General features: G+C 40.6%; 44 protein-coding genes, 1 rRNA gene and 4 pseudogenes (1 of these 49 running past the window's edge). 15 read left to right on the forward strand and 34 right to left on the reverse strand.

Annotation, left to right across the window (positions count from 1 at the left end; genetic code table 11):
- Positions 1–120 precede the first annotated feature (120 nt).
- Positions 121–236, forward strand: a 5S ribosomal RNA gene (gene rrf, locus LG003_RS08170).
- 353 nt (positions 237–589) lie between these two features.
- On the opposite strand, the pseudogene LG003_RS08175 reads toward rrf, so the two are convergent.
- Positions 590–1385: pseudogene (locus LG003_RS08175) on the reverse strand (IS110 family transposase); the annotation flags it as partial.
- Positions 1386–2009: 624 nt separating this feature from the next.
- Between LG003_RS08175 and gntR the strand changes: the two are divergent.
- The 3 genes from gntR to gntU all read left to right on the forward strand — a co-directional run bounded on the left by gntR (position 2010) and on the right by gntU (position 5050).
- Positions 2010–3005 (forward strand): gluconate operon transcriptional repressor GntR, encoded by a 996-nt coding sequence (gntR, locus tag LG003_RS08180; RefSeq protein WP_112879097.1) that lies wholly within the window; start codon positions 2010–2012, stop codon positions 3003–3005.
- Positions 3006–3173: 168 nt separating this feature from the next.
- Positions 3174–3713, forward strand: a complete 540-nt coding sequence (gntK, locus tag LG003_RS08185) for a gluconokinase (protein ID WP_112879096.1) — start codon at positions 3174–3176, stop codon at positions 3711–3713.
- The gene (gntU, locus tag LG003_RS08190; RefSeq protein ID WP_112879095.1) at positions 3713–5050 is read left to right on the forward strand and encodes a gluconate transporter; all 1338 of its coding nucleotides are present in this window, start codon (positions 3713–3715) and stop codon (positions 5048–5050) included. The genes gntK and gntU overlap by 1 nt, the downstream gene beginning before the upstream one ends.
- An 89-nt stretch (positions 5051–5139) precedes the next feature.
- On the opposite strand, the gene LG003_RS08195 is transcribed toward gntU, so the two are convergent.
- The 13 genes from LG003_RS08195 to LG003_RS08255 form a co-directional block, all read right to left on the reverse strand.
- Positions 5140–6060: a GNAT family N-acetyltransferase gene (locus LG003_RS08195; protein ID WP_112879094.1), complete on the reverse strand. Its 921-nt coding sequence runs from the start codon at positions 6058–6060 to the stop codon at positions 5140–5142.
- A 210-nt stretch (positions 6061–6270) separates the two neighbouring features.
- A complete protein-coding gene (locus LG003_RS08200; RefSeq protein WP_112879093.1) occupies positions 6271–7491 on the reverse strand; it encodes an SGNH/GDSL hydrolase family protein in 1221 nt (406 codons plus the stop codon).
- On the reverse strand, positions 7478–8614 hold the full coding sequence (locus LG003_RS08205) for an SGNH/GDSL hydrolase family protein (RefSeq protein WP_112879092.1): 1137 nt from the start codon (positions 8612–8614) through the stop codon (positions 7478–7480). Before LG003_RS08205 ends, LG003_RS08200 begins: the two co-directional genes overlap by 14 nt.
- Positions 8601–10022 carry an MBOAT family O-acyltransferase gene (locus tag LG003_RS08210; RefSeq protein ID WP_262980502.1) on the reverse strand — a complete coding sequence of 474 codons (1422 nt, stop codon included), beginning with the start codon at positions 10020–10022 and terminating at the stop codon, positions 8601–8603. The genes LG003_RS08205 and LG003_RS08210 overlap by 14 nt, the downstream gene beginning before the upstream one ends.
- 439 nt (positions 10023–10461) lie before the next feature.
- Entirely contained in the window at positions 10462–11250 is a 789-nt protein-coding gene (locus tag LG003_RS08215; protein WP_112879090.1) for a protein bax, read from the reverse strand.
- 1268 nt (positions 11251–12518) lie between these two features.
- On the reverse strand, positions 12519–13625 hold the full coding sequence (locus LG003_RS08220) for a fimbrial protein (protein WP_262980503.1): 1107 nt from the start codon (positions 13623–13625) through the stop codon (positions 12519–12521).
- A gap of 11 nt (positions 13626–13636) precedes the next feature.
- The gene (locus tag LG003_RS08225; RefSeq protein ID WP_112879088.1) at positions 13637–16111 is read right to left on the reverse strand and encodes a fimbria/pilus outer membrane usher protein; all 2475 of its coding nucleotides are present in this window, start codon (positions 16109–16111) and stop codon (positions 13637–13639) included.
- A gap of 25 nt (positions 16112–16136) precedes the next feature.
- Positions 16137–16835 (reverse strand): fimbrial biogenesis chaperone, encoded by a 699-nt coding sequence (locus tag LG003_RS08230; protein WP_262980504.1) that lies wholly within the window; start codon positions 16833–16835, stop codon positions 16137–16139.
- Between the two features lie 67 nt (positions 16836–16902).
- Complete coding sequence (locus LG003_RS08235; protein ID WP_112879086.1) at positions 16903–17484, reverse strand: fimbrial protein; 582 nt, start codon at positions 17482–17484, stop codon at positions 16903–16905.
- An 827-nt stretch (positions 17485–18311) separates the two neighbouring features.
- Positions 18312–19433 (reverse strand): DUF4056 domain-containing protein, encoded by a 1122-nt coding sequence (locus tag LG003_RS08240; protein WP_262980505.1) that lies wholly within the window; start codon positions 19431–19433, stop codon positions 18312–18314.
- A complete protein-coding gene (locus tag LG003_RS08245; RefSeq protein WP_262980506.1) occupies positions 19430–20575 on the reverse strand; it encodes a BamA/TamA family outer membrane protein in 1146 nt (381 codons plus the stop codon). The genes LG003_RS08240 and LG003_RS08245 overlap by 4 nt, the downstream gene beginning before the upstream one ends.
- Entirely contained in the window at positions 20575–21561 is a 987-nt protein-coding gene (locus LG003_RS08250; RefSeq protein WP_387689543.1) for a hypothetical protein, read from the reverse strand. Before LG003_RS08250 ends, LG003_RS08245 begins: the two co-directional genes overlap by 1 nt.
- A gap of 176 nt (positions 21562–21737) precedes the next feature.
- Entirely contained in the window at positions 21738–22931 is a 1194-nt protein-coding gene (locus LG003_RS08255) for a benzoate/H(+) symporter BenE family transporter (protein WP_262980508.1), read from the reverse strand.
- Between the two features lie 298 nt (positions 22932–23229).
- Here LG003_RS08255 and LG003_RS08260 point away from each other — a divergent pair, with 298 nt between their 5' ends.
- On the forward strand, positions 23230–23898 hold the full coding sequence (locus LG003_RS08260) for an epoxyqueuosine reductase QueH (RefSeq protein WP_049584551.1): 669 nt from the start codon (positions 23230–23232) through the stop codon (positions 23896–23898).
- A gap of 114 nt (positions 23899–24012) precedes the next feature.
- Here LG003_RS08260 and LG003_RS08265 read toward each other — a convergent pair whose 3' ends face one another.
- Entirely contained in the window at positions 24013–24228 is a 216-nt protein-coding gene (locus LG003_RS08265; RefSeq protein ID WP_112879082.1) for a hypothetical protein, read from the reverse strand.
- 910 nt (positions 24229–25138) lie between these two features.
- Here LG003_RS08265 and LG003_RS08270 point away from each other — a divergent pair.
- Positions 25139–26737, forward strand: a complete 1599-nt coding sequence (locus tag LG003_RS08270; RefSeq protein ID WP_112879081.1) for a toxin — start codon at positions 25139–25141, stop codon at positions 26735–26737.
- Between the two features lie 81 nt (positions 26738–26818).
- Here the strand turns inward: LG003_RS08270 and tcaC are convergent, their stop codons facing one another.
- On the reverse strand, positions 26819–31276 hold the full coding sequence (gene tcaC, locus LG003_RS08275) for an insecticidal toxin complex protein TcaC (RefSeq protein WP_262980509.1): 4458 nt from the start codon (positions 31274–31276) through the stop codon (positions 26819–26821).
- A 62-nt stretch (positions 31277–31338) separates the two neighbouring features.
- Entirely contained in the window at positions 31339–31470 is a 132-nt protein-coding gene (locus tag LG003_RS08280; protein ID WP_255566991.1) for a hypothetical protein, read from the reverse strand.
- Positions 31471–32052: 582 nt separating this feature from the next.
- Here LG003_RS08280 and LG003_RS08285 point away from each other — a divergent pair.
- Positions 32053–32826, forward strand: a complete 774-nt coding sequence (locus LG003_RS08285; RefSeq protein WP_262980510.1) for a TatD family hydrolase — start codon at positions 32053–32055, stop codon at positions 32824–32826.
- Positions 32827–32931: 105 nt separating this feature from the next.
- Here the strand turns inward: LG003_RS08285 and LG003_RS08290 are convergent, their stop codons facing one another.
- On the reverse strand, positions 32932–33627 hold the full coding sequence (locus tag LG003_RS08290) for a phosphohydrolase (RefSeq protein ID WP_112879098.1): 696 nt from the start codon (positions 33625–33627) through the stop codon (positions 32932–32934).
- A gap of 639 nt (positions 33628–34266) precedes the next feature.
- Here LG003_RS08290 and LG003_RS08295 point away from each other — a divergent pair.
- The 5 genes from LG003_RS08295 to deoD all read left to right on the forward strand — a co-directional run bounded on the left by LG003_RS08295 (position 34267) and on the right by deoD (position 40425).
- Positions 34267–35532, forward strand: a complete 1266-nt coding sequence (locus tag LG003_RS08295; protein WP_192881044.1) for a NupC/NupG family nucleoside CNT transporter — start codon at positions 34267–34269, stop codon at positions 35530–35532.
- A gap of 504 nt (positions 35533–36036) precedes the next feature.
- Entirely contained in the window at positions 36037–36816 is a 780-nt protein-coding gene (deoC, locus tag LG003_RS08300) for a deoxyribose-phosphate aldolase (protein WP_112879077.1), read from the forward strand.
- Positions 36817–36889: 73 nt separating this feature from the next.
- The gene (gene deoA / locus LG003_RS08305) at positions 36890–38212 is read left to right on the forward strand and encodes a thymidine phosphorylase (protein WP_262980511.1); all 1323 of its coding nucleotides are present in this window, start codon (positions 36890–36892) and stop codon (positions 38210–38212) included.
- 196 nt (positions 38213–38408) lie between these two features.
- Positions 38409–39632: a phosphopentomutase gene (deoB, locus tag LG003_RS08310; RefSeq protein ID WP_262980512.1), complete on the forward strand. Its 1224-nt coding sequence runs from the start codon at positions 38409–38411 to the stop codon at positions 39630–39632.
- A gap of 76 nt (positions 39633–39708) precedes the next feature.
- Positions 39709–40425, forward strand: a complete 717-nt coding sequence (deoD, locus tag LG003_RS08315; protein WP_262980513.1) for a purine-nucleoside phosphorylase — start codon at positions 39709–39711, stop codon at positions 40423–40425.
- 91 nt (positions 40426–40516) lie between these two features.
- Here deoD and LG003_RS08320 read toward each other — a convergent pair whose 3' ends face one another.
- From LG003_RS08320 to movA, 9 genes are all read right to left on the reverse strand, one after another.
- The gene (locus LG003_RS08320) at positions 40517–41671 is read right to left on the reverse strand and encodes a trans-sulfuration enzyme family protein (RefSeq protein ID WP_262980514.1); all 1155 of its coding nucleotides are present in this window, start codon (positions 41669–41671) and stop codon (positions 40517–40519) included.
- Between the two features lie 17 nt (positions 41672–41688).
- A complete protein-coding gene (locus LG003_RS08325) occupies positions 41689–43056 on the reverse strand; it encodes a cystathionine beta-synthase (protein ID WP_262980515.1) in 1368 nt (455 codons plus the stop codon).
- A 512-nt stretch (positions 43057–43568) separates the two neighbouring features.
- The gene (locus LG003_RS08330; protein ID WP_262980516.1) at positions 43569–44111 is read right to left on the reverse strand and encodes a GNAT family N-acetyltransferase; all 543 of its coding nucleotides are present in this window, start codon (positions 44109–44111) and stop codon (positions 43569–43571) included.
- A complete protein-coding gene (locus tag LG003_RS08335) occupies positions 44072–45301 on the reverse strand; it encodes a hypothetical protein (protein ID WP_262980517.1) in 1230 nt (409 codons plus the stop codon). Before LG003_RS08335 ends, LG003_RS08330 begins: the two co-directional genes overlap by 40 nt.
- Positions 45270–45776, reverse strand: coding sequence for a hypothetical protein (locus tag LG003_RS08340; protein ID WP_112879069.1), 507 nt, complete (start codon positions 45774–45776; stop codon positions 45270–45272). The genes LG003_RS08335 and LG003_RS08340 overlap by 32 nt, the downstream gene beginning before the upstream one ends.
- Positions 45751–46530, reverse strand: coding sequence for a multinuclear nonheme iron-dependent oxidase (locus LG003_RS08345; RefSeq protein ID WP_262980518.1), 780 nt, complete (start codon positions 46528–46530; stop codon positions 45751–45753). The genes LG003_RS08340 and LG003_RS08345 overlap by 26 nt, the downstream gene beginning before the upstream one ends.
- 3 nt (positions 46531–46533) lie before the next feature.
- Complete coding sequence (locus LG003_RS08350; protein WP_262980519.1) at positions 46534–47136, reverse strand: multinuclear nonheme iron-dependent oxidase; 603 nt, start codon at positions 47134–47136, stop codon at positions 46534–46536.
- A 47-nt stretch (positions 47137–47183) separates the two neighbouring features.
- Positions 47184–47735: a hypothetical protein gene (locus LG003_RS08355; RefSeq protein ID WP_262980520.1), complete on the reverse strand. Its 552-nt coding sequence runs from the start codon at positions 47733–47735 to the stop codon at positions 47184–47186.
- Positions 47736–47793: 58 nt separating this feature from the next.
- Complete coding sequence (movA, locus tag LG003_RS23615) at positions 47794–47865, reverse strand: methanobactin-like peptide MovA (RefSeq protein WP_449301333.1); 72 nt, start codon at positions 47863–47865, stop codon at positions 47794–47796.
- 219 nt (positions 47866–48084) lie between these two features.
- On the opposite strand from movA, the pseudogene LG003_RS08360 reads away from it, so the two are divergent.
- The 3 genes and pseudogenes from LG003_RS08360 to LG003_RS08370 all read left to right on the forward strand — a co-directional run.
- Positions 48085–48600: pseudogene (locus LG003_RS08360) on the forward strand (transposase); the annotation flags it as partial.
- A gap of 167 nt (positions 48601–48767) precedes the next feature.
- Complete coding sequence (locus tag LG003_RS08365; protein ID WP_146747882.1) at positions 48768–49280, forward strand: hypothetical protein; 513 nt, start codon at positions 48768–48770, stop codon at positions 49278–49280.
- 133 nt (positions 49281–49413) lie between these two features.
- Positions 49414–50733, forward strand: coding sequence for a hypothetical protein (locus LG003_RS08370; protein ID WP_146747883.1), 1320 nt, complete (start codon positions 49414–49416; stop codon positions 50731–50733).
- Between the two features lie 7 nt (positions 50734–50740).
- Here LG003_RS08370 and LG003_RS08375 read toward each other — a convergent pair whose 3' ends face one another.
- From LG003_RS08375 to LG003_RS23405, 7 genes and pseudogenes are all read right to left on the reverse strand, one after another.
- Positions 50741–51040, reverse strand: a complete 300-nt coding sequence (locus LG003_RS08375; protein WP_315903382.1) for a type II toxin -antitoxin system TacA 1-like antitoxin — start codon at positions 51038–51040, stop codon at positions 50741–50743.
- Between the two features lie 520 nt (positions 51041–51560).
- On the reverse strand, positions 51561–51809 hold the full coding sequence (locus tag LG003_RS08380; protein ID WP_112876403.1) for a hypothetical protein: 249 nt from the start codon (positions 51807–51809) through the stop codon (positions 51561–51563).
- A gap of 179 nt (positions 51810–51988) precedes the next feature.
- Positions 51989–52234 (reverse strand): hypothetical protein, encoded by a 246-nt coding sequence (locus LG003_RS08385; RefSeq protein ID WP_262980521.1) that lies wholly within the window; start codon positions 52232–52234, stop codon positions 51989–51991.
- Positions 52235–52534: 300 nt separating this feature from the next.
- Positions 52535–53023: a hypothetical protein gene (locus LG003_RS08390; RefSeq protein WP_112876405.1), complete on the reverse strand. Its 489-nt coding sequence runs from the start codon at positions 53021–53023 to the stop codon at positions 52535–52537.
- A 1006-nt stretch (positions 53024–54029) separates the two neighbouring features.
- Positions 54030–55293, reverse strand: a pseudogene (locus LG003_RS08395) (VENN motif pre-toxin domain-containing protein); the annotation flags it as partial.
- A 129-nt stretch (positions 55294–55422) separates the two neighbouring features.
- Positions 55423–55794, reverse strand: coding sequence for a DUF6911 family protein (locus tag LG003_RS08400; RefSeq protein WP_139657284.1), 372 nt, complete (start codon positions 55792–55794; stop codon positions 55423–55425).
- 1 nt (position 55795) lies between these two features.
- Positions 55796–57671 (reverse strand): annotated as a pseudogene (locus LG003_RS23405) (cytidine deaminase-like fold-containing protein); its annotated part runs 485 nt beyond the window's last position; the annotation flags it as partial.

Consider the following 57671-nt stretch of genomic DNA (forward strand, 5'->3'; position numbering starts at 1 on the left):
GGAAGACAGTGAATAGCTGTCAGAAGCCGGCAGAGAGATGAAGTTTTCAGCTTGTTCAGAGATTGGTTCGGGCGGTTGTGGCAGCAAGGAGCGACAACGGCCGGAATGAAACCGAATATGCCTGGCGGCGATAGCGCGGCGGTCCCACCTGACCCCATGCCGAACTCAGCAGTGAAACGCCGTAGCGCCGATGGTAGTGTGGGGTCTCCCCATGTGAGAGTAGGGAACTGCCAGGCTTTAAATACAGTAGAAACCCTCAGCGAGAGCTGGGGGTTTTTGCGTATCAGGGTCTGTATCATTTTATTTTTCCATATGAAAGGTTAAATCTATGGTCACCCTCGTTGTTGCAACACGCATTTTGATGAATTTGGGGCTTGCTTATGCTTAAATCTATCCGGCGTCACTATAGGCAAGGATGCCCGCGCCTCGATGAGTTACGCGCCTGATGTTCCTAAAAAACCACTCGGCTTTAATAAGCCATCTTAACCTTTAGGTTTCTCATCAGGTCGATAGGCCGTTCATGTCATCAATTATCAGTCTTCGCAAAACCAGTGGGATAACGTTTAAATTTATTCATAATGACGCAGGATCAGGCGTCAAATACCGTGTGCTGTGTCGTGATTACCCAAGCTATCCGGGCAAATTTATTCGCTAGTGCACAAGTCACTACATTGGCGTGTTTTCGTTCAAGCTGCTGTCTGACCCAGTCAGCCAGTTTTCCTGAATAATTATCCAATCGTTGCATAAATATTCGTGCACATTGCACCAGTAGTCTCCGCAAGTTCTTATTTCTTCGTTTACTGATACCCAGCAGGGTATTTTTTCCTCGCTATATTGCCTGGGAACTAATCCCGTTGAGGCGGCAAAATCACGACTTTTGGCATATTGTCGACCATCTTCCCAACGATGAAGAAAGTAAGCTAGCTGTGATTAAACCAACACCGGGGAGGGTCATAAAACGCTGGGCTGTGTCATCCGTGGTGATCGTGTGTTTTAGTTCAGATTCTAACTCGACTATTTGTTCAACAATATAGTGATAATGGGCGTGTAGTTGCATCAACAATCGGACCCGATAACTTGGGAGTTCGTGCTCTGCCAACACAAACGATAAGCGCTTATAATAGCGTCTCCCCTCGGTAGGCTAATCCCAAACTCGAGTAAAGAGCCATGTATCTGATTAGTCGTTTTGATCTTATCCCGGACAAGTGACTTCCTGACCCGATGTAATACACGCATTGCTTGTTGAGCTTCAGTTCTGGGCTGAACAAAATGCATTGAAGGACGTGATGCGGCTTCGCATATCGCTTCGGCATCAACAAAATCATTCTTGTTACTTTTAACGAAAGGTCGGACAAACCGAGGCAAATGAGTTTAGCCTCATGCCCCAAATTTTATAGTTGATTTTCAAAATCTGGTCGAGAGAAGAGTTTCGGAGCAAACCGGTGAAGCGATAAATCTTTCTATGTTCCATTAAGCAATATAGGCATGTCGGTTAACGGGTTATTTTCGATATCGGTTTTGAGCACCTTAATAACGCAGCTTTTTCTTAATTGGTATAAGTTAACGAGAGTTTTTTCCTAATTGCATACCTACTTGTACTTAAGCTGATGATGTAGTTCATATCAAGTTTGAGCCAGCATCGAATGATTAAACCTTAATTTCGCCTGGACATTTCTCCTAAGCTGGCTTAATGTCTCTGCCTCTGATTTTGATAAGTTTGGTAATTTCCAAGTTCTTATTCATTGTCATGGTGTGGTTCTTGCTGGTTGTGGTGGCCCATTGCTCTAAATCATTCGGTAATATATCAGCGGCGAAACCCTCCTAGTCACAAAAAATATGTCTTATATCTCCACTCTAAAGGATAAGATTTTACGATACACTAAATAAATTGGGATTACAGTTTCACAGCCAGACTAAATTTTAAAAAAATGTATCCTTATAGTGTATAAATATATCATAACACTACGTTTATTATTCTAAACTTTACTCATTCTATATTGCATTGAAATATGAAGAAAAAACGTCCTATTTTACAAGATGTTGCAGATCGTGTTGGTATAACTAAAATGACGGTAAGTCGTTTTTTGCGTAATCCTGATCAAGTTTCTGAGCAATTGCGAAAGAAAATAGCGGATGCTTTAGATGAGTTAGGTTATATCCCAAATAAAGTACCGGATATTCTCTCTAATTCCACTAGTCATGCTATTGGTATTTTATTGCCTTCTTTGACTAACCAAGTTTTTGCGGAGGTTATTCGTGGTATCGAATATGTGACGGATAGTTATGGTTATCAAACTATGTTGGCTCACTATGGCTATCGCTCAGAAAAAGAAGAAGAGCGTTTGATTTCTTTACTTTCCTATAATATTGATGGTTTGATTCTTTCAGAACGTACTCATACTCCACGAACTTTAAAGATGTTGGGAACGGCTGGTATCCCTGTCGTTGAACTGATGGATTGTGTTTCTCCTTGTTTTGATATGGCAGTTGGTATTGACAACTTTGAAGCAGCTCGGCAGATGGTAATGGCAATGATTGAGCGTGGTTGCCAGCGGGTGATTTATCTTGGTGCGAGACAAGATGAAAGGACAATTATTCGTCTGGAGGGCTATGAAGCTGCAATGAAAAGCGCCGGGTTAAAGCCAGGTAAGATAATGACACCAGACAGCTCTTCTTACACATTAGGGGGGCAGTTACTGAATGAAGCACGAACAAAATATCCTGATGTTGATGGTCTATTCTGCACTAACGATGACCTCGCAATCGGAGCAATTTTCGAGTGCCAACGTCAAGGGATAGCTGTACCACATGATATTGCGATAGCTGGCTTTCATGGCCATGATGTTGGTCAGGTGATGACACCAAAACTTGCCAGTGTATTGACGTCTCGTGACTTATTGGGGCGGAGGGCTGCCGAATTATTAATGGCTCGGCTGAAGGGCGAACATTTACCGCAAAAAATGATTGATATCGGCTTTCAGTTATCTCTGGGAGAGAGTATCTAATCGGTCTGCTGGATTTGCGTTTTTTTGAACTCATTTGTGATGAATATCACATTTATATTTCCTGAATATTCCGTGTTGTTGCGAATTTCGTCTCTACTTCTGATAATGTTACCGATAACAGTTACCGGTAACATTTCGTGGATAAAATATCTACGTTGAGGAGTTTATATGAACGATGCCCAACATTCGAATCATGTTTTTGTGCTTATGGGGGTATCCGGTAGTGGTAAATCTGCTGTTGCCAGTGCTGTGGCCTATAAATTGGACTCTGCTTTTTTAGATGGTGATTTTTTACACCCAAGATCTAACATTAATAAGATGGCTGAAGGCTACGCACTGAATGATGAAGATCGTGAACCTTGGTTGAAATCACTGAATCATGCAATTTTTGCTATGCAACGCACAAACCCGGTTTCCCTGATTGTTTGCTCTGCTTTAAAAAAACATTACCGGGATATACTGCGTGATCGTAATAAGAATCTGTCATTTCTTTATATGAAAGGCGACTTTGATTTAATTGAAAGTCGATTGAAGGCACGTAAAGATCATTTTTTTAAATCTCAAATGTTGGTATCTCAGTTTGAGGTATTAGAAGAGCCGGGGAGTGATGAACAGGATGTTTATCTGGTTGACATTAGATCGTCTCTTGATGAAGTGATAAATCACTCGATAAGAATAATTAATAGTGTCATTTCAGGGGAAAAATAATGAGTACTTTAACCTTAGTGCTGACAGCGGTGGGTTCTGTTTTTTTACTGTTGTTTTTGGTGATGAAGGCCAGAATCCACGCTTTTGTTGCGTTAATACTGGTTTCTATGGGGGCGGGTGTTTTTTCTGGTATGCCACTGGATAAAATTGCTGAAACAATGCAAGAAGGAATGGGAGGAACGTTAGGTTTTCTGGCTATTGTTGTCGCACTGGGGGCGATGTTTGGTAAAGTTCTGCATGAAACAGGCGCACTGGATCAGATTGCGATTAAACTACTAAATAGTTTTGGTGAAAAGAATGCTCATTATTCATTGGGGATCGCTGGCCTGGTTTGTGCTTTGCCATTGTTCTTTGATGTAGCTATTGTTTTATTGATTGGTGTGGCGTTCGCGGTCGCGCGTCGTACTGGCGGTAATGTAGTGAAGCTGGTTATTCCTCTGTTTGCTGGTGTCGCCGCAGCAGCAGCATTTTTGTTACCTGGTCCAGCACCGATGTTGTTGGCTTCACAGATGAATGCTGATTTTGGCTGGATGATCTTGATCGGTATCAGTGCAGCGATTCCTGGGATGTTACTGGCGGGGCCAATCTTCGGTAATTTTATCAGTAAGTATGTCACTCTGGATTTGCCCGTGGATATAAGTGAGCCAAGCCTTGGTCAAGGTAAGATGCCATCTTTTGGTTTGAGTTTGTCACTGGTTCTGTTCCCTTTGGCTTTGGTTGGGTTAAAGGCTATTGGTGAGAATTTTGTTGAACAGGGTTCTGAGTTGTATCAGTGGCTTGAATTTATCGGTCATCCATTTTCTGCGATTTTGGTTGCTTGTTTGATTGCTATTTATGGTTTGGCAATTCGCCGTGGGATGAGTAAAGAAAAAGTGATGGATATTTGCTCTTCGGCTATTCAACCGGCTGGAATTATTTTATTGGTGACTGGGGCTGGTGGTGTATTCAAACAAGTATTAGTGGATTCTGGTGTTGGCCCTGCTTTGGGAAACGCATTGATTGGGGCGGGTCTGCCTATTGCATTAGCGTGTTTCATCCTTGCTGGTACAGTACGCGTTATTCAAGGTTCTGCAACTGTTGCCTGTTTGACAACTGTTGGTCTGATTTTGCCCGTTGTTGATCTTCTGGAATATTCTAGTGCCCAGCTTGCAGCTCTTTCAATTTGTATTGCGGGTGGTTCTTTGGTATTGAGCCATGTTAATGACTCAGGCTTTTGGTTATTTGGTAAATTTACTGGTGCAACAGAATCTCAAACACTGAAAACTTGGTCAATTATGGAAACTATTCTTGGAATAACAGGAGCCATTGTTGGAATGGTTTTCTTTGCCATGTTGTAATTCATATGAATTAGGAGATTGTATTAGATTAATACCGCCTTCCTTAGAAGGCGGCAAGATAAGTTAACTATTTGAAAATATTGCTGACATTAAAATAGTGTTCTTGCTAACGGGTGACGGTGGCACCAGCGATCTTTATAGGAGAAAGTAGGTTTGCCAATAGAATAGCGCATCGTTTTTTGATTCTGTTGGCAGAGCGTTGAAGCATTTTGAATATTTAACCACATGACAATGCTTCCAAGGCTGAGATTAGCGTATTCAGGATCGTATCCACCGTTTACTGCATCGAATGAAACCCATTGAGGGCTGTCTGATTTTATAACTAAATCGTAGGCTGCTGGGGTTCCATTGATAGTTAATACACATCCGTACAGATGTTGTTTGAGTTCGGTGTATAGTTCGGTTAATTTTCCTTTTTCTTCTTCACTGTGTTTTTTTTCCCACCGTTTTTCGTACAGTGTGGTGTAAATATCAACAAATTCCTGGCAGGTGAAATCATCAATTTGATGTATTTCTCCGCCTGCACGCTTAAATTTATTAATTTCATTACTCCGATTTCTTCTTGTTTTATAAGAAAAATCTTCTTTAGCAAGGCATATTGTTCGCTTGTTTAATCGGCCATAGTAGATGTTGACGAAGTTTTCTTTGTGTAGAGGCGATATGGTTTTTGATCTCCCTGGGATGATAGTTTTTAGATGTTTGGCAATAGGGAAGAGAATTTCATCGTAACTGAAAAAATAGTAGTCCTTTTGGTGACTTGCTGCCAGATGATGATCTTTACATGTAAAGTATGCCCCTTCGATAACGTTTTCTATTTGTGGATTTTCTTTGACATAAAAGATAAAACTATTGCCAAATTTTTCATTTAAAAAACGTACAATATCTGGATGAGTAGATATTCCACCACCATAGAGAGAATACGCTTGTTGGTAACGTTCGAAACTACATTCTTTCCAGCCGGAGATGAGCCTTTTTATAGAGCTGAGAGGATACTTTTTGGGAAAAATCATATTTTAAATACTCTTTTTAACGCTATGTTTTACACATGGTATAAACTTATTTTCAACGTATTAAATACAACAAAAAAGATAGTTTGTCTTTATTAAATGGGTTTCTTATGAGCTCATACATATTGTAAATCTAAGATTATAAGTTTAATTTTTCTGTACTAAAAACAAGATAAGTATTTAGTACTATTCCCAATCAAGCCTTATTGTTGCTTATTGACCGAGAACATCTATTAACTGTTGATATAACGCTTCAGCACTGCGCTCATAACCTGCGGCTGAAAGGTGAACATAATCAGGACGAGCAAGATCTTGTTGCGCCCAGCGCCTAATTGAGCATTTTCCACCCATATATGCACGCCAGTTCCAGAATAGTGTGTGCTGATCTTGAGCGACTTTTTGTTGAGTATGGATGATATTATCCAACATTGTTGGTTGTTGTGCTATACAACTTGTAAATTGGTTGTTTTTCAAAGAATCACCCGGCCCAATGATAAGGATAACTGTTTGTGGTAACTGATTACGAATCTGTTTTATCTTAGTTTCCAGTTGCTGGCGATAGCTTGATAAACCCAGCGAATGATTAAATGCCTCATTTGTGCCATAAGCGAGGATCACCATATCAGGATGCATTTGAACTAATGTATCAATCCATTTTGGCTGCCATTTATCCATCATATTAATAGTTGCACCATTAATACCCAAGGCAGATAACATAATACCTGGTTGTTTACGTTTGATAAACCAGCCGCCTAATTTTAACTGATTATTTTGTATCGCCATAATATTAACTGGGAATGTAACTGATTCTTCAGTAGAAAATTGCCAGTGATCATGGGTTGCCGGTAATTTTAGTATTCGTTTGGTTGCAGATTGTACCAGAATCTGAGCATCACCCGATGCTTGGTATAACGTTTTGAGTTGATAGCGATCATGGGATGGTACAAACAGTCTTAGAATTAATTGACTTATTTGGCTATTGGGTTCTGCAATTGCACCGCCGATAGGAAAATCAGGCCGATTATCTTTGCGGCTGGTGGTGAGTTTCCATTGCTGCTTATCATCGGTCATACTGATCATAGCGTTACGTTGACCAGGTACATTAATTGGGCTAACAAAACCAATCCCTGCATCGCCAAAACGTTGTTGCAATAAAGAGCGAAGCTTGCCGGTAAAAAAGTCTGCGGCAGTATGAGAATCTCCTATCTGAACAAAATGCAGTTGATTATGGCGGCTGTTGTGAAGTTTATCCGCCAGTAAAGCTAAATTCGGTTCACCAAAGTCTATTAGCTGTTGGTTCTCTTTTGCAGACTGTTGTGTTGGCAACGGCAATGGCTTTTGTTTATGGCACGATATCAAACTTAAAGAGAGTGTGATGACCAGACTAATGCCAGCAGATTGATATCGTCGACGAAGTTGTTTAACTATTTTCATTTTGTTTAGCTGGTTCCTGAATAAATTTAATCAATGAAAATATGTTATCTGAGATAGTTTGTTGGCCTTTCAAGCTAAAGTGTATACCATCACCGCTTCTGAGTTTAATTTTGTTACTATTGTCGCCGACATAATCGGAATAATCATTTGCATGATATTTGAAAATATCATTAACAGAAACATAGATTTCTCCGGCTTTCGTTACTTCCGATTGATATAAGGATCTCAGATATTTCATGCTGGCAGAAAGTTTTTTCTGTCGCATATTGGGAGGAGCAACCCAGATAATATCAGCCCCGTGGTTACGTGCTGCGGTAAGGACCATTTCGATACGCTGGCGATAGAGGTTTTCCCAATCAGGGCTGGCGAATTTCAGGTAGATGTTTCCATGTTTTGGTGGCATATCCCAGGGATCATTTGGCCCCAAAAAAATAACAACTAGCTTGATATCATGGTTGGCTTCCAGTGTTTTATTGATAGTTTCCGGCCAATTAAAAAAACTGGGATAAGCAAGCCCAGTACTTTGTTTGCTGAGATTAATACTTGAAATACTGTAATCCCGGTAGAGCCGACGTTTCAGATGGGGAGCGATGCCCTGCATCATTGAATCTCCAGCAAACAGCACTTTATCTTTGGCTGTCAGTGTCACGTTGGTTTTAGCGATAACCGTGCTGGGGGAAACATTATTTCTTAAATTATGGGGTATTGGTGAATTAACAGGATGAGTATGGGGAGATTTCTGTAATAACTCAGGGAAAATTGCAGGCAGATTTGTAACAGGAGAGGGATAACCACTCAGGAGCTTGAGTCCAATTTGAAAATCCACAGGCAGTGTGATATCAGCTTCCTGGCGAGTTCGCTGATGGTTGCTACTGTTATTACTGGTAGTATGTGACATGAAAGCTTCCCCCGCAGCGAGTACACCTTGTTCCAGATTATCACCGAAATCCCAGAGCGGATGGCCTTGCAAAGTCGCCCAAAGACTTTGCTGGTGATATTCTTGTTGCCAGAATCTATCCAGTGAACGATGATTTAGCCAGATTAACAGTAGGCTAGTTAATATTACGATAAAAATAACTTGCCCGGCCGTTTTTAGATTAGATTTGAATTCAGAAATTGGCATAAATGAATCCTGGTATTCCTTGTGGTGAAATCATAAATACCAAAGTCAGAATAATCGCTAATGGTATTGGGTAGCATATCCATGAAATCTGAGAATACATTTTCTCAACCATTATTTTTAGATTAATCAGCCACGGATAAATAATAAAGAGTCCCCAGAACATCAGTAACAACCCACTATTGGCTATTATCGAGTGAAATAAATTTGATGATATCAATTGATTTAATAATATTAGTGCATCATCTAGAGTAGGACAACGGAAGAAAACCCATGCCAGACAGACAAAGTGGAAAGTGATGATTCTGGATAAAAATGAAATGACTGGATTTTGGGGAATATTTTGATTTTTTTTGTCTATTGGGGGAAATAACTGATGTTTAGCATTGAGGATTATTAATCCCAATCCATGAATAGCTCCCCAGATAATGAAATTAATTCCGGCTCCATGCCATAACCCAGAGATTACCATAGCAACAAACAAATTAAGATTTTTACGTACAAATCCTTTCTTATTACCACCAAGAGGAATATAGACATAATCACGGATAAATTCAGATAAACTGATATGCCAACGGCGCCAGAAGGCTTGTAAGTTTTCAGCCAGATAAGGGGCATTGAAGTTTTCAGGTACTCTGAATCCAAGGAGTAGTGCTAATCCAGTAACAAGATTGGTATAACCAGAAAAATTAAAATAGATATGCCAGGCATAGGCATAGATACTAACCAAGATTTGCCCTGCATTGTAGCTGACGGGATCATCAAAAACTGGATTAACATAATTTTCGGATAAATAAGAGCTGAACAAAAATAGTTTGGTTATTGCCAATGTAATTAATAATATGGCTCTTGATGGTTCAATGATCACTCTTGATGATATCTGGATTTGAGGCAGGAAATCTTTAGCTCGGTTTATTGGTCCGGCAACAATACTCGGAAAAAAGCATAGATATAAAGCGACATCAGGAAATGATGCTTTGGGTATTTCTTTTCTTGCGACAGCAACGACATAGCTGACGGAATGAAATGCATAAAAAGATAAACCCAAAGGGACGAGTAGTGTTAGTACGGGTAAATCTATGGACAAGCCAAATTTGGCAAACGCTTGTTGGAGACTTTCTTGAAAGAAAGAATAATATTTGAATAGAGTGAAACACCCCAGAATACCTATTGTCAGGATAGTAAACGTGATGCGGTTGGATAGAAATTTGCTGGCTATGTTTGTTAAAAGATAAATAAATAGCGTATAGCCAAATAGGATGCTGGTGAAAAGCGGATTAAAGGAAAAGACAAACAGATAACTTGCGATTATCAGCAGGTAGTTTTGTGTTTTCGCATGTTTTTGTAGCATCCAATACAAGAGAAAGAAAGCAACAAAGGAACCAATAAACTCAAAAGAAAAGAAATTCATATTAAACTCTGGTCAATCATTTTATCTCAATACAGGTTAATATTGAAGGATATTATAGTATTTAATCTAAACATTCTATCAATGAAAAGAACAAATGGGTGGATATAAGAAAATCATCCATTCCATAGTGACTGCCTGTCCCAATAGGGCTATTTTATTCACCCTTCTTTGCCATAAAGAGCGAACCCGGACAGTGCTCAGACAAAAGCACGAGCTTTTGAACGCACTGTAGTGCGGCCCGTAGGGCGAGCGAAGCGAGTCATCCTCACGTACTACGTGTACGTTCCGGTTTTTCCGCGCTGTCCGTGTTCACGGTTCATTGATAAGAATAGCTTGCAACAAGCAACAATTACGCCTATTGAGATTGGCACTTAGTTATAGCAACGGATGATATTGGTACTTAACACAAGATATTCATGCTAATGACTTATTTAGGCCCTTAGTCGTGATCGTTTTTAGCTAACTTCTGCGCCTGAGTAATAAGCCCTTTATTGCTGTTAAATACTTTGTGCAGGTAGTTGTTGTAAGTCGAACCCAATTGTGAATATCCTTCAAGATTATCAATCAATTTGCTGGTATTTAGTGATTTCTGAAGGCTTCTCTGCTTGGCGCGTGAAGCACGTAATGATTCATAAGCGTTATGGGTGTTCATATTTCTCATATAGGCTTTGACCGAATCATTGATAGTCGGATAGGCGGAATAACCTTTTATCTTACCTTGGGTTTTCTTACAGTTATTACCGCAACGCATACCAAATAAGTTGTTATTCTGTTGTGCAAGCTTAGATGTTCCCCAACCAGATTCTGTTGCGGCCTGAGTGGCAACAAAATGGGTTGGGATGATGTCAACACGACTTAGTAGCTTGTTCCAGTTAACTTTTTTAGGCGAGCTGCTACAGCTCACGTTGTAGTTTTTACAAATTTGTTGCAGGCGCTTGATGTCCTGTATAGACCAATGCTTGGCATTTTGGTGTTCCAGTAGCCATTTCCGTTCCTGCATAATTTGTTGATTGTGTTGATCAATCACAGGGACAACAACATTTAAAAACGCTTTCTTACGTAGGGTGCCCGAAGGGTATTTTCGCAAATCTGGCAAATTGCTTTGCATGCCATTGTGAGAATACTCTATGCTTTTAGCTGTGCTAGTTGAAGCATGACTAAAAGCGGAAAACAATAGTGAGATAAAGAAAGCGAAGATGGCAGTTGTCCTCGTCGTTTGAGAGGGCATTGCTTTTCCTCGTTTGCTCTGAATAAAAAACAGGCTGATATTAGCAAAATAAATCCAGCATAGCCAGAGTTATTAGTGATTCATAAATATATTTTCTGTAATGAAAATTATTATTTTGCTAATTTGTTCTGTGGTTTTTTATTAATTTATATATGGTTATGTGCTGTTTGTGTACAAAATATTGCCTGTCTAGGTTGAATTATTCATCAGATATGATCATGATTTTTGAGTTAATTTTGTGCCTGTAAGTCGCTTTATCAAAAGAAAAGTGATTTGTAAACCAGCTAGTATAATATCGGAAGTGATTGAACTTAGTTTTATATAGTACTGTTAATTATAGTACTGCCAATCGTAAGAACACCGCAGCGAGTAATAAACTAATTGATATTAATATTGCCGTTATAAGAATAAGTATCATTTTCATAAAAAGGTAACCTGTTACCGATATGGTCTCTTTCCTCTATGAGTTAAAACTAAGTCGTATCTGTCAGGCTTGAGCTAATTTCATAATAGAGTCATTGTTATTGGTACGGTGCAGGATATTCGATATGGTTCTAAATGTTAAGTTAAAATAAGTAACAATGTGTTACAAATATTTATTCCGAGTGATATTGTAATAATATAATAATGGGGGTGTATATAAGAATAAAAAAATTTTAATAATTTATTTGTTGATAATATAAATATTTATCTTTCTATTTTTATATTAAAAGTGTTTTTGGAGAATTAAAGTTATATTGTTCTTGTGCTAGGTTAAATTATTTATCACATTTTTATATTACGTGTAATTATATTTTCTCCTAAAGTTTTTATTTTCGATCAATTCATATATCATTGATTTTAATTGTTTTTTTTAATTTTTAATCAATATAAGTTGAATGTTTTCATATGTTTTGTTTTTCTGTTTATGTGTTTTTTTGTATTTTTTTATCCTTAAGGTATATTTTTGTTGCTGATTGGTTGTTATTTTTATTTATTATTTAATAAGATTTGGAAATATTATCTTGATATTGTTTTTTTTAATTTTATTGATAAGTGAAAGTATGTTTTTTCTATTTTTCATAGAATTACACTATTTTATTGATAAATTAAGCGAGTTTGAATGATTACTTAATGTTAGGATTATCATTGTGTTACATCAATTCAGGGTAGATTATAAATGTAAATGAATTTTTCTATAGAAACACTTTATTACAAATTATTACTTATTGAAACATAAAATTTTAATTCGAATGAGGGAAATAAGAGACATCTCCTTTGCCTCTTGATTAATTGTATTCAAAGTTCAGTACAGAAGTTGCTTTCAGTTCCCCTGCTATGATGTTTTGGGGATCATAAACGTGGTAGTAAGCATTAAGGTCGATGGTAAAGTGTTTATCGATGACATTGCCGGAGTTTTTGCTGAATAGTAGTGTTGCGCCGTGGGATGAGGATTGCGAAGCACTGAAAGTTATCGGCGTTGAATCACTTGTCTGAGAAACACGGATACCAACACCTTTAGCGGCACCTGCTTTGCTGTCAATTAAAGTTCGATTGTCATTTGGTAGCAGATGATTACTGCTCAGGTAAGCTTTAACTGAGCGTGAAGTTTTACCGTTTTGGAGATATTTGCATTCAAAGTTAAGGGTAAAAGGTGTTTCTCCTTTATCTGTTCCGTTAAGCAATCTAATGCGGTTGACTTTTGGTAGATTCACTGTCAATCCCGCATTTAAGAAGTGACAAGTTGTATCTCTGTGATTAAAAATCATTGTGATGGGTTGATAATAGATATCTTCAGAATGTGTCGGCCACTCCCAGGTAAGAATAAAGGTCAGGAAATCGGTAGCGAAACGGAGAATGGCGTCAAGGAGTCCTAAGTTGGTGGTATCCATCGCAATGACAGCAGTTTTTAATGTTGCGGAATTGCCGGAAAAGACGTGAATATTACTACCACCGGGTCTGCCACTCAGTAGCTTTATATTAAGTGTAAATTGGGCTTGCAATTTGCTGGCAGGGTATGTGTCGTTACTGTTTCCCAGATTAATACTGTTGCTAGGAGAAAGATTCGTGATAGTCACTTCGGCATAATCTTTGCCACCATTGAATCCTAAAACAACTTTGTTTTTAGTAAAAGGCGAACCGTTAGCGACAGAGTTTTGTTTCCATAGTGAATTTCTTGTGCATGTAAAATAGCCAGAATATTGGGTGTTGAGTATCCAGGTTGCATTACTGTTCAGAGTGAGATGATCTGTCATATCAACCAGGATTGCCGGTGCCGGTATTGCATATTTGGGTTGGCAATCTGCATAGGCTATGCTACTGCTCAGACTGATTATGGCCGCCAGATACAATGGTTTAAGGTACAATGGTTTAAGGTACAATGGCTTAAGTTTCATTATCTTCTCCCTTAACGGCAAATATTGGCGGTTGAGCCCATTTCAGGCTGTGGATTATTTATTATGCAGCTCTTTTCGCCTAGTTGACCGATGTGGACATAAATTTGCTGTGGTAATTTTTCTATACGTAGGAAAACCATACTACCCTGACCAACGTATCCTAAGCTGTTACCTTCTGAATCGACAATTTCAGTACCGAAAGGTAAAGGTTTACCATCAGCCTGAGCGGCGTAGAAGACAAAAGTCTTCCGCTGGTCTGTTTTAAATCCGATATGGGTAATCGCACCGGAATATGGCGCAACATCTCTGATGTTACCGATAAGTTCAGCCGCATCTTCTGGCACTTCACTGGTATCTAGCATGATGGCATTTTTACGATAAGGAGAAAGATAAGGTATCAGCAACTTACCGCTGTTGTTTGTCACCATGCTTTTATCACCATTCACAGAAGCATTTGCTGTGCCCGGTGCGTCAATGATGGCGAAAGTTTCCCCAACTTGATTAGCAGCCAGAATTCCGCTTCGATAAGCAACTAAACTGCCGGTTGCGCCAAGCCCCATTTGGCGGTACTCCTTGGACTGGCTATAAGAACTACTCAATGTGGAAACGGATGTTTTGTAGGTCAAATTTGCACTGGTTGTTGTCGAACCATTTTTCTGATCTGAAATGTTGAAGTGGTAATTTAAACGGTTGTTTGGGCCTGCGCTGCCGCTTAATCCTAAGTTACTGTTGTCATAGTGACTTTCATTGATTGAGACATTATTGGTCAAATAGGCAGGGTAACCAAACAACTCAAAAGGAACAGACAGCATCAGATAGTAGCGCTGTTCCTCTTTACTTTCTGTTTCATTGATATTGTATCGGACACGGCTTGCTGTCAGGGAATAATTGATTTTCCCCAGACTGTTGGAATACCCCATTTGATATTCTCTACTTTTATTCTGGGTTCCCCAGTAATCACGGAATGTTCCCGAAAGAAAAAGTGAACCTGCACGACTACCAAGATTCTGGTTCAAATTGATATTAAAGGTATTTTTTTGATGAGAATAGTATTGTTGGTTATATCCGTTGCTTATCCAGTCATGCAGATCAATCGCATCGATTAGGGTGAGATAATTTTTAGTTGAATAACGATAAGCCGCCAGCGAAAAATTTGTTTTTGTTTGTGGGATATAGCGGCTATAAGCTAATTTGTAGCTTTGGCCTTTCATGGTTGGGCTATTATCAAATTTGGCGCTGGACTGCGAAACGTCAATTGATACAGCGCCAATTGGTAGATTAAAACCACTACCTAACAGTAGTGAGTAATAATCTTTACTGATAATGGTGCCTGTATAACCGGTCAGGACATTATTAAAACCATATTGGTAGCTGGCTTGAAAAAAGTTTGGTTTATAACGACTGTTGGCAATATGTGTTTTACCTGCACTGATATCATATTTGCCAAGACCTTCTTTCATCATATTAGGAACGGATGAAAAGGGGACGGTAAAACTGTTAGTACGTCCGTCTGCTTCCGTCACTTCAACTAGCAAATCACCACCTGAACCTGTTGGTAAAATAGCCTCAATAGCAAACGGCCCGGGTGGTACATTACCTTGATAAATAACAATATTATTTTGGGTGATTTTTACCAGAGCGTTAGTCTGCGCAACTCCACGGACGATAGGGGAAAACCCTTGCCAGGCATCAGGGTACATGCGCATATCTGTTTTCAAATTGATACCTCGGAAGCGGAAAGAGTCGAATAAATCGCTTGATGTATAGCTATCACCAATGCGAAATTCTGAATTAATTGATGAAATTCCTCGTTGCAGATAACGGGTATTGTTACTCCATTTATCACCATTTGAACGTGTGTAGTGATAAGAGGATTGATCACGTAATTGCCAGCCAAATAGATTCAAACCGCTATTAAGTGACACGTAAGCATTATCTTCATTTTCACGGTCGCGGTTTTGTTTATTCCTATTTTGAGTATGGTAATAGTTGGCATTGTAGGACAGCATAGCTCCGGGGATACCTCGGTCCCAGAACGCAGGATCGATATAGCCTTTTAGCTCGTTTTTGATATATGCCTGCGGGACGACCAGATGCAGGCTGAGTTTAGGAACATCGAGATTAGCGGTTCCTTCATGTATTATTTTAGTAAGAAGAATTTCATCTTTGGATAAATTTGATTCTGGTAATTGGTTTTTATCAATTTTTATACCTAACCTAGGAAGATCTTCATTGAGTAAGTAAATATCTTTGCCATCGTTCTGGATATTAATATCAAATCTTCCTTTCCAGTCATTATTCAGATATATGTCAATACCGTAACGGCCAGCGGGTAGCTCTGAAGTGGTATAAAATCGGGATAAATCCGCTTTTGCAGATTCACCAACCAGAAAATCAGTATTAAATGTTTTGGCATAGCATAAACAATCTGTATACAGAAGGGTACCTATTATCAGAGCTAACGGACTAATTTTTTGTCTTATCATGTTCTATGCTATGCCAGTAATATCACTATTGAAGTGGTAAAGTTAATTTATTTATAGCACCAAAATCATCAACAATAGCCAGAGTTAATTTGTCTCCAACTTTTACTTTTTCATTGGTACTGAATGAATGAGAAGAGAACGGTTTTATAATTGTTCCTTCATTTAGTAAGTTAGGTTGAGTGTCAGAAGATTTAAGGCCGACGATATTCATGAAATAGGGTGATGAATTCTCCAATTTTAGTTGGCTACCCTCATGTTTTAATCCAATATGTTGTTGGATCTGTTTCGGTAAGATAGAAAGCTTGTCTGGCCGATAGAAAAATTTGATTCGGGTACGAATAGCAATCTGCATAACGTTTTTATCGCCAATGTTTTCTGCTATGGGTGGAATATCCAGAACATTTAAATAGAACAGCGATTCACGATCCGTGGGTAGATTGCTGCTGATGTATTTAATTCTTAATTGTTGCCCGTTATTGCCATCAATTTTGACGACTGGGGGGGTGAGTAAAAAGGGGACTTTAGCTGTTTCAGGTGTTGAATTAGGATCGCCATCATCTATCCAGGATTGTACCAGGGAGGGTTGATCCCCTGCATTTAATAATTGAACTGATACCTCTTTATTACTGGCTGGATAAATAACACGTGTTGTGTTAATAACGATGTTGGCATGAGCAGATAGAGTTGTTATCCCTAATAATATAGTTAAAAATAATTTCTTCATAACGTTATTTTTGCCAAATTAAATAAGCCTATTTATCTAAATAGGCTTTATTTATTGTAGTAAATAATTATAAATAAGTAACGTGATAAGTAACCATCGTTACTACTTTACCTGGATCAGCAGCATCAGTGCCTACTTTGTAGTATTTCGCATAGAAATCGACAATTTCAGGTGTTGCCTCTGAGCCTTTGATTCCTGTATCAAACGCTTTATTCAGCATAATAGGGTTATTTTCTTCGGTGTGTTTAACAATAGCGATACCTACGTTTTTCGGCTTACCATTTGCATTGAGTTCTTGGTTAACCAGGTACTTAGCATCGTTAGAAATAGTATGTGATGATGAGAACTGGATTTTCAACATAGAGGTTGCTGGATCAAAACCAACGGCTTTGGACTGGCAGTTAGAAAATTCTAGTGAAAATGCTTTCTTCCCATAATCAATTAAGCCTTCTTTTTGTCCGGCTTGAGTGACTGAGATAGGTTCCAATATAATCGACAGATTAGCTGAAGCACCACTGTTAATAGTACAAGTGGCATCAGTGACTGCACCAGAGAAATGTAATGTACCGCCAGCGGCATCATTGGCTGCAACAGCAGAACCTGTAGCAAAAATAAGCGCGGCGGTGGTTGATAACGCTAGTTTATTCATTTTTCCTCTCCAGGAGTAGGGACATCTTAATTGACTTTATCAGGGGTGAAGATAGGGGCCCTGAATCCCCAAATACATCAGAAAAATTAAAAAACAATATGAGTGTTTATCTATTAAATTTATTTAATGTTGTAAATTTAAAATAAAAATCAATATATCATATAGTTGAAAATAGTTTAGTAACTTGAGTTTTGGTTGAATAAATCTAATTGTTGATAATGTAAGTTCTTATTTTATCTACTTAGATAAAGCTGATATTGTTTATACATATTTATAACTTGGAAATGTATATTATAGACGATTAAACCTATTTAAGAAGGGATTTTTGTTATTTGAGTTAAATTAAGAGTGAAAGTCTAATTTTTCGATAAAAATAAGTGCAATACACAGATTAAGAGTATAATTAAGAATTATGTTCTTATTTTTGTGATCTTTTTGAGATTTTGTTTCTTTTTTGGTTGTTGAGCTAGTTAATATTTTTATGATTTTTTGATTTGTTTTTTAGATGTTATGTAATATTAATTATTTTATATCAGTTGTTTATTGGTTTTTTATCTTTGTAAATATTTCAATACGGTTTTTTATCCTGTGGAATAATGCCTTATTGATGTGGGATTTCTCTTTATAGCTTAATTTAAGTATGGTCGGCATAGTTTGGTTTTATTATGAATGATGTTGAGTTTATATTATGATGTAACATTATGGGAATAGTGAATTATAATTGATGATATTACAATGGGATTATTGTTTGAGAAATAGTAATCTAAAGTTTCTCATATATTTTAATTCATAATGTTATATTCATTCTTTCATAGAAAATATATGAATCAATGATTCTCTTGTTGTTCTTTTGCTTTTTCTGCCAATTGTGGAAAATCAAGTGCAATCCAGTAGCTTTCTGGTACAGGAAGATCTTTCATCTGGCGGCTAGGCCACAATTGTAATTCGGCCAATTCAGATAATCTGTAGCCAGTATATTGTTGTGGCAGGGTAAGCCTAAGCGGAACTTGCTGTTCTGTAGGCACCATATTAGGTATGCGATCGCTGTGAATATGGAAATCACGTTGAAGGATTAAGCGTTTATCAGGTATACGGCGTGTGCTGTCCCACCAGATACCATCAACCTGTTCAAACATTTTCCGCGTTTCATCAGGGGATAAGGCTTCCAGTTCACGTAGCGCAGATGGCAGAATGGCTTGCATTGATAGGCGGTATTGTTTCATTGACGGTACTTGCCCTGCCAGTATCAAAGAGAGGGAAAGACGAGCGCCTAATAGATTAGAGTAGAGATCTTCAGGAGAGAACGCAGATACTTTTTCAGAAAATCCCGGTACAGACTGATAACCGTACCATTGGGCGATTTCATGCCATGCAGCAAGTTCAAAAGCCAATTTTACGGCCAGATAAGCAGTTAGGGTATAACGTTGTTCTATCGCTGCTGGTGGTGTGAATTGATAGAATTGAATGCGGCGTAATGCTAATTCGCTGCTGAGTTCTATTTGCCACTTTTCTCCAAGACGAGGCCAGATTTGACTGAACAGAAAAACCGCATTATCAGCGGTATCCCGTACATGGGAAATATCAATGAATCCGCCTCGGCGGGTATATATCATCCCCACTTTTTCATTATTGAGTCCTGTTAATGAAGCAACGGTACCAAAAAAACTGTTGTTATAATTATGTGCCCCAAGATTATCGGCATCCAGCACATTACTTATGTGGTAAAAAGGTACTGGAATGGTCAGTAATTCAGTTTTTAAATTGTAGCCAAAAGCACAGCAAGCTCTTAATCCTTCGGGAGAGGGAATCGGAGCAAGAACCGGCCATGCACGAGTGGCTTCGGCGGTTGTTTCACTATTTAAGTCAGGTTGTACTGGTGCGATTGAAGAAAAAGTTCCCTGGCATCCTGCAACTAACGTTAAAGCAGCAATCCATAAACGCAATTTCAAAACGCCTCTCCTACCTGAAAATAAAATCCATTGCTTTTTTTACCGATACCAAAGTCCAGTCTGACATTCATTTTAGGTTTGAATTCAAAACGATAGCCAGCGCCAACTGTGGGTAACCAGTTTTCTGAGCCAATATCTTTTGCATAATGGCTTAGGGTGCCCGCCCCTGCCCACAAGACAAATCCGTGTCGCCAGTCCAATTTGCGCCGATATTCCAATTGGGTGCTGATAACATTTTTGTCCCGGTATCTACCTTCATAATATCCACGCATCTGATTACTATTACCTAGCATTGACAGCATATTCCAGGGCACTTGGCCGTCAGTGAAACGACCATAACTATCGAATGCCAGTACAGATTTTTCATCTAATTGATAATAGGTGCTGTATTGCATATCAACGGTATTAAACCGGCGGTCACTGCCTAATGCCGGGGAAAAATGGGTGTAGGTAATATCAAGAACGTGTCCTTGATGAGCGTTAGGCAGAAAATCCCGTGTGTCGTAGCTGAAATAGGCACTGACGCCCGAACTCAATATGGACCGGCCATCGTTTTCTGCTGCAAAAAGTTTTTTAGCGCCGCTATCAGGGTCTTTGGCGTGTAATGATGAAAAATTCCAGCCAGCGCCTAAATAGGTAGAATCAGCAACTCGATAGAGCATTCTGGGTTGCAGGTGCAGTTCCTGTGAGTGATATTTTTCTTTGCGATCATCTACCTTACCTGCTTGATATCCTGTTCCCCAGTAATAAGTGGGAACGTTGTTCAAGGTACCGGAAAGGAAAAACCGCCATTGATCATCAGCAAAGAAACTGTAGTTATCAAATGTGAAGCCAAAGGCGCCTGTTGAAGAGGCAAATCCATTTAGGGAAAGAGAAGAGGTTTGGCTGGTATGGTCATGATCATCTGGCCGATAAAGACCAACGACAGCAACACCGAGACCGGCACCTAACTCTGGCGTATAAAAAGGGCCGGGTAAAATACCCCAATCAATCGCTTTACTGCTGTCATAGGTATTACTGCCACCTAATTTTTCCAGCCAGCCATCGATTTTTTCCCTGCTGAATGGTGCTTCACCATATGAGAGATCAGAAATAAAAAGGCTGACTAAAGCCAGCCCATATAAAGTACAACGGATGTTCATTAAAAGCGGAACTCACCTGAAATGTAGAAGCTGTTACGTTTGTTAAAGCCAACTTCAGTCAGCATATTGAAATTGCGTGTGACTTCCAGCCTTGCGCCGACGGTATTATTCCAGCGAGATGCAACATGCTGTTTTACTTTGAATTTCATATTTTCATAATCGTCGAATGCACTTACCAATTTGTCAAACATGGGGGGTAAATCCAGATTACTAATATTGCCTTCAAATTCCTGAGTAATTTTCTGGTACATACCACCGGTCCATACTTGCAATTTGGTATTTCCTTGCCCTGGAATGATTGGCTGGAATACAAATTCATAACCAATTCGTGGAGTGACGACCAGAGCGCTAATTTTACCATCCAGAATATCCAGACTGGTGTAGGTATAGTTGGTATCAAGCGTACCGAAAAATTGATCGTAACCCCCTGCCAGAGTAAAACCGCCACCATAGGTTTTACCTTTAAAATCTAGTGCGAAGGGAATATCTTTCATTCCCTTAATAGTCTGACCAAGAAAACTGATTCCCTCAATGTTGGTTTTCGATGAGCCTTTTGTCCAGCCATAAACGCCATAAACATTCAGAAAAGGCAGAACCCAAGTATCCAGCTTGAGCATATGTGATTCATTCTTTTCTCTGGTTTTTCCTGTGTTTATATCCAGTATGTCTTCAAAGCCTGGGGTGTCCGGTATAATGATTTTAATATCATCTACAATGATATTCTGCCGCATATTCATATAACCGTAACTGGCACCAAAAGGTTCCGGTAGGTCATAACCTTTAGCTCTGGCCTCATTACCCCAAATCGGGAGTATCCGTGATTCTTGCTTATTTGGCTTTCTGGATAAACTACCATCAGCAGTCGTTTGGTTCCCTCCTGACTGGCTGACAGAGAGAGAAAGAATTGGGTGGTCATCAGCGTAGCTATAGGGGATTGCCAAGCATGATGAAAGAACAGCTAACTTGCTAATATCAGAAAATTTTATGTCAAAAAATTTCATAATAGGAAGCTCGGTTTTGCTAGTAGGGAAATTAAAGTTTTCATTTAAGGCTATTGATTTCTCACCGTAATATTTAAAGCGCAACAAACCCGGCAAATTAGCACAACTCTTATAGATAAGAAATATCATAAGATGCTGAAAAGTATAATTTTACTGTATGTTTAATGAGCGATTTTGTTTTTCTCAGGCAAAGATAGAAGCATCATGGTTATTACGCCACCGATTAATCCCCAAAATGCAGCGCCTACTCCAAGTAACGTCACGCCGGAAGCGGTGATCAAAAATGTGATTACTGCGGCGTCTCGTTGCTTTTCATTCTGTAATGCCTGTAGCAAGCTGCCAGAAATGGTTCCAAGCAATGCTAATCCGGCGATAACATGAATAAGCGCAGTCGGTAGAGCGCTGAATAACATACTTATTGAGCCGCCGAACAGGCCCGCTATCAGGTAAAACACGCCCGCTACGGCAGCGGCCATATAACGGCGATTCGGGTCAGAGTGGATTTCCTGGCTCATACAAATTGCGGCTGTAATAGCGGCAATACAGACGGAAAAACCACCAAAAGGTGACAAAATGAGTGAAATGAGCGCAGTCCAGCTTATCAGTGATGAAACAGAAACCGGATACCCTGCGGCTTTCAGTGTTGCGATGCCGGGCGCATTTTGAGATGCCATCGTGACGATAAAAAATGGGATGCCGATACTCAATAGCGAAGAGAGTGTGAAACTGGGTGCAATAAATTCAGGGGTGGCAAACGCGATTGTAGATTGTTGTTCAAAGTGAATATCTCCCTGTAAAGCGGCGATAATCAGCCCTGATAATAGTGTTAAGATGATGGCATAGCGGGATAAATATCTGCGTGTCAGAAGATAAGTCAAACACATGCCGGCAGTCAGTACGAAGTTGACTGAAAATGAGGAAAAGGCATCCAAACCAAAGCGTAACAGAATACCGGCCAGCATGGCTGCGGAAAGTGCCTGTGGAATATAGTTCATCAATCGGGCAAACAGGCCAGTAATACCGCACAGCAAGATCAGCGCTGAAGCAAAAATAAAGATACCAATGGCTTCGTTGATTGATGTTCCTGGTAGCGTTGTCACCAGTAGCGCGGCACCCGGTGTTGACCATGCGGTAAGGACGGGGGTGCGGTAATAAAGCGATAGCCCCAGGGAGCTGATACCCATCCCAAATCCTAGCATACTTAGCCAGCCGCCGATTTGTAGGGGGGTAGCGCCGGCAGCTTCAGCGGCTTGAAAGATAATGGCCGCGGAACTGGTATATCCAACCAGAACAGCGACAAATCCGGCGGTGATGGCCGGAAAAGAGAGGTCACTCAGGGAAATTGCATGGCGCATCTTGGTCTCCGTTTAAATTATTTTGGTTAAAAGCATCTGAATTTGGCTATAATTTAGTTAACTATCAGCATAAAACAAATTTATCTGTAGTGAACTTCCTCGTACAAACTTTGATGACGACAATATGACGGTGGAACCTGCCAGAATTTCAAGTAATTTACTATGATTACAAAGGTAAGGATCACAAAGATAAGGATCGTAAAAACAAGCCAGTCATGATGAATTTCATTCGAAAAATTTGAAGCTAAAAATAACTATATTCTATAATTAATTCTTATAATTATATGGAGCCTGCTAAATGGAAAACTATGTTCGCCCTGTTTTAACGTTACCGGATAATGCGGAACGATTATTATTGCACTCTTGTTGTGCGCCTTGTTCTGGTGAAGTGATGGAAGCGCTACATGCCTCTGGAATTGATTACACCGTTTTTTTCTATAATCCGAATATTCATCCAAAACGGGAATATTTAATTCGCAAAGAAGAGAACATTCGCTTTGCGGAGCAACACAATGTGCCATTTGTGGATGCGGATTATGACAGCGATAACTGGTTTGAACGCGCTAAAGGTATGGAATGGGAGCCAGAAAGAGGGGTTCGTTGCACCATGTGCTTTGATATGCGTTTTGAGCGTACTGCTTTATATGCTTATGAAAATAATTTCAGCGTTATTTCAAGCTCGTTGGGCATTTCCCGTTGGAAAAACATGCAGCAGATAAATGATTGTGGAAAACGAGCGGCAAGTCAGTATCCGGGAATTCAATACTGGGATTACAACTGGCGTAAGCAAGGTGGTTCAGCCCGGATGATTGAAATTAGTAAACGGGAAAGATTTTATCAGCAGGAATATTGTGGTTGTATCTATTCATTGCGTGATACGAATAAACACCGTAAATCTCAGGCGCGGGATATTATCAGGATTGGTGTTAAATATTATGGTGATGAAGATACCGAAGGCACTTGTTAAGCTTTTCACTTTAATACGTTGAGGGGGGGATTTCCCCCCTGAATTTACAGTTTATGACGCTGTCAAACTTGTGTCATAACTATTGCTGCGTGTAGTGGCTTCATGCTGGAAAACTCAGTGAGTCTTCTTGGCTTCTTTGCTTGCTGCCTTTTGGTGTGAGTGTTGTTTAGGTGTGGTTTTACCCGATTTCTTCTCTGCTTTGGTATTTGCTGTATGGGAAGCAGTCACTTTGGTATCCGAAGATTGGGTTACCGGTGTGCTAGGTGCAGCCAATACTGCGCCAGAGAATAACAGTGATAATACAGTTATAGATAAGCCTAAACGTGTCATGATAATTTTCCTGTGTTTTAACTTTGTTTCACTTGCTGGAATACATTTTGAGCGACTAAGTAAGCTACGTGCTATTCCAGATCTGTCTTAACGCCCAGTGAGTATACGAGCTTGATCATTAATTAGGCAAATTTAAGATAATACCTTTTTATAGGTTTTTATAATTTGTTGAAGAATCGTTGAAGTTTTTGGGCATAATTTGCTTGATAACAGAGAGCGTTTATTTAAAGCAATGGGTTCTCTATTAACATGTATACTCCGGGTTTTGCGTGTTGCTGGTGGTTCACTGTTCATTCATAAGCAGGTTTGCACAAGCTGTAATTAACTATTATTGCGAATCTGCTTGTACACTATTTATAGCTTATAGGAACTCATGATGTTCTTAATGAAAATGAAATAAGCGTAATTTATTTATATTTTTGGTGAGGTAATTTATTTGTTTAATTTCAATAATATTAATTAAAATAATCTTCCTAAGACTCGGGATATATATTGGGTGTAGATTGGAAACTGTATTTAGTAATAATCTGAATTCAATTGCAGAAGGAAATAATTATCTCTAAAGCGTTACGCCTGTAGTAATTAATTAACATAAATATAATCTGGTGGAATTATCATATAATAATATTTTTTTATTTAGATAGATTAGAGAGAAATATTATTACAACTAATTTCTAGGTCTTTTGTGGACAACGGAGAAAACTACACTATTATGAAATTGGTGCATTGAAATAATTAATGCTAATATAACCGATTAGTAACTACATCACAGTCTATAATAACAGACTGAACATATTAACGCTCTATTAGGGAAAAACTTATACCGTTCATGATGAAAAGGCAATGAAGTGTCATTATAACTCATTGACTGTAATCGGAAAAGTAATGTTAACCAAGTGGAGATAGATATATGTCTAAATACAAATTAAACCGATATTTATTAGCGAGTTGTGTATTGTGTTTTTTCATATCAGGAAATGTTATTGCCGCCAATCCTAAAATATCTGCATATTATCTGAGTGGGCCTGCTGCGCAGGTTGATACTAAAGAATATTATGCCAGTCTTGATAACTTTAAAAAATTAAGTAGAGATATTTCTAAGAATAAGAGTAACTTTAATACGTTGGTATTGTCTTTTGTCCAGCCTGGTTTTATTAACTATGAAAAAAACAGTCTGAAATGTTCAGGATTGTTTGGTTATATCTGTACTTCTGGTCAAAGTATTAGCACGAAAGAAGCTGAAAATGCCAGGGCTGATTTTGTGGCATTAAAAGGTGTTATCGCTGATTTAAAATCTCATGGAGTGAGTACTTATATTGCTGTAGGTGGATGGAACTTTAGTTGTTATCCGAAAATTTATGATATAACCGCGGGCAAAAAAGATGCCTGTGGTAATGAACCCGGTGCGGTTTATGATATCTTTCCTAATCCCCTGACCAAAATTCCTCGATTTGACAGTACTATTACGGGTAAAGCAGCAGATAAGGCATATAAAAATATTGTCAATTTGGCGGCTGACTTGGGGGTAGTGGGAATTGATGTTGATTATGAAGAATTCTGGCACGCTGATATTAATGCAAAAAGCTGGAAATTAACGCCTGACTCAATCAAGGTTCCTCCTAATAACAGTGAAACCCTTATTACATCAACTTTAATAGCAAAGGGACTAGGCAGTTATGTTTATGATGCGTCAATGAATATTGTTCCTGGCGCAGAGAAAATTCCCCGCGCAATGCCGGCAACCGTGGATAAATTCGCTGCTATTTTAAAGTCTTTTTATACTTCAATTAATGCAGTTAAACCATCACTTAAGCTAAGTACCGCAGGTCCTGCAACGGGAGGTATCCCGAATATGTCCGCTAACTGGGGAACTAATGCGAGGAATAGTGATATTTATGGTGGTGCTTGGTGGGGAGGCAATCTCTATGGTTTGATTTACAATACCGCGCTGAGTTACCCCAATCTGATCAATCGACTCAGTTATATTGGTGTAATGACCTATGATTTAAGTGAAAAAGATTGTGGATTTATTGGGGGAGGTGAAACATATATTCCTTGTGACCTTCCTGGGCAGGTTAAGTATTATTATGGTCAATATATTAACTGGCTTAAATCAGGCAATGAAGTTGTTACCTTCCATGTCAAACTAAAAGGGGCGCGTAACTACGCTCAGGCATCAATTCAACCGCAAAAATTATTGGTTTTGCCGCCTATTACGGTTGGGTTTGAAGTTGGTAAACCCGCAACCGGTAATTTACCGCTTACGAAGAGCGCTCTTAACAGCATATTAGATGGTACGATCAAATATGGTAAAACGGGCCTTATAATGTGGGATCTATTTAAGAATGAACGTTATGACGGTAGTGACTGGAAAGATGAGTGGGCGACACCTAATGATCTTTTGTCTACGGCTTGCAAAAAAATAGGGCTGACAGGAGAGCATTATAATTGCGATAGCTCTGTTCCGACACCTGATCCTGTTCCGGCTTTTACCAAGAAAGAACATTGACGTTAATATTTAACGGAAATGCTGAATCTTCATAATTGATTAGATATTGCCCCGCAATATACTGCGGGGCAACGGATAAAATTATGTGTTTCTTGATGCTGTATCGTTTTCATCCTCGCTGACAATAAACCACGGAGTGTACAGTTTTTCTCGCAAATATTTCTTAGCGGTGATGACCTTGTATTCCCGTCCCAATGGATCATAAAGATGGGTATCGGCAAACAGATCATCGCGGGCGCTGTCATCACTGACATAGCGCCAGTCATTCAGAAAATAGGGTTGATAAGTACGCACCGGTTGGCCTTTGTCGTCATATTCTGTACGACCGGAAACGGCCCATCGGGTGTCTGTAGCGGCACTGACCAGAACGCCATTTGCATCCACAACCAGTCCGCCGTCCTCTTTACGTTGCCAGGCATCACCGGGTTCATGGCGAACTGAACTCTGGAGTAACCGGCCAAAACCATCACTAAAACTCACCGTCTGTTGGTGCTGTTGTTGAGGATCGTTATCGTAGCGGTCAGTGGTGATCCCCAGTACATGTGGAGGTAAACGGGGAATACTTGCCAATAGCGAGATGAGTTGAATCGTTAGGTTCTGATGGACTATTCCCCGTTTCCCGCCTAGCGCACACACTTTCCCATCTTCGGTAACCATATGAGCGGCACGCAGTTGCGCCCATAGCGCTTCTGCTTCTTCTGGTGACTGAGAAAGCTGAGACAAAGATAACAGCGGCATCCAGCTATCAACGGCATAGACTAAACATTGGGCAATGGGGAGTACTCCTGTTAACGCTAGCGCTTTATCTACGGAGTCCGGTGGTGTAAAGGGCTGGTTGGAGTAGCCTGTGGTCTGCCCTGCCTCCGTACCCCAGAACCGGCTGGTGGTCACGCGACCTAGTGCATCCAATGTCACAATATGTTGATTATCATTAATATCTATCAGTTGTACTGGCGTAAGGAAACGATAATCGTAACGGGCTTGCGTCGTTAATCCAGCGGCGTCCTGAGTCTGAATTATTACACAACGATGGGTATCCCAAGTCAGTGTGGTTTTCCCTGTCAGCAACGAGTTACGCTGAGTTTGAGGCCGCCAGAACTGTGTGGCATCACCGTAATCGGTATAGCCTTGCCGTGCCACCCATACCGGGCTTTCTGATCCAGTATTAAATAACCGCGCGACTTGCTGATAACCGGCCTGTATCAGTGTGGTATGCAACGCCTGTTCTTCAATCACGCCCTCATACGCCTGTAATGAGGTATCATCCATCATGGCGGTTTCTTGGAACGCGACCAGTGCTTGTAACGTGGGCTTTTCTAGAGTGACTTCCGCTTGACCGGCGGTGTAAAACGTCTGTTGTTGCCCCAGATAAACGGCCGCTTTTTCATCTGCTAGCAGGCCATCGGCTTTCAGCAAGACTTCAAGAGAGATCCCTTCGGCCGGAATTTTGGTCCGGTCGTAAGTATAAACATCACGGCGTTGTGCATTTGGTAAACCTAATCGCCAGTTTTCTCCGTCAGTCAGGTGATGCCAGCTATTTTTTTGCCTCACCAGACGTAATTGTTGTTGCTGTTCATCATAGCTACTGTCGAATAGTGTTTCCGGCAGGGTTGGCGGGTAGGGGTTTTCTGCCGGTTTTTCGCGGCGAGGCCAGGCAATATCGACACTTTGCAGTGATTGACCAAAGATATCGTGTTGCAGCCAGATACTTTGGCTGAGCTGTGGATCACTGATGATACGTTCATAGTGGTAGCTGCGATTTTCAATGGCGGTAATCCAGGCAGATAATTCGGTTTCTTTCTCTACGGGAATAGAGCGTACCTGATAGCGTGATTCACTGACGGTATAAGGCACCGTTTGATTATCCGTTCCGTCTAGGCCATAGAGCTCGGTGCGTAGCAGTTGGCCTTTAAGTGCCCGCGTTAGCCAGTTACGTTGTGTCTCATTGGGGGTGAATGCTTGATCTGTCTGGTTAGTGTTGTCCCAGATGGTATAACGGGTTTCAAATCCGCTATAAGCTTGGGTGTCTGCCTGCCAATATTCTGTGGCTAATTGGCTGTCTACTTCATCTATCCCGGTGGCGAACCAGCTAATACTCAGTGACGGTGCCGCTTGTTCGGGGGCGGTGCCGTGAGAAAATGTTGTGGTATCTGTCTGTTTGATACAACCAAATCCTCTGAATTCCCGCTCTTTACCATCCCAGACACCGTGGCGGTAACTGACTTCACTGGTGAGCCGGTTACCGCTGATTTCATCCTGAATTTCGGTATACCACAGCAGATGCATTGGAAACGGCAGGTAACAGGCCGGGGATTTGCCTGCTTTGGTGAGTTGTAATTTCTCATCCAACCAGAATTGCGCGGAGCTACGATAATGTAGAGTATGATGTGCGCCCCGGTTATTGTTCATCACATTTAGCAACCAAGGTTTGGTTAGCGACAAATCACAACGCCAGTGATGTGGCGCCATATGTGGCACTGTCAGGATCAGACTGGCTATCCCTAATCCCTGAATATCGGCGACTTGGAGTTGGCAAGTGTTGTCAAATTGTACGCCTTCTGGCAAAGCTAACGTCAGCGGGGCATCAAACTGATTACCACTTTGGTTGAGATAAATGAGCAAAGAGCTGGATTGCGCATAGATAATGTCAGTGGTGCCGGAGCCGTCGATATCCGCCAAAAATAGCCGTTCGGGATTGAAGCTAGTTTCGGGCTGGCTAAATCCTGGCAGGGTCAGTGGTTGACCGAAACGGCCATGTCCCAGATTCGGCCAACAGGTAACACGATTAGCTCTAATTTCCACCAGATGTTGTTGACCGGAACCGAGCATATCGCTGAAAGCCACCAGTTTGCGGGCGTCGGTTCCAGTAACGGGCAGAGTGATACCTGTGGATTGTGGGACATCTTGTCCTTTACGCCAGCCGTTTCGCTGGTTGGCGTACAGACGCACGCTTTTCGGCCCGATTAACACTAAATCGGATAAGCCTGCCCCGGTAAGGTCAGCGAATTGGACGCTTGGATGAAAATATTCCACGGGCAAGGCATTGATTGGCGTAAAGTGCGTCCATTTTCCATCGGGTTGCTGGCTATGGTATCCGCGAATACCGGAGGCGGTGACTACCCAATCCAGTTGGCCGTCTCCGTTGATATCCATCAATGAGGCATTATCCTGCAAACTGGGTAGGGTAGGCAGTGGGGCGATTTTGCCGTAAGTGATGGCATTACTGTCTCCGTCTTCCTGACGTTGCGGCGCTTTATACCACCAAGCGCCGCGCTCTTGGTACAGCATACCCGGCAACCCTTCTCCCCGCAGATCAACCAATTGATAACGTTGCTGCGAGTTAAAATTATCTAATGCATCAAAACGTTGCCATGTTGGCATCTTCTCTAGGTCGAACCGCTGCCAGGCTAATTCTAAAGGTGGCAGGGTGATTGGGCTGCCGTCCTGTTCGTGACTCAATTGGCGGGCGGCAATCAATGTAGTGACGCTGGCATCTCTATCGTAGTCCAGTATTAGGCGTCCAACCAGTTCCGGGGCGTCATGGGTACCGGCTTCTCCGGCCATTAGCGCGGTACGGTGAAACATCAGTACTTGTTGACATAAGCGGCGAGTACGCACTTCAAAACCGTATTCATAGCGAGAGAAGATATCCCGGCGTACAGGCCATTGTGCTGTACCTGCATCCCATTTCGGCACGGTATGAAGTGAAGTATCGCGTTCACCGTGGTCAAAGACCAGATGAAACAGCCACTCTTCCGGTGTCGGAGGTGTGTTATCCAGTACGAACAGGCTGGCTTGTGGTTTGATGTTACCGTAGTTCACCTGTACCAGATAGCGCTGTGCGGTTGCATTGGGATGAGCGGTTTTTTCATTGTCGTCACAATCGGCTTCATCTTCGGCCCGGTATTGATAGCTGACATGTTCACCGGTTGGTGTCACGGTTTCTTCCAGCAACCACTGGGCGATTTGTTGATCATTTTGCGGGTTTGCCAGACAAGCCTGTGCGGTTTTCCCTAAGATGTGCAGTTGGCCGTCCGGTGACGATATCAGCCAGAAAGCTCGCCTTTCTTGACCGGAAGTAGGTTGCCAATATTCGATTCTGCTGAAATCTTGGATCTGGCGGGCTTGATAGCGAGTCACGGTATAGGAGATTGGCAAGGTCACGCCTTGCAGCGTCTTAACGCCTTGACGGATATCTGGCTGCCCTTGGTCATTCATGGCAATATTCATGACTTCGCCTTGTGGGGATAAGAACGTGTCGTCATTACCGTATTGTGGAATGCCATGTTGGGTGCGTCGGCTAATAGTCATGACGCCACATTGCCAGCCGATACCGAAAGGCCCGTTACCTGCACTGCTGCTGTAAATCAGCGATAATCTAGGCGCAGTCCCTCTGCCGGTCGAAAGGGGCAATGGCAGAGATAGAGTGGTCATTCCATCAGGGCCGGCAGCACTTAGCGCTTCTCCCATACCATTGATAGCACCGCCACCTTTGGGAAGTGATAGCGTTGTAATCGATACTTCTGGTGAATCCTGCATAAAGTACTCCTTACAACAGGCCCCTAATAGGGAGAGACCTGTGATCGACAAAGAAAAAAAATTTATGCGTCTCGAATGATGTAATTCAGATGCACAATGATGTCACTCAGATTGGCAACTAGCGCGTTTTGATAACCAGCGTCAAGCAGGGGCTGTTCAGATATACCTGATAAAAATGATATTTTACTTTGCATAACAGTCACCATTACATGGCTTAGAATTAGAACATCTTGGAAGGTTAGTTTCGAAAATCGAGCTAGCTTTCTTGGTGTGACAATTCATAAATATTCCTTTTGTTTCTGTTTGTTTATTGCTGGTTCAATTCAGGTAATACAGAGATAAACAAAACGACCAGTATGAGAAATTTCATCCAAGGTGCTGATAGCAAAAGTGTTATAAAAATGAAAAATAATTTATGATGATAGGCTAGTTCATCATCTATCTTAGGTATTTAGAATCATTTTCACTATTTGGTAAGAGTTGTTAACTGATGGAGGCATGACTTTATAGCGTGAAAGCTTATTATGTTAAGCTTAATTTTTATTAATGTAGGAATAAAAAATTAATTTAATCATAGCGGTAAAGAAACCCCGTAACAGTTTCAGCCTGAAAATAATCAGACTTGAATTGATCGGGGCATTTCTGGTCTTTTGCCGGGTGACGGCTCCTCGTCCTATCGGCATAGGTATCTACACAACTTTCGTCAAAAATGGTATTGATATTCAGTATGCTTTCAATTTTTCTATCGTCAGAACAGATAAATAACGGATAGCTTCATGTTCATTGATACCCACTGCCATTTTGATTTCCCTCCGTTTCGTGATGATGAACAGCAGAGCCTGCAACGAGCGGTACAGATTGGCGTGGATAGAATTATTGTCCCCGCTATTAGTAGTGCAAATTTGCAACAGGTATCTGAATTGGCTTGTTCTTATCCTGAGATTTATGCTGCATTGGGTTTGCATCCTCTTTATATCGATCAACATCAGGAAGCGCATCTTGCGGATCTGGAACAATTTCTAAAACAGAAACACGAAAAGTTGGTGGCGGTTGGGGAGATTGGGCTCGATCTCTATATGACTGAACCCCAATTTGAAAAACAGAAAGCGCTATTATGCGCTCAATTGCGGTTAGCAAAACAGTATGAATTACCGGTTATCCTTCATTCCCGAAAAAGCCATGATCAACTGGCAGCGATCCTAAGAAGAATCAACCTTCCCCGTACCGGTGTAGTACACGGATTTGCGGGTAGCTTATCGCAGGCGGAGGCTTTTATCAGTTTGGGATATTACCTTGGGGTAGGGGGAACCATTACTTATGAAAGAGCGCAGAAAACACGTCGCGTAATGGCTGAACTCCCGTTAACGTCTCTGGTGCTGGAAACCGATGCTCCGGATATGCCACTTTTCGGTTTTCAGGGAGAACCTAACCGGCCGGAAAAAATTGCCGGAGTGTTTGCTTCGTTATGTGAGCTTCGTCGCGAAGCTCCAGATGAGATTGCTAACCAACTTTATCATAACAGTATTGAGTTATTTGGATTAGCTATATGATTTACAAAGTGATTTTAACTACTATTGGCAAAGATGCAGTTAACTGAAACTGGATAAATCGATGATGGATTAAGATGCAAAGCTCCAAGGGTATAATATTTGCAATTAATTTTCGTTGAAAAAATCCTTTATAAATTCATCCGTATCAATTAAATCACCTTTAATTTCGCTCGATAGTTTGCTCAAAAAGTCCACCAAATATTGGGCATTCAATTGTGCGATCTTCTTACCCTCTGTGGTATTCATTTTTTCGGGCAGTTTAAATAACTTTGTCTGAAAGTGATCGATTGCATAAGATTTGTCATCCAAGGGGCGATTAAGTGCAAAGGGATCATCATGCTGAAAAAGTCCCTGACCGAGCATACCTGCTATATAAAATACTCTGGCGAGTCCAATGGCTCCTAATGCATCCAATCGGTCTGCGTCTTGGAGTATTTTAGCTTCTATTGTTTCTGGGGGTAAGGCTGCGCTATAGCTGTGGGTTATAATTGCGTGTTTTACCGCATCATAAAGTTCTTTTGGGAACTCTGGAAATTCAATAGATAGAATTTTTACAGCTTCCTGTGCTGCAAGTTTTGAGGACTGTTTTTTTTCTGGATGATTCTTTGGTAATGACACGATGTCATGTAAGTAACTTGAGGCAATGATAACTAAAGGATCACCTCCTTCTTTCTCCATGATTCTTTTCGCGTTATTTGCAACACGGATCAGATGACCAATATCATGAGCGTTATCATTAGAGTTTGCGAGTCGATGTTTTAAAAATTCTCTCAAACGTTCTTCTAGAATATTCGTTTTCATTATTTTCATTTACTTAAAGGTATAATAGGTCTTCTGTTCCCTGTCTTGACTTTAATAATAATAATTCTTGTCCATTTTGTATAGTTGAAATGCAGTAGAAAAATAACTAAATATTAGTATTTAGGACGTTAACGGAAATTTATTAACCGTTACAGGTTGGATACTATGGAGTTAATTGTTTTTGCACAATTGTTTGATTGTTACTCAGGAGTAAATTGTTATCTCCATAGAGGAATTACTCGTAATTTAGACATAGGCTTATTTTCTTAGATTTATTTTTGAAACATTGCTTCTCTGCTTATCTATAGATGTAAATATATATGACAGAGTTGTTGCCTGCGGATCATAAGCACCACACTTTAATTGCATTTACCTGATAATTATTTCTTAATTGTTGATTATTTTGCCATTCCGATATTAGATTATCTGTTGCAGATTATTTTTGTAATTTGTGTGATTTACATCACATTTATCATTTTTTTATTGCTTTTTTCAGTAGATATTTGTGATGTCAATAGCTTGTTCATTCCGATGACTGAGTATAATCAGCGCCGACTCAGCGTCAGTGAGCGATTTACGTTCAACTGACATATTTAATTTATTATTAAGTGAACAGGGATTCTTCCAATGCAACTCTTTATGAGCCTGGTCGGGATGGTAGTGCTGATCTTGATCGCAGTACTCTTTTCCAGTAATTATCGTGCTATTAAACTTCGTACTGTCCTTGGTGCCTTTTTGATTCAGATCGCTATCGGTGCTTTCGTACTTTATGTTCCCGCAGGTAAGAAAATATTAATGGGTATGTCTGAGGGAGTTTCTAGTGTTATCCAGTACGGTCAGCAAGGAATGGATTTTATTTTTGGTGGATTAGTTTCCCCCAAAATGTTTGAACTGTTTGGCGGCGGGGGATTTGTTTTCGCCCTGCGTGTACTGCCTATTATTGTTTTCTTCTCTTCATTGATTGCTGTGTTGTACTACATTGGTGTTATGCAGCTAGTTATCAAAGTATTGGGTGGTGGCCTGCAAAAAATTCTCGGAACTTCACGTACGGAATCTTTGTCTGCGACAGCGAATATTTTCGTAGGCCAAACTGAGGCGCCACTGGTTGTTCGCCCTTATATTGCTACCATGACTCAATCTGAACTGTTTGCGGTAATGTGTGGTGGTCTGGCATCCGTTGCGGGTTCGGTATTGGCCGGTTATGCATCAATGGGCGTACCTTTGGAATATCTGATTGCGGCTTCCTTTATGGCGGCGCCAGGTGGCCTGTTGTTCGCGAAATTGATGGTGCCTGAAACTGAAAAGCCACATGACACTGTTGATGCAATGTCACTGGTCGCTGAAGAGGAACGTCCTGCTAACATCATTGATGCAGCCGCCTCTGGTGCCGCTTCTGGTATGCAATTAGCGTTGAACGTCGGTGCAATGTTATTGGCGTTTGTTGCCCTTATTGCATTGTTAAATGGTATTCTCGGTGGAATCGGTGGTTGGTTTAATTATCCACAACTTTCTCTTGAACTGGTGTTGGGTTGGGTCTTCGCGCCAATTGCTTACCTGATTGGTATTCCGTGGAATGAAGCAACGGTAGCAGGTTCTTTCATCGGTCAAAAAATAGTTGTGAACGAATTTGTTGCCTTTATGAACTTCGGCGCTTATTTGAAACCGGATGATGTAGTTACGGCTGCTGGCTTGCAGGTTCTGTCAGATCATACTAAAGCAATTATCTCCTTCGCATTGTGTGGTTTCGCTAACCTTTCTTCCGTTGCTATCCTGCTAGGTGGTCTGGGCGGTATGGCACCGAACCGCCGCGGAGATGTTGCTCGTTTGGGGATGAAAGCCATTATCGCGGGCACACTATCCAACTTAATGAGTGCAACTATCGCAGGCTTCTTCCTGGCTCTGTAACGTTGTTGAAATTAGGCAGGTGGGATAATCCCGCCTGCAATCTATTTTCCTGCCGGTTTATCTTTAATTCGTGGTGAAAAAGCAGCGTCTTCCATACTTCTTGTTTACTAGACGTGAGTTATATTTTTTGTCGTGTATTATTTGATGATAAGCAAGTTGGATTTGCCGGTAAATCCCATGATAAATATAGTTTTATGTGATAAAAATCACATTTGAAATTATTATCTTGCAAATTACATGTAATTAGTGTGATTTTTGGCACAATTTTTTGAACGTTGAAATGTTCAAATATAAGATATGCCAAATTTCAAGGATCAAGGCGTGGCTCGCATTAAGGACCATAAGCCGAAGAGAGCATAGTGCGGTGAAAAGGAATTCAATTGTCGCTGTAGGCATATCATCGCGGCATCTTTAAGGATCAAGTCCGCTCGCCAACAAACAATCGTTTAACAGCATGTGTGGCTCTAGCAGAAGCTAGCCGCGATAATAACGTTGGAGAGTTTTATGACCGATTTAACCGCAGCAGCGCAACGTGCGCTGAGTTTGATGGATTTAACGACACTCAATGATAATGATACAGATGAAAAAGTGACGGCACTTTGTCATCAGGCGAAAAGCTCGGCAGGTAATACTGCGGCTATCTGTATCTACCCTCGTTTTATTCCTCTGGCGCGTAAAGTGTTACGTGAACAGGGCACGCCTGAAATCCGTATTGCAACAGTGACAAACTTCCCACACGGCAATGACGATATTGATATCGCTTTAGCTGAAACCCGTGCTGCTATCGCTTATGGCGCTGATGAGGTCGATGTGGTTTTCCCATACCGTGCATTGATGGCCGGTAATGAACAAGTCGGTTTTGACATGGTAAAAGCGTGTAAAGCCGCCTGTGCAGTAGCGGATGTGCTACTAAAAGTTATTATTGAAACCGGTGAACTGAAAGAGGCATCTCTGATTCGTAAGGCATCTGAAATTTCAATCAACGCAGGTGCTGATTTTATCAAAACGTCTACAGGTAAAGTGCCGGTTAATGCCACACTGGCAAGTGCTGAAATCATGATGAAGGTGATTCATGAGATGGGTGTGGGTGAAACGGTTGGTTTCAAACCGGCTGGTGGCGTGCGTACCGCTGAAGAGGCTGCACAATATCTGGCATTAGCTGATCATATCATGGGTGACAAATGGGCTGATGCCCGTCATTTTCGTTTTGGAGCTTCCAGTTTGTTAGGCAGTTTGCTAAGCACTCTGGGGCATCAGAATCAAGAGCAAAGCAGCAATTATTGATAATCGAGTACCGTATCAATCAGTGCGTAGCCGCTGAATCTTTGCCGATTTTAATCATGATTAGGAGAATGCTTTGCTTCTGACACAGGAAATTATCCGTAAAAAGCGTGATGGGCATCTACTGAATGAAGAAGAGATCCGCTTCTTCGTTAATGGCGTACGTGACAATACCGTTTCCGAGGGACAAATTGCTGCGCTGGCGATGGCTATCCACTTCCAGGACATGGTAATGGAAGAACGTGTCGCCCTGACATTGGCTATGCGTGACTCCGGGACAGTGTTGAATTGGCAAAGCCTGAATTTGAACGGCCCGATTGTGGATAAGCATTCAACCGGTGGGGTTGGTGATGTGACTTCGCTAATGCTTGGTCCGATGGTGGCGGCCTGTGGCGGCTATGTGCCGATGATTTCCGGCCGTGGTTTAGGTCATACCGGCGGGACGCTGGACAAGTTGGAAGCGATTCCAGGGTTTGATATTTTTCCTGATGAGCGGCGTTTTCGTGACATTATTCAGGATGTTGGTGTGGCGATTATCGGTCAGACCCATTCGCTGGCGCCGGCAGACAAACGCTTCTATGCAACTCGCGATATTACCGCGACGGTGGATTCTATTCCCTTGATTACCGCCTCTATCCTTGGCAAAAAACTGGCTGAGGGTTTGGACGCACTGGTAATGGATGTCAAAGTGGGTTCTGGTGCGTTTATGTCAACGTATGAAGCGTCGCAGCAACTGGCGGAATCGATTGTTAGCGTGGCTAATGGCGTGGGTTGTAAAACTACCGCGTTGTTGACGGATATGAATCAGGTTCTGGCATCCAGTGCGGGTAATGCGCTTGAAGTTCGTGAAGCTGTTCGCTTTCTGACGGGGGAAAAGCGCAATCCACGTTTACTCGAAGTTACAATGGCACTGTGTGTTGAAATGCTGGTATCCGGCCATTTGGCAACAGACCGTGAAGATGCACGCAATAGACTCCAGTCTGTCTTAGATAACGGTAAAGCAGCCGAAATTTTTGGTCGCATGGTCGCTGCACAACAAGGTCCGACGGATTTTGTTGAGCGTTATGACAGTTACTTGCCAACGGCTGTTTTCAGCAAACCCATATTGGCTGAACAGCATGGATTTATTACGCATATGGATACCCGTGCTATAGGGATGTCTGTAGTTTCCCTTGGGGGAGGGCGCCGTAAGGCAACAGATCGCATTGATTATAGTGTGGGGCTGAGCAATATCGTTGCTCTGGGCTCAGAAGTTAATGTAGGTACACCCTTAGCTATTATTCATGCCAACAATGAGAATGAATGGCAGGAAGTGGCAAAGGCAGTACGTAAAGCTATCGTTCTGGGTACAGAAGCCAAACCAGCCGCACCGATGGTTTATCGCCAACTTGGCGAATAATAACCATACTTATTATTAGATAATGGTGGCATTTTCGCATTGTTATACCCTATGGATTTCAAGATGCATCGCGACGGCAAGGGAGTGAATCCCCGGGAGCATAGCAAACTATGTAACCGGGGTGAGCGAGTGCAGCCAACAAAGAGGCAGCTTGAAAGATAACGGGTATAGTGTGATTTGACGCAGGAGAAAATTTATGAAACGAACATTCATCATGGTATTGGATTCTTTTGGCATTGGCGCCAGTGAAGATGCCGAAAAATTTGGTGATAAAGGATCTAACACCTTGGGGCACATTGCTGAAGCATGTGCCCGTGGTGATGCTGATGTCGGTCGCAAAGGGCCTCTGTATTTGCCGAACTTAAGCCGTTTAGGTTTGGGGAAAGCGACTGAGGAGTCCTGTGGAACTTTCCCTGTCGGTTTGGATAAAGACGCGGACATTATGGGTGCTTACGCTTACGCCAGTGAACTCTCTTCCGGTAAAGATACACCGTCAGGTCACTGGGAAATTGCCGGTGTCCCGGTGCTGTTTGACTGGGGTTACTTCAAAGATGAAGAGAACAGCTTTCCGCAGGCATTGTTGGATAAACTGGTAGAACGCGCAAATCTGCCAGGTTATCTCGGTAACTGCCACTCTTCTGGTACGGTTATTCTGGATAAGTTGGGTGAAGAACATATGAAAACGGGTAAACCGATTTTCTATACCTCTGCTGACTCGGTATTCCAGATCGCTTGCCACGAAGAGACTTTCGGTTTAGATCGCCTGTATGAACTGTGTGAAATCGCCCGTGAAGAGTTGACTGATGGCGGTTACAACATTGGCCGGGTTATTGCGCGCCCATTTGTTGGAGACAAGGCGGGTAATTTCCAGCGTACCGGTAATCGTCATGACTTAGCTGTAAAGCCGCCTGCTCCTACCATGCTGAAAAAATTAGTCGATGAGAAAAATGGCGAAGTCATTTCTATCGGTAAAATTGCCGATATCTATGCAAACGTCGGCATTACGCAAAAAGTAAAAGCGACCGGCATTGATGCATTGTTTGATGCAACGCTGGTGGAAATGGAAAAAGCGGGTGACAACACCATCGTATTCACTAACTTTGTCGATTTCGACTCTTCTTATGGTCATCGTCGTGATGTTCCGGGTTATGCGGCGGCATTGGAACTGTTTGACCGTCGTCTGCCTGAAATGCTGAAACGGGTGAAAGATGATGACATTTTAATCCTGACCGCCGACCACGGTTGTGATCCAACGTGGTCTGGTACTGACCACACTCGTGAGCACATTCCGGTGCTGATTTATGGACCAAAAGTACAACCTGGTTCATTGGGGCATCGTGAAACTTTTGCTGATATTGGACAGACAGTCGCTGAATATTTTGAACTGTCGCCAATGGAATATGGCAAATCAATGCTCTGAACCTACTTACTGGCTGCTTTTGGGCAGCCATGTATGACTAAAATAACCATTAAATAAAAAAATAAGGAATTTAATTATGGCCACGCCTCATATTAATGCTGAGATAGGTGATTTTGCAGACGTTGTTCTGATGCCTGGCGATCCATTACGTGCGAAATATATTGCTGAAACTTTTCTGGAAAATGTGCGGCAGGTAAACGATGTACGCGGTATGTTGGGGTTTACCGGTACTTATAAAGGCCGCCCGATTTCTGTGATGGGGCATGGTATGGGTATCCCATCCTGCTCTATCTATGCGAAAGAGCTGATCACTGATTTTGGCGCTAAAGTCCTTATCCGTGTAGGTTCCTGTGGTTCAGTACGTCAAGATGTTCAATTGCGTGACGTAATTATTGGCATGGGGGCATGTACTGATTCCAAGGTTAACCGTATACGTTTTAAAGATCACGATTTTGCGGCGATTGCTGATTTCGATCTGGTCCGTAACGCTGTTGATGCTGCTAAAGCAAAAAACATCAATGTACGTGTAGGTAACATCTTCTCGGTTGAGCTGTTCTATACACCCGATCCACAACTGTTCGATGTAATGGAGCAATATGGCATTCTGGGCGTAGAAATGGAAGCTGCGGGTTTTTACGGTGTTGCGGCTGAATATGGCGCAAAAGCGCTGACTATCTGTACTGTCTCTGACCACATTCGTACTCATGAAAAACTGACTGCCGAGGAACGCCAGACGACTTTCAATGAAATGATTGAAATCGCATTGGAATCCGTTCTGTTGGGTGATAAATAATTCTGGTTCTACATTTACTTTTGATTGCATAAAAAGAGCCGCTTTTTATTTAAATGCCAGCCAGTTGAAAAAATTGGCTGGCATAGCTCTTTTATTGCGCGGCTTTTTCCAACGCCTGAGCTAAATCAGCGATGAGATCTTCGGTATCCTCTATACCCACAGAAATACGTACCAACTGTGGTGTGATCCCAGAAGCAAGGCGTTTTTCTAATGGGATAGACGCGTGAGTCATACTAAATGGTTGGCTGATCAGACTCTCCACCCCGCCCAGACTTTCTGCCAGTGTAAATAGTTTTAGCTCTTGAATTAACCGGCGGGCATAATCATCATCACCTTTTAAGTGAACAGAAATCATACCGCCAAAGCCCTTCATTTGACGTTTTGCTAGTTCATGCTGTGGATGGGAAGCGAGGCCGGGATAGAAGACGGTTTTGATCTGAGGCTGTTGCTCCAGCCAATGTGCGATCTTTGATGCACTGTCAATGTGGCGTTGCATACGCAGGGCAAGTGTCCGCATTCCGCGCAGCACCAGGAAACTACTAAATGGATCGAGTACACCACCTATAGAGTTTTGCAGAAAACCCAGTTTTTCTGCTAGTTCTGCATTTTTTCCGACCACTGCCAGCCCGGCGATCACATCAGAGTGGCCGTTTAAATATTTAGTAGCGGAGTGCACGACGACATCAAATCCCAGATCAAGTGGGCGCTGGAGATACGGTGAGGCGAAAGTGTTATCTGCCACACTAATAATACTGTGGCGTTGCGCTATTTGTGCGATAGCCGTCAGATCGGCCAGTTTCAGCAAGGGATTGGTGGGGGTTTCCACCCAAATCATTTTTGTGTCGGGACGAATAGCGGCTTCAAGGCCGGCAATGTCATTGGCTTCCACATAAGTGACACGTAAACCGGCAGTGCGGCTACGTACTTTTTCGAGTAGCCGATAGGTGCCACCGTACAGATCATCGACTGCCACCAAATGGCTATCCTTATCCAAAAGTTCTAGCACCGTAGAACTGGCAGCCAGCCCCGAACTAAAAGCGTAGCCTCGGCTACCGTTTTCCAGTTCGGCTATCGCGCTTTCCAGAGCATCACGTGTCGGATTGCCACTGCGGGAATATTCATAACCAGAGTGCTGGCCGGGGGCTGATTGGGCGTAAGTTGATGTTGCATAAATTGCCGGCATTACCGCGCCAGTGTGATCCGGAGTGTAGCCAGCGTGAACAGTTTTAGTATCAAACTTGGTCATAGAGTTATTCCTAAAAATCAATTAAGTTGCTGACGCCATGCGTTCAGCACATCTGTGCGAGTTACCAGCCCAAGAAAGCGGCCATTATCGACGATCAGCGCCACATGTCCGGCGTCGAAAGTTGCCATCAATTGTTGCAGAGAAGCGTTTTTATCCAGCGTTTTCACCTGATGAGTCATGGCGTGGCTAACGGGCAGGCTGAAATTATGTGGATCAGCCTGCACGGTGTGCATCAAATCCCACTCGTCGATAATGCCAACGACTTGTTCTCCTTTCAGCACCGGTAATTGAGAAATCTCATACAAACGCATTCTGGTATGCGCGGTTTTCAACGTATCTTCTGGCGATATAAAAACCGTAGCGCCATCCTGATAGCGGTAAGTAATATAATCGCTGAGATCGTGCTGTTGCACACGCGATTTGAATCCCTGTTCCAGCATCCAATAATCGTTAAACATTTTTGACAGATACTTGTTTCCACTGTCACATGCTAGCGTAACCACACGTTTGGGAGTGGTTTGCGCACGGCAATAGCGCAGTGCAGCGGCGAGCAAAGTTCCGCTGGAAGAGCCCGCCAGAACACCTTCCTTTAGCAACAGATCACGGGCACTGGAAAAAGCCTCTGCATCACTGACACGGTATGCGTGGTGCACTCGACTAAAATCGCCCAGAGGAGGGATAAAATCTTCGCCGATGCCTTCTACCTGCCAGCTTCCGGCTTCGCCATATTTGCCGTGTTCAATATAGTCCACCAGAATAGAACCATTTGGATCTGCCAGAACAAACTCCGTTTCCGGCGAAACTTGAGCAAAATAGTGGCTCAAGCCGCCAAGCGTACCGCCTGACCCGACACCGAGCACCACTGCATCGACATTGTGGTCCATTTGTTGCCAGATTTCCGGTCCGGTAGAGGTAGTGTGTGCTGCTGAATTAGCGGGATTATTGAACTGATCGATATAATAAGCACCGGGAATCTCCTGCGCCAGACGTAGGGCATAGTCTTGATAATACTCTGGATGACCTTTACTGACATCAGAACGGGTAAGACGTACATCGGTACCCAGTGCACGCAGATGAAACACCTTTTCCCGGCTCATCTTATCTGGAACGACCAGAATCAATTTATAGCCTTTCAAGGCGGCGACTAGTGCCAATCCGATGCCGGTATTACCCGCCGTAGCTTCAATAATCGTACCACCAGATTGAAGCAATCCCTGTTCTTCCGCCTGTTCGATCATGGAAAGAGCGACGCGATCTTTAATAGAGCCACCGGGATTTTGATTCTCCAGCTTAATAAATAATTGACATTGACCGGTATTCAGATGCGTTAACTCCAGCAACGGGGTATTGCCAATCATATTGAGAACAGAGCGTGATGTGGTCATATCATCTCCAGATAATCCGTTGTATTCAGATAGTTATGGAGGATAACTCTGTATATGTATTTGTTTGAAAGAATGAATAGCAACCATATATAGCCAAAAGGAATATATTAGTTTTGTTTTAGATGTGAAGAAGTATAGACGTTTAGATTTCCTGATTTATTAAAGTGTGAAGTAAATAAAATCATTTAATTTACTGTCAGGAGCTAATCGGAATAAAAACGATGATTTTTGGAATAATAAAGTGGTTCACTTTTCAGACCGTTGACAAATCCCGTTATTTTCAATGAGGTTTGTTAACGGTCTGAGTTGCTTCAAAACTCTGTTAACTTTCATCTAATGTAGGAGTACCCCGACGATCTGAAAAATGCTATTTACACGGGAATTCTTCACCTAAAGCCCTTATTGATAACACGGCAAGACGCGTATTCTGACTAATTTCTTCTTTATGCTTAATAGCGTAATCATCACATACTCTCCATATGTTGTTCCTTCCACAAAAAATCTTAGCTTAATCACCGGTTGTTTGCCTCATTGTCTATTACTGTTTCAGATATTCCTTTAGTCATATAGTATTCATCTGTCAGTTCACCATTTATAAATAGTGAGCTAGTTCTGATGCCAGAAAAAATAAAACCTGATGACAAATACAGCTTTATTGCCAATGTGTTTTTTATTGCAACGGTTAATTCAAGTCTACTAATTCCATTTTTCCGTGACCAATCTTGCGCTTTGTTGAGTAGGGTTCTTGCTATGCCTTTATTTCTATATTCTTTTTTTACTCCAAGAACAATAGAACCCAGATGCCTGTTCCTATTGAACACTCCTCTAGATATAACAATAAATCCAATAATGTTTTTGCTATCTTCGCATATTAACATTTGCCTGTCTTTTCCGAATCCTTTTATTATATCCGTCTGTTCTTCAACACTTGTTTTTCTTTCTTCCGGTTCAAGCAACATAAATTCCGATGTGTTATCCAAATCATTAAAAAAAACAATAAGATTGTTTGCATCTTCTACGTTAACTTCTCTAAAAATAAAGATTTCTTTTTCCATAGCGAGTACCATATTAATGAAATTAGCGTATACAGTATATTACTGCATACAAAAGTCAATAAGATTTCGAATGATGTCGGGCTAATTAATGTAGAGGTGACCACAAGTACGGTGATAATGGGAATCACCTTAAGATATACAGATTTTGAATTTGGTGATTTGCTCCTTATTCTGTTAATAATAGATACGGCAATCAAGTCAAAGAATATGACTAATGCACAAGTTATTATATCTATTGTTTCTGTTAGCGTATTGAATACCATCAAACTGATTAATGGTGAGAAGGTTGAAAAGATAATAAGGTAAAATAAATTGGTACCTATCGCTATATTTAAAAAATTGTTCTCATCACTTCTGTAATTTGAAGCCAATGAAATAACAGCAGAAAAGCCCGTAACAAATAGGTAATTCATAACCCCCATGTAAACAAATAATTTTGATAATTCTATGTTTGAAATTAATGTCGATACAAACCTTATTAAAATAGACATCAATATCACTAATGATGTAGATGTTAAAGCCTCATTTATTCCTATATTCACAATATCCTTAATGTAAGGTAAGTCAACTTTTTTCCATTTTATAAATTTTATTAATGGGATTGAAGATGAGATGGCCATGTATGCCCTTGAGATACTGATAGCAAGAGCAATAGAAAATATTAAATCACCAGTAAATAAGTATAATGCAATCATGGCGAATACATTTGTTAATATACTGAATGAGTTGACTTTTACCATGTACCTTTCTTGTTTTGTAGACTCTAGAATTGCGCAGTTAACAGAATATATACATAATGGTATAATTCCGATTGATAGTATCAATGCTATTTTTTTTGTTACTGTATGGTCACTGTAATAATGTATTGATATCACAGATATTAGAGTTATTAATAAGCCTATTATCGTCCCTGTTATTAAAAGCCAAGTGTAGTTTTTGTAAATGTAGTTTTTATTTTTAATGTCTGATTTTATATTAATGCCGATGAAAAAGGTACATGAAGCAACAACAAATATCTGAATCAACTGTGATGATAGTAAAAAAAATCCGGCATCGTCTGTAGACAATTGATATATTAGTGCGGTAATAATAAGTTGCATTGCCATGTTTAACATTCTACTCTTAAACATTGTTATTGATGGCAATATAATACCCTTGTCAAATATATATAATTTCTTTTCTTCTATCATGAGATCCATCATCCATAATATCAATCTTAGCTATGTATAATTTTCTTGCAATTGACGCTTTTTTTGACTTTTTTGCTATAAACTTATATCCTTCTTTAATCTTGGAATATATTATTATCTCTTCTTTATCGCTTTTATCAAAATAAGTCCATTGGCTTGCTGAGAAGATTAATAAATCATTAATCATCTCATCTGTAAGATGCTTTTTACTTTCATGTCTGAAAGATAAAAAGTATACAAATATTCTCCAGTCGAGATGATATTTCCTTTTGTTTGCCCAACGTATAAATTCTTCTACTTCTTCAAAAGAAACTTCAGCTTTAGATCTGCTCAGAGGGGTGTTTAGTACATTAGTTATGTTATAGATCATGAGTTTAGATAGAGAGTCTGATTTGTTTTTTGGTAGTTCTGATGCGGATTCTCCAGTTACAACATAAGAGTAACAATTTCTATTGTCTGCATAATTCGATGTCATTAATCCAGTCTCCTAATACAAAATTATCATCTCTTTCAACTGATAGTGATGTAAGGTTGTCCTTACTTTCTGTTCCCAATTTATTAAAATACTCTAATGAAAGATTAGATATTCTATCTGCATGAGTGTCAACCAAGAAACTAGGGCGTAATGATGTTTCTGCATAACCACCAATGTGAAGATGGTTCATTTCTATATCAAGCCATTCTTCAAATGGGGTTCCCGTGTTTTCTTGTGCAATCACAGCATTTGATATATCAAACAAAAGTCCATTGCCGCATTTTTTTGTCATTTCTTTAAAAAAATCTGGTTGTAGCCTAGCGTTTTCATCAAGTATTGAAGGGAAGTTTTCTAAATAAATTTTTTCGCCAATTATATCTTGCCAAAGGCTTACTGAATCGAAGTATTTATCTTTTTCAGAAGAGTAATCTACTTCACCCATTGTTGGTAAAGGATAGCTATTATGATAAAAAACACCAACATGATCAGATATATATATGGGATTTAGTTCTTTTTGGAGTACTCTTATTCTTTTCCCTATACTCTCTAAATCTTGTTTGCTTCTGTGCATATATTTAGAGTTCATGATATGAAACGCTATCGGTAATCCTTTGCTTATGTCAAGTATTGAGTCAGGAGAGCACTGCAAAAAGTTATCTATTAATATCTCTATGAAGTCGACCTTTCTTAGTGATATTATTTCCTTTAGAATGCTTAGTTCTCTATTTCCAAACCAATTGGTTCCTATTTGCATGATTCACCTATTCACAAAACTTTCGAATGATTTTAAATAATGAACTGAATTTATAGTTTCATCTTCCTCTTCTTTTGTTAGGCATAAGTTTACTTCACTTCCTTCTATACTTAATATCCAACTAGATATAAGTGACTCAATGTTTTCCGACTTAGCGATTTCAATTTCCTTCCTGTTTTTTATGGCTGCTAGCAGAGTTCTTGATAGGTATGATTTCGCATAATCATTCATGTTGGTATTTGAGGGTTTACTTGTTTCTTTATTTTTTAATAATATTGAATTCAGCTTTTCAAAGTCATTATTATAACCAGATAAGTTCTTTAACCAAGAATTTTCTGTGTGCTCAATATTTATATAGCAACTTTCTTTGATTAATTTGCTGGAAATTATTTTCTCAAAAGAATCCCAAACAATATGATGAACTCTCTCTGAATGTCCATCATGAAATGTCCCATCCTTTCCCTCAATTATTCCTGATAGATGAATCTCGACTACATTATCCCAATCTATCATTCCAATAAATATAAGAGGATCAACTTTTGCATTTACTGAATTGATGATTAGATGAGCCAGGTCAACTATTTGTTTATACCCGTCATCTTTCAAGCTGCCTCTTTGTTGGCTGCACTCGCTCACCCCGGTTACATAGTTTGCTATGCTCCCGGGGATTCACTCCTTTGCCGTCGCGATGCATCTTGAAATCCATAGGGTATAGAATTACTTTCTTTACTTATGTAATTCGCGCTCATTATCGCGTTAGAGATCTCACTTGGTTCACCAGAGTAAAAGTTTGAATTTTCTATCCATGTATCTATCTGATATGTTTGAGAAACCATTTTTAAGAAATTTATAGCATTTCTTTCTTTCCTCTTGCTTCTTTCATAATGGGGAGTAAAACCATACTTACCAATGTTATCCTTTCTACTTCCACACAAATGAAAACCAATGCTAATTGTTTTTTCCGTATTGATTATTCGTGGCATAATGTTATTAATATAGTTACAGCCTGATTGCATATCTTCTGTTATTGCACTTCTGGCGATGTGAAGAGAGAATTTTCCATTGTATCTTTCGAATGGAGTTCTTTTTTCTGCAACTGATAAAATATTGTATGCAGTAATCCCTAATTCTATCATCGATACTTTACTCGGTATGTGTATTTCACCGCTAAGAAAATTAGGATTAAAACCACATGCTATTCTCATGCCCGCCTCCTTATGTAGAACATGGCCAACCAAATTGGTTAGCCATACGCTAATATTTTTATTTATTGTATGAACCGCAGGTCATTTCTTTATCTTCAACTTCAACTTCAACAGATGTTTTCTTTTGCATGTTTATATCCTCGATTTAATTTTAAAAATGACTTTTCATAAAGTAACCTCAATATATAATTTATAATATTTACAATGTCTTTTTATTTTCTTTTTAATTGTGATTTATATCACAATAAATGTTAATGATATGTTATGATCAGGTTATTGACAAAGTTTTGGTTTTTCACCCCGCAATTTGCTTTAATTAAGCTCCGTTCAATAAACCGGGCTTGCCACCATGTTAAGAACACCACCCTCTCCAGACTTTCCCACCAGAAACGCTCTTGTTTGATGAGCTGGTCCTTAAAAATCATTTGGTCCGTCAAGTCGATGCCGTCATTGATTTCTAATTTATCCGCGAATTAGTAGTCCCATTGTATTGCCACAATAATGGCTGACCGGCTATCGATCCAGTTATGTTGCTCAAGATGATGTTACTGGACTATTTTTATTTGGTATTTCCAGTGAACGCCGTCTGGTACAGGAAATTCAGGTTAATGTGGCTTACCGCTGGTTTCTGCGCCTCGGACTGACAGAGAAGGTCTCTGATGCCTCAACCCTGAGTTAGAAATGTCGTCGTCGTTTCAGTCACAGCGAGGTCTTCCGGCAAATTTTTTACAACATTGTTGAGTAAGCGATCGCCAAAAGATTGGTCGGTGGACGGGTACTCTGTACTGACAGCACCCGTTTGAAAACCAGTATCAATCTGCACAAATCAAGGAACGAACAGCGAGCTGTGCCCCCCTGTGCCTATTAAAGCAGTATCATGGGCACCATTAGGCCCGTTTTTGTGGGTTGCTGAAAGTGAAAATACAATGCCTTTTGGTGGCAACAGTTCAAAATATCAAGCAGATAGAGTTGCTGATTTTCATCTGTGGATGGGGGAATATTTAGTGTAGCAGGGTCCAAAATGGCATCTGGGTGAGTGCTCAGACCAGCTTAGTGAGAAAAAATGGACACAGCATTTTTCATAATGAAAAAAACAAACCTCATTATTTTAAATGGGGTTTGTCAGCGGTCTGTAAAGCAGTTCACTTTTTTTATCTTTCCGACCAGGAATATGACATAAAAGGGTTTATTGATAAATTTGAAGAAAATAGCAATTTTTTATGCAATGTTTTTTCTGCGATTGTGGGATTTCATATTAAAAGAATTTTTCTTAAAGAGCCTGAAGAGAATTATGAAATAGAACCTGTATTTTATAATTCACGAATTTATTTATCAGAAGAACAGAGAGGGAATATAATTGATGCTTTTTATCCACGTTTTCATTTCTTTTATCAAAAAGAGTTAGTCGTAAATTTACATAGAAAGGTCTTTAGAATTGAAAAAAAGTGGATTCATTCAATACAGAAGAAACTCAATTGTTGTTTATACCCGTCATCTTTCAAGTTGCCTCTTTGTTGGCTGCACTCGCTCACCCCGGTCACATAGTTACCTATGCTCCCGGGGATTCACTCCCTTGCCGTCGCGATGCATCTTGAAATCCATTGGGTATAGGACTAAAGGAAATAATTTTCAAGTCAAAGATAATATCAATACAAATGAATATTCTAAGAAAAAATTCATGCGATTCATGAAAGGATATCGAAATAGTAAAAATTATGTTCATAACTTGATTATACAAAAAATAAAAGAACTATTAAATCATGCAGAGATCTCTTTTAATGAAAGATACTTTAAAGCTGATTATATATTTCATGACTTTATTACTGTTAATAAGAATTTATCATATCCTCTGGTATTAATAGATGCTCGAATTCCAGAGCATTCTGCTGATAGTAAATCCAAAATGTTTTTGGAAAAAGAGATTAAGGAAATATTTGAATTAAAAGAATTAACTTATTCCTCTGCTAAAGATTTTAACGCATTGGATAAAAATAAAAACTATTTGGTTTTCAATTCATTGGATGATGGATCTAAAACCAGTGTATTGGTTGAGGGTGAAACTAAAAACACGACATGGGATGCATTTAAGCCTATGAGAGAAAAGGGAATAGATAATGTTGAAGCGGATTACTATACGAAATTGAAATCTAATAGATTTAAAGCACAAGATGAAACGGTTATTCAGGGTATAGATTTAGATAATAATATTGTGGAAAACGATAAGAAAACCGGATTGGAAAAATTAAGCGACAAAATACTTATAAAAATCCAAAAGATCAAGAGTGAACTTTGGCTAAAAGAGAATATTTTCAAAGAGAAGAAGATTGAAAAAATTGATCTTCCAGATTTAAAGATAACTCTTGTATATATTAGGATTCCAGCGGAGTATAAGAAAAATAAGGAAATACTTGCTTCAATAGTTGATATTGATATTCATAATAAAACGCTTTTTATCAATGAGCATTCACTTGTAGAGAGTCAGTCGGCCCTTGAAGAAAAATGTAAATTTATGAAAAAAATCCCAAAACTTTATAATGAGTCTTTTTATTTATTTGATAATGTTGAAAAAATATGTCTTAGTCGATATCACTCGGATAGAATTCCCAGGATCATCGGTAATCAGAAAATAGATAATATTGAATATGCTTTGGAAGATGAGAATTTAGTGAATAGAGTATGTAATCCGATTGAAACAGTTTTACCCTATTACTTAGCGCCTAAACAGAATAGTCAGTATGAACATATTTATCTTCAACCGAGGGGAAATGACTTATTATATTTTGTATCACCATGCAATTCACCTAATCAAACGATTGCAAAAGAGAACTTAATTTACAATATTCTGACTATGGATAAAGAGGGTAAACAGGTAAATGCTATGGAACAAAATATTACATCTATTTTCCTACGTTCTTTTACCAACGATATATTAAAGCTAAGGGAAGTTAGTAAAAGCTCTTTATTTGAGAAAATAGCTAAGATATACATTGAAAACTAGGTGGAAATTAAAAGGTTTTCTCCGAAAAAACGGAAGGATTACACCGGCGGCACCGAGGCCATGCTAAAGTCACGGTGCTATAATAAAGTTGTCTGTTAATCCTTCTGGGTATTGATTTTGTTCCCGAAATCACGTTAGTATCCAGTAATTCATTCAAAGCAGCAGTTTTTAATTTATTATTAGGATTTGGAGGATTATTCAATAGATAGAGGATTAACTTTTTATCTTCTAGCGATAAGATAATTTTAGAATTTTCTTCAATCATTTTCTGAGCCTCTTTACTTACTGTTTGTATTAATGAAACCAGTCATATTCGGTATTAAAAACAGATGCTGCGGTTTTTACCGTATTTTTAAATTTTTAATTTATACGCAGATTTAACCTTGTTTCTACTACGTTTTGTTTTGCCATGAAAACACGCCTAGTTGAATATTTAAATATTATATCTTGATTGAAAAAATCAGTGTGTGAGTGCGTGTTTAACGAGGAGAGATTAAAAAAATGACTTTTAATAGTAGTTTAAACCCTGTATGTCATAAAGCTATCAATGAAAAATGGAGGATAGTCGTATGAATAATTTAATCAGATAATCTATTTTCTAAAAGGAGACGACTTTGATAATATTTTTAGCGGGTAATCTGTATCTGAAATGTTAGATGATGAGACGACATCTTGTATTTTAAATAAGTTTTTCAGCAAATTGAGAGCATGGCTAAAAATTAAATGGTCTGAGTCAGGTATCATTAGCCGTTTAGTGTAAACTGCTCAACTCTTTGAGGCACTTCATATTGGTTTAAATTCTATTTTAATTTGTTATAAATTGCATGTTATCTCCAATCTGTTATACCTATTTTTATACTCTCTCCATCAGAGATATTCCGTATTTGCAGAGCAAAATTAGCTCTAATCCTCATAGCTTCAAATGAACGGGCTAAATAAAGATTCTCCAGTTTATATTCTCCTCCTGCAACGAAGGGAACTTTAGGTATTAAACGATAACCAGATTGAATAGGGCCATTAATTTTTTGCCAAGAATGTGCTAAATAATACCCAGTTAGAACTTCGTAATCTTCCAATATAATTCCACACCATTCATTTATGTTTTCAGCCAATTTATCAAATAAACCCGTTTCAGGATCGAATGTATAGATGTAATCACCTTTTAAACAAAACTGATTTCCAAAGTGTCTTCTGCAAAAAAAAGAGCGTCTTTAGCCATATCTTCATATGAGTCAATCCATAGTTCACTGTTCTTCTAGTCTATTAGGCCGATTTTTTCGCTCACTGTTTCATATGGAAAAACTCGTAAGGCTGACTCAAACCCATAAAGTCCATTTTTTTTCGTTAATAGATAACTTAATTCATCTACTAATGATGGCCCATAAACAGAAGTAATGTATTTTTCTGACTTAACAGAAGAAATGTCATTATTGCAAATAGATAATAACTTATCAGCTAAAGGCCACATTTTTTTATTTCTCCATCTCTGTCTTTTTGACATACAAAAAGTATTTTTCCACGCAGGGTAGAGGCGCTGGTGATATTCCGGCCTGCCAATGCAGAAATATGGTCACGGACCTAAATTTGTCTGCCGAGGTTGGTGATGTCCTGTTGGACGGTTAAATCCACTTTGCTCACCCTGAATAAAGTGTAAGCATCTAGTTATCTCATCTGGCGGTAGAAAGATAATATTGAGCAAATGCTTCCTGTATTTCTTCATACAGAACTTTCCCCTACTTGTTGGGTATCCAATTTTCGGGGACAGTTCATTATGACCGGGATCTTTTACCCTGATAGCTAGTCAAAAATCCAATGAATGTGCTTTAATAAAATCATTGTACGTTTCATCTAGATGATAAAAATTTGCTTCGGGTTCATTTTTTACTACCTGATATCTTTTTACTAATTTCTCAAAAAGACCTTCTGGTACAGGATGTGGTTCTGGATCATTTTTTGCGCAATAGAAGTAAAACAATGCTTTTTCTAATTCCGGAATAGATAGGTTTTCAGCTTTATTGAGTAAATAATTAAAAGCATCCAACCAATTAGATTCCGATAAAATCAAAAAATCTAAAGCAATAGATTTAACAAAATTACCATCAAGATGATTCGAATTTAGGATTTTTTTACAAAAATGCAAACAATATCCAGAATCTTTCAACAATAGTTCTCCTAGATAATCTATTGCATCATCCGCAGGATCTTCATATGAATCCGCATTTATATAACCATTTTCAAGATAGCTTTCTAATCCTGAAACTAATTCGTTAAGTTCTATTTTTTCTGTCATTTGAAAGTTCCTGTCTGAACAGTAGCTAACCTCTTTGAACCATCAGGTAAGATTGTCCAAGTTGCATAAACTCTAACCGATCCATTGTTTCCTGAAACAACAACTGACGTTTTCCTGTTTTCAGGTGTAACATCTTTTGCTGAATCCAACAGTTTGCCTATAATCATATTATTATTAGTTTTAGTATCAGGAAGACCGGCGTTATTTAACACTTTATTCATCTCTTGGGAACGTTCAACATTGTGAATTTTCTTCTCCAAAATAGATAAATTTGTCTTATTTTCTGGATTTTTAGCAAATTCTCTTTGGTTCTGAATCCGCAAATCTTTAAGTGCATTATATTCTTTTTTAAGTGCATCAAGATCACCTGCTGCCTTACCACGCATATACAGTTCTACTTTATCAACAGGTATTTTGGCATCACCTTTTACTGCTGTAATATGCTCTTTACCATGCATATCCGGGAGTGACTTAATTTCAAAAGTCTTATTAGCATGTTTTACAGTTTGGTTGTGAGGTACTTTTGTAGTTTCCGTACTTGGATGATTCTCCTGTTTAGCGGCAGATTCTGGCGTGCCTTTTGCTGCGGGCTTCCTCCCTGCTATCCCCAGTCCAATTATTCCGCTACTGCTGCCCACTTTCGGCATTACACCAAACTGCTCGGCGAACTCCTTTCCTTCAACAGCTTTCTTTACTACATCCGGTAGCGACTGGTAAATCGCCTGAGCCTCCGCCTGCACAAAGCGGTTTAACTGTGCCATCTCCTCACTGCTGAGACTGGAGAAGAGCGAAGTTCGGTTCAGGCCACTGGCGGCGTCTGTTCCCGAGTTCATCATTTCCCAGACGGACACCACACAGCCCGGATTATGGGAACAGTTATCCGCCACACCTTCCAGACGGTTTTTCTCGCTGCGCTCCTTAAACTTGTCGTAAATTACCTGCTTATCTGAGCCAGTCTTTTCTGCTTCCAGTAGTTCTTCTTTCAGTTCATAAACATCTTTGGCCGTAAGGAAGTTATTCTCCACCGCATTCTTCCCGGCCTGGGCACCGGTGACGGCGCTGCCGGTGGAGTCTCCCGAAATGCCGCCTGCCAGACCTGCTGCCAGAGTGGAGAGGGTGCTGATGGTCTGTTTTTCCTCTTCACTTAAGTCACTGACTTTAACATTTTCGCCGTGAATGTGCTTCATCAGTTCCCGGGCAGCCAGTTCACCGCCCGCTGCGCCTGCCGCACCGGCCAGCGCGTTGTTACTACTGACTTCAGCGGCCACTGCCCCCAGAATCGCATGGGCCAGGGTATTGCTTACGACATCCACTTGATGGGTTTTCGGGTCGGTAGTCAGGTCTTTAATCACCCCGGCCAGGTAAGGGGAAGCGCCGCCCGCCAGCGCCTGACCCATATTTCCGCCCGCGAGTCCCTGAATGGCCGCGGTGGCAGCCTGTAAAGCGGTGTGGTATTTCCCACCGGTGCCAAAGCCAGATTCATTCAATGCCTGATTATAGGCGGTCTTGTAAATCTGGTCTTTAATTTGTTCCGGGGTGATGTCGGTTTTACCTTTATCCTTCAGTACTTTTATGGCCGCTTCTCTATCCGGGTCACTGATGTTTTCCAGTTTGGCGTGGGCCGCTTTGGTGGCGATAATGGCCCCTTCGGTACTGGCGATATCAATCACCTGCGCACTGATTTCGCCAATCAGTTGAGCCTGTTTCAGCCGTTGCTGTTCTTTCTCTTTGTCAAAGATAGGGCTGAGGGCATTGTTGGCATGGTCGGTATCCCGGCTCAGGGTGGTGATATCCTGTTGCTGGCTGTCTTTATCCCGGATAATCAGGGTACCGTCGCTGACCGCGGAGTGAGTGGTGCTCTGAGCATGGCCTTCCCGGTTAGCGCCGCCCAGAGTATTGGCCGCCATGTTACTGAGAAACATGCCGCCTGCTGAACCGCCGGTGCTGACACTTACGCTGTGGTGTTCGGTTTTAAAATCCGCTTTGTTCTGAATGTCGCCAAAGCCCAGAGTGCCGGTATCGAGGGTGTTTTTGTCTTTGTCTGCGGTACTGGCAATTACTGCGCCGTCAAGCTGGGTGTGTTCCCCCACTTTCACTTGATATCCGCCTTTACCAGCGAACAGTCCAGTTTGTTCCTGTACGGAGTCAAAGTTGCTGTGGATTTTGTCGCGGCTGGCGCTGAGGTTCAATGAACCACCTGAGCCGATAGTGGCACTAACGCCGGCACTGACATTTTGTTGCTTCATATCGTAGCGGTTGCTGTCCTGTTCTGGACAGCTTGTACCCCGCTAAGGCGGCTTTGGTTTCATTTGAAAATTTGAATTAAGTTAACATTATCCTGTCGGGCTAATGCGGGTGGAAAAAATAGCCCCGGTTTTGCAATGGCCGAGGCTGGTTACTTAATTTAGGAGTTCTTTTGACACATTGCCTGTATCAAAAAACTCTTTGAATACTTTCACTACAAAATCGAAATCTTTTGTGAGTTGGCGAGCTGGCCAATAATCACCTAAGATATTAATTTTTTGATCTGGTCCTTCTGGGTCCCAATAAGAACGAACATTATATTCATCTTCCATTACTTCACCTAATGTGAGCAAATAATCTCCTTCCTCAGTTCTTACCTGTAATTCAGTTTCATTATTGATGACACTTAATACTAATACTCCTGATTTACCTTTTAAATTTAATAGAATCTTCTCTATATCCAACCAAATAGGAAACTTTGTTTTTCCCCCTTTCCCATTTAAGATCCACTTAATAGAAAAATTCATTTTAATTTTTCTCCTTTATCGATTTCATTCCAGGAACCCAGTATAGTGTGCTGCCTGATTTTTCTTCATATATTGTAAGTGATTTTAGCCCAGCTTTATCGGCCATTGCTGCAATATCTCCCTTACAGTAACCACAGATATAATCCCTAGTTACTTTCAGCTCCATATCTCGGCCCATAGTTAAGCCATTCTCATAAGCTTGCTGTATGGCTCCAACCTCGGCATGCGCTGTTGCCATATTTCTATTAGGGAGATCTTTATTAGGCCGTTTTTCTATTTTGGCTTGTATTCGACCATTAATCAGGGTGGGTCGACTTTGTTCACCAAGATAGTAATCTGGTCGATTTCCCTGATTGGTGTCAGTAAATTTTTTCCCGGTTTCTTTATCAGTTAACTCTGCTGTCACCTTAGGAATGGATGTATGAGTTTTTTTATCCAAAACCCTGCTGTTTTCCTGAATTGAGAGTTTGTCTGGTGAGACGATTCCTTCTGTCGGCTTGGTTATGGCTTTATTACCGGCAACACCTCCAAATATAGCCAGTGAACCCAGACTCATATTTGTTACCCCACGGCTATATTCACCATCGATAACCTGCCCAATACCCGTACCCGCCTGATATGAACCCCCGGCAACAAGGCTTCCCCGAATAAGCGTCCCTGGCATGCCGGGTAATGCCATTAATGCATCTGTTCCGATAGCAGCTTGTCCTGAGTGTACACTGTATGTTTTCAGATAGCTTAGTGCCTCGTTATAGGCTTTCGCATTTGCGGCGGTTGCGACAAATGCACCTCCTTTAATTAAATTCTGAATTGCGGCAGCAGCTTCTTTCCCTGAGAAACCGTACTCTGTCTGTAACTCAGCCCCATATTGGTTGAGTAAGGTAGCCAGCTCCAGTTTTCCTTTTTCGTCTAATTTACCTTCACGATATTTGCCTAAAATTACATTACTGGCTTTGTCTTCATTGGTGAGTCTGACGATATTTTGTGACGCTTCCAGGAGGTTTTTACCCGCTTTTTGGTCGTCAAGGGCTTTGATCAACGTATCATTCTTTTTGACAGTCAGTAAGTTATTCTCCACCGCATTCTTCCCGGCCTGGGCACCGGTGACGGCGCTGCCGGTGGAGTCTCCCGCAATGCCGCCTGCCAGACCTGCTGCCAGAGTGGAGAGGGTGCTGATGGTCTGTTTTTCTTCTTCACTTAAGTCACTGACTTTAACATTTTCGCCGTGAATGTGCTTCATCAGTTCCCGGGTAGCCAGTTCACCGCCCGCTGCGCCTGCCGCACCGGCCAGCGCGTTGTTACCACTGACTTCAGCGGCCACTGCCCCCAGAATCGCATGGGCCAGAGTATTGCTCACGACATCCACTTGATGGGTTTTCGGGTCGGTAGTCAGGTCTTTAATCACGCCAGCCAGGTAAGGGGAAGCGCCGCCCGCCAGCGCCTGACCAATATTTCCGCCCGCGAGTCCCTGAATGGCCGCAGTGGCGGCCTGTAGAGCGGTGTGGTATTTCCCACCGGTGCCAAAGCCAGATTCATTCAATGCCTGATTATAGGCGGTTTTGTAAATCTGGTCTTGAATGAGTTTCGGGGTGATGTCGGTTTCACCTTTATCCTCCAGTACTTTAATGGCCGCTTTTCTGTCCGGTTCACTGATATTCTCCAGTTTAGCGTGGGCGGCTTTGGTGGCGATAATGTCCCCTTCGGTGCTGGCGATATCAATCACCTGCGCACTGATTTCACCAATCAGTTGGGCCTGTTTCAGCCGTTGCTGCTCTTTCTCTTTGTCAAAGATAGGACTGAGAGCATTATTAGCATGGTCGGTATCCCGGCTCAGGGTGGTGATATCCTGTTGCTGGTTGTCTTTATCCCGGATAATC

The sequence above is a fragment of the Photorhabdus kleinii genome (assembly GCF_025384885.1).
Taxonomy (GTDB): Bacteria; Pseudomonadota; Gammaproteobacteria; order Enterobacterales; family Enterobacteriaceae; genus Photorhabdus; species Photorhabdus kayaii.

Excerpts from the sequence above, each read along its gene's own strand:
- LG003_RS08215 (WP_112879090.1), bottom strand. The coding sequence starts at position 11,250 with ATGCCCTCTCAAACGACGAGGACAACTGCCATCTTCGCTTTCTTTATC.
- LG003_RS08225 (WP_112879088.1), bottom strand. The coding sequence starts at position 16,111 with ATGATAAGACAAAAAATTAGTCCGTTAGCTCTGATAATAGGTACCCTT.
- LG003_RS08205 (WP_112879092.1), bottom strand. The coding sequence starts at position 8,614 with ATGCCAATTTCTGAATTCAAATCTAATCTAAAAACGGCCGGGCAAGTT.
- tcaC (WP_262980509.1), bottom strand. The coding sequence starts at position 31,276 with ATGCAGGATTCACCAGAAGTATCGATTACAACGCTATCACTTCCCAAA.
- LG003_RS08220 (WP_262980503.1), bottom strand. The coding sequence starts at position 13,625 with ATGAAACTTAAGCCATTGTACCTTAAACCATTGTACCTTAAACCATTG.
- LG003_RS08320 (WP_262980514.1), bottom strand. The coding sequence starts at position 41,671 with ATGACCAAGTTTGATACTAAAACTGTTCACGCTGGCTACACTCCGGAT.
- LG003_RS08260 (WP_049584551.1), top strand. The coding sequence starts at position 23,230 with ATGGAAAACTATGTTCGCCCTGTTTTAACGTTACCGGATAATGCGGAA.
- LG003_RS08325 (WP_262980515.1), bottom strand. The coding sequence starts at position 43,056 with ATGACCACATCACGCTCTGTTCTCAATATGATTGGCAATACCCCGTTG.
- LG003_RS08340 (WP_112879069.1), bottom strand. The coding sequence starts at position 45,776 with ATGACATCGAATTATGCAGACAATAGAAATTGTTACTCTTATGTTGTA.
- LG003_RS08245 (WP_262980506.1), bottom strand. The coding sequence starts at position 20,575 with ATGAACATCCGTTGTACTTTATATGGGCTGGCTTTAGTCAGCCTTTTT.
- LG003_RS08210 (WP_262980502.1), bottom strand. The coding sequence starts at position 10,022 with ATGAATTTCTTTTCTTTTGAGTTTATTGGTTCCTTTGTTGCTTTCTTT.
- LG003_RS08265 (WP_112879082.1), bottom strand. The coding sequence starts at position 24,228 with ATGACACGTTTAGGCTTATCTATAACTGTATTATCACTGTTATTCTCT.
- deoC (WP_112879077.1), top strand. The coding sequence starts at position 36,037 with ATGACCGATTTAACCGCAGCAGCGCAACGTGCGCTGAGTTTGATGGAT.
- LG003_RS08195 (WP_112879094.1), bottom strand. The coding sequence starts at position 6,060 with ATGATTTTTCCCAAAAAGTATCCTCTCAGCTCTATAAAAAGGCTCATC.
- deoB (WP_262980512.1), top strand. The coding sequence starts at position 38,409 with ATGAAACGAACATTCATCATGGTATTGGATTCTTTTGGCATTGGCGCC.
- gntR (WP_112879097.1), top strand. The coding sequence starts at position 2,010 with ATGAAGAAAAAACGTCCTATTTTACAAGATGTTGCAGATCGTGTTGGT.
- LG003_RS08295 (WP_192881044.1), top strand. The coding sequence starts at position 34,267 with ATGAGCCTGGTCGGGATGGTAGTGCTGATCTTGATCGCAGTACTCTTT.
- LG003_RS08280 (WP_255566991.1), bottom strand. The coding sequence starts at position 31,470 with ATGCAAAGTAAAATATCATTTTTATCAGGTATATCTGAACAGCCCCTG.
- LG003_RS08390 (WP_112876405.1), bottom strand. The coding sequence starts at position 53,023 with ATGACAGAAAAAATAGAACTTAACGAATTAGTTTCAGGATTAGAAAGC.
- LG003_RS08355 (WP_262980520.1), bottom strand. The coding sequence starts at position 47,735 with ATGAGAATAGCATGTGGTTTTAATCCTAATTTTCTTAGCGGTGAAATA.
- LG003_RS08370 (WP_146747883.1), top strand. The coding sequence starts at position 49,414 with ATGCGATTCATGAAAGGATATCGAAATAGTAAAAATTATGTTCATAAC.
- LG003_RS08235 (WP_112879086.1), bottom strand. The coding sequence starts at position 17,484 with ATGAATAAACTAGCGTTATCAACCACCGCCGCGCTTATTTTTGCTACA.
- LG003_RS08230 (WP_262980504.1), bottom strand. The coding sequence starts at position 16,835 with ATGAAGAAATTATTTTTAACTATATTATTAGGGATAACAACTCTATCT.
- LG003_RS08335 (WP_262980517.1), bottom strand. The coding sequence starts at position 45,301 with ATGATAGAAGAAAAGAAATTATATATATTTGACAAGGGTATTATATTG.
- LG003_RS08255 (WP_262980508.1), bottom strand. The coding sequence starts at position 22,931 with ATGCGCCATGCAATTTCCCTGAGTGACCTCTCTTTTCCGGCCATCACC.
- LG003_RS08345 (WP_262980518.1), bottom strand. The coding sequence starts at position 46,530 with ATGCAAATAGGAACCAATTGGTTTGGAAATAGAGAACTAAGCATTCTA.
- LG003_RS08385 (WP_262980521.1), bottom strand. The coding sequence starts at position 52,234 with ATGTCAAAAAGACAGAGATGGAGAAATAAAAAAATGTGGCCTTTAGCT.
- deoD (WP_262980513.1), top strand. The coding sequence starts at position 39,709 with ATGGCCACGCCTCATATTAATGCTGAGATAGGTGATTTTGCAGACGTT.
- gntK (WP_112879096.1), top strand. The coding sequence starts at position 3,174 with ATGAACGATGCCCAACATTCGAATCATGTTTTTGTGCTTATGGGGGTA.
- LG003_RS08400 (WP_139657284.1), bottom strand. The coding sequence starts at position 55,794 with ATGAATTTTTCTATTAAGTGGATCTTAAATGGGAAAGGGGGAAAAACA.
- LG003_RS08330 (WP_262980516.1), bottom strand. The coding sequence starts at position 44,111 with ATGGAAAAAGAAATCTTTATTTTTAGAGAAGTTAACGTAGAAGATGCA.
- LG003_RS08270 (WP_112879081.1), top strand. The coding sequence starts at position 25,139 with ATGTCTAAATACAAATTAAACCGATATTTATTAGCGAGTTGTGTATTG.
- LG003_RS08200 (WP_112879093.1), bottom strand. The coding sequence starts at position 7,491 with ATGAAAATAGTTAAACAACTTCGTCGACGATATCAATCTGCTGGCATT.
- gntU (WP_112879095.1), top strand. The coding sequence starts at position 3,713 with ATGAGTACTTTAACCTTAGTGCTGACAGCGGTGGGTTCTGTTTTTTTA.
- LG003_RS08290 (WP_112879098.1), bottom strand. The coding sequence starts at position 33,627 with ATGAAAACGAATATTCTAGAAGAACGTTTGAGAGAATTTTTAAAACAT.
- LG003_RS08285 (WP_262980510.1), top strand. The coding sequence starts at position 32,053 with ATGTTCATTGATACCCACTGCCATTTTGATTTCCCTCCGTTTCGTGAT.